Raw genomic sequence first — 53204 nt, 5'->3', positions numbered from 1 at the left:
AGCGCCCTTGACGGGCCGGCACGGCACGGAAGGACAGTGGACTGACGGGACGCCCCCGAACCCACCCCGACACCGCCCCACCCACACCCCGCCCCGGGAATCCCGACCCACCCCACCGACCCCGACCCACCCGTCCCGGCCCGCAACTTCCCGCGCCACCCCACCTACCCCGCCCCACCCACACCCCGCCCCTCGGCTCCCGCCCCGCGCTTGCAACCCCGCCCCGCCCGTCCCTGCCCCCCAACCCCCCGCCCCGCCACCCCCGGCCCGGCGGAATGCGGGACACGTCCCGCAGGGTTCGGCAGACTGCGCGCATGGGCCTTCTTTGCGCCGCCTGCGCGTCCCTCGCCGTCTGGATCTGGCTCACGTTCGCCCAGGGCATGTTCTGGCGGACCGACGTGCGGCTCCCGCCGCGCCGCGATCCCGCCCGCTGGCCCTCCGTCGCCATCGTCGTCCCGGCCCGGGACGAGGCCGGGGTACTGCCGTGCAGCCTGCCTTCGCTGATCGCCCAGGACTATCCCGGCGAAGCCGAGGTCATCCTGGTCGACGACGGCAGTACCGACGGGACCGGCGACCTCGCCCGGCGGCTGGCCCGGGAGCATCCCGGGCTGCCCCTCACCGTCGTCTCCCCCGGCGAACCGGAACCCGGCTGGACCGGGAAGCTGTGGGCGCTGCGCCACGGCATCGCGCTGGCCCGGACCGCGCACACCACCGAGCCCGAATACCTCCTCCTCACCGACGCCGACATCGCCCACGAGCCCGACAGCCTGCGCGAGCTGGTCGCCGCCGCGACGAGCGCCGAGCTCGACCTGGTCTCACAGATGGCCCGGCTCCGTGCCGTCAGCCCGTGGGAACGGCTGGTCGTTCCGGCCTTCGTGTACTTCTTCGCCCAGCTCTACCCCTTCCGCCGGATCAACCGTCCGACCGGCCGGACCGCCGCCGCGGCCGGCGGCTGTGTCCTGCTGCGGACCGGGGCGGCCGTCCGGGCGGGCATTCCGGATTCGATCCGGCACGCCGTCATCGACGACGTCTCCCTCGCACGCGCGGTCCGGCGCTCGGGGGGCCGGATCTGGCTGGGGCTCGCGGAGCGGGTGGACAGCGTGCGCCCGTACCCGACGCTCGGGGACCTGTGGCGGATGGTCTCGCGCAGCGCGTACGCGCAACTGCGCCACCAGCCGCTGCTGCTGGCCGGGACGGTGGCCGGGCTGGCGCTCGTCTACCTCGCCCCGCCGGCCGCCCTGCTGGCGGGGCTGGCCGGCGGGCACGCCGCCACCGCGTGGGCGGGCGGACTGGCCTGGCTGCTGATGGCCGGCACCTATCTGCCAATGCTGCGCTACTACCGCCAGCCCGCCGTGCTGGCTCCGCTGCTTCCGCTCACGGCCTTCCTCTACCTCCTGATGACCGTCGACTCGGCGGTTCAGCACTACCGGGGGCGCGGCGCCGCGTGGAAGGGCCGGACCTATGCCCGGCCCCGCGACGCCTGAAACGACAAACCGCCCACCGGTCTGATGTCATCCCAGGTCACCGTGTTGTGACGCTACGTCAGCGGCACATCGGTGCAACACCCAACCGGTAAGTACGAGTAGGAACAACCGGGGGCGGAAGTGGCGAAAACGTACACGTGAACGCGAAGTGAAGGGTGTGCCTCTGACCTGGGAATATGCAGGTCAGCGCGGCGTTCGTCACACCTCGCTATGGACCCGGTGAAGTCGTGGGCTTAACTTAGGTCCCATGACCTCCCCCCGCTCCACTTATGGCGGCGGTTACTACTCCGCGCCCTCCTTCCCGGACACCCCCATCTACGACTCCCTCGTCGCCGAACGCGGCACTCCGCAGATCGCCCCGATCCGCGTTCCGGCCGCGTACGACTCCCCGAGCGCCGGCTATTCGAGCGGTGGGTACCTCCCGGCACTCGCCTCCTCGCTGCCCGCGCTGCCGGCCGCGCTGCCCCCGGCCATGCCGCAGCAGCAGCAAGCCCCGGCGTACGGGTACCCGTACCAGCAGGCGGCGCCCGCGCCGATGCCCCTGCAGAACGCGCCCGCCCCGTACATCCCGCAGCAGCAGCCGGCCGTGGCCCGAGCGGGTTACATGCAACAGGCACAGGCACAGCCGCAGCAGCCCCGGCCGGCCGCCATGGGCACCGGGTACGAGGCGATGCGTCCGGCCGCTCCGCGGCCGATGCAGGTTCCGGCTCCGGTTCCGGCGGCCTCGTACGAGGATCCGTACGGCCGCCCGTACCAGGGGCGCGGCTACTGACGGGCCCCTCGACGCTCACTGGGGCGTACACGGGAGCTCCTGGCAGGATGTTCCCATGTCGAACTTGTATGTCCAGGCGCTCCACGTCCATCCCGTCAAGTCGGTAGCGGGGACAGCTCCCGACGAGGTGGTCGTGGAGCCCTGGGGTCTGTCCGGGGACCGGCGGTGGGCGCTGGTCGACGCCGAGGGCACGGTCATCACCCAACGCCAGCAGCCCCGGCTGGCGTTGGCCGCGGCGCGTCCGCTGGGGGGCGGCGCCGTCGCGCTGTCGGCACCCGGCATGTCCGAGCTGGTCGTGGAGGTGCCGGAGCCGGGTCCGCTGGAGCCGGTCGTCCTGTTCGGCAAGAAGGTCGAGACCGTGGTCGCGGCGGGCGCCGCGGCGGACTGGTTCAGTGCCTACCTGGGGGTGCCGGCGCGGCTGGTGCACCTGGACGATCCCGCCGTGCGGCGGCCCGTCGACCCGGCGTACGCGCTGCCTGGCGAGACGGTGAGCCTCGCGGACGCCTATCCGGTGCTGCTCGCCACCCTCGCGTCGCTGGACGCGCTGAATTCGCTGATCGCGCAGGGGGACCTTCCCGAGGAGGGTCCGCTGCCGATGAACCGTTTCCGCCCGAACATCGTGGTCGCCGGCGCAGGGGCGTGGGCGGAGGACGGCTGGCGGCGCATCGCGATCGGCGACGCCGTCTTCCGCGGCGTCCGGGAGTGCGGGCGCTGCATCGTCACCACCACGGACCAGGCGACGGCGGAGCGCGGCAAGGAACCGCTGAAGACCCTGGCCCGGCACCGGCGCATCGGCAAGTCGCTGGCGTTCGGGCGGCAGCTGGTCCCTGTGCAGGTGGGAACGGTGCGGGTGGGCGACGAGGTCCGCGTCCTGGAATGACACCTTCGGGGGGCTCTGGAGTAACGATGGAACCAAGCACCACGGGCGGGCCGTTGGTGCATTCGACAGGTGTGGCGTGAAGGTGCGCGGGACTCGGCATAGACCACCGGGACTCGCGCGGCGGATCGGGTGACAGGACTGCCCAACGTCCCGGAATGCGGTTTTCCGGGGCACGCGGGAGGCTTGGACCGCAGGCAGACGGAGACTGGCACAAGTTGGGGGAGCCGGACCGTGTGGACAGCAATGGGTGTGTGGCGTTGGCGGCGCAATCCGCTGCGTCGGCCGACGGACCTCTTCGAGGCATGGGTGGCGTTCGCCGCGCTGCTGTGCGTCCTGTTGGTGGCTCCGGCCGTCGGTACGGTCGCGGGCCTGGAGGTGGACGGCACGCTGCAGCGTGCCGCGCGTGAACAGCGGCAGGAGCGGCATCTCGTACCGGCGGTGGTGGTGCGGCCGGCCGCGGTGGCGCCCGAGGGTGCGCAGGCCGATCCGTCGGCGCAGCGGCAGAACCCGCAGCGTACGCAGATCGTGGCGTCCTGGACGGCGCCCGACGGCAGCAGCCACCAGGGCACGGTGCCGGCCGCGGAGGAACCGCCGCAGGCGGGCGACCGGTTCCGGATATGGACCGATGCGCAGGGCCGGCTGGTCGGGCGTCCGCTGGACGCTTCCCTGGCGAGCGTCCATGCGGCGGTGGTGGGCCTGGCCGCGACCCTCGGGGCGGCGGCGCTGGTGGAGACGGTTCGCCGGCTGGTCGTACGAAGGCTCATGCACCGTCGGTACACGCGACTGGACCGTGCGTGGGCGGCGGCGGGACCGGACTGGGGCCGGGCGGGCGCGGGCAGCTGACCTGGCATCTCATCGGCCCCGCGCGCGCTACGGTGGAGCGCCGGAGCCGGGCCGTCGCCACCTCAGGGGCGGCGGCGGTGGTTCCGGTCGCTTCGAGAGCGCGAGTACGAGGGCGGGGGCACGACAGCACCATGGCACAGGGCACGGTCCAGGTGACGCACGGCGGGTCGTCGCGGTGGCGGCGCCGCTCCGGTGAGTATCCGACGTTGGCTGCCGCGCTCGCCGTCGCGGGCGACGGGGACGTGCTGTCCATCGGTCCCGGCACCTACCGGGAGAACCTGGTGCTGGAGCACGCCGTCATCCTGCGGGGGCCGGAGGGCTCGGTCGGGTCGGTGCGGATCGCCCCGCTGGACGGGGTCGCGCTGACGGTGCGCGCCTCGGCCGTGGTCCAGGACCTGCACCTGGAGGGGCAGGACCGGGCGGCGCCCGCGCTGCTGGTCGAGGAGGGTTCCCCCGAGCTCACCGATCTGCGGGTCAGCACCCGGTCGGCGACGGGCATCGAGGTGCGCGGTGGAGCCCGGCCCCTCGTGCGGCGGTGCACGGTGGAGAACCCGACGGGCGTCGGGATCTCCGTACTGGACGGCGGCGGCGGGGTGTTCGAGGAGTGCGAGGTGGTGGCCGCGGGGCAGACCGGGGTCTTCGTCCGCGGCGGCGGGCGGCCGCGTCTGGAGCGCTGCCGGATCCACCACGCCTCGGGTGCGGGCATCGCGGTCACCGGGGAGGGTTCGGGCCTGGAGGCGCTGGGCTGCGAGGTCTACGAGATCAAGGGCGCGGGCGTGCAGATCGCCTCGCGCGCGGCGGCCCGGCTCACCGACTGCGCGGTGCACCGCACGTCGGCGGACGGGGTCACCCTCGACACGGACGCGGTGCTCACCCTCGCGGGCTGCGACATCCACGACATCCCGGAGAACGCGGTGGACCTGCGGTCGCGTTCGGTGCTCACGCTCAGCCGCACCACGGTCCGCCGGTTCGGCCGCAACGGCCTGTCGGTGTGGGATCCGGGCACCCGGGTGGATGCCGAGTCCTGCGAGATCCACGACAGCACGGGCGACTATCCGGCGGTGTGGATCAGCGACGGGGCCACCGCCTCGCTGAACTCCTGCCGCGTCCACGACGTGCCGGACGCGGTGTTCGTCCTGGACCGGGGCTCCCGTGCCGATGTCGTCGACAGTGACCTGTCGCAGGTGCGGAACACGGCCGTCTCGGTCAGCGACGGGGCGACCGCTCAGGTCGACGACTGCCGGATCCGGGAGGCGGCGACCGGGGCCTGGTTCCGCGACCACGGCAGCGGCGGCACCCTCGCCAACTGCACGATCGACGCGGTCCAGACGGGCGTGATCGTCACCAAGGGCGCCGATCCCGTTCTGGAGCGGTGCACGGTCAGCTCCCCGTCCGAAGCGGGCTTCTACGTGTCGGCGGGCGGCCGCGGGAACTTCCGGTCCTGCCGGGTGACGGGAAGTTCCGGTTTCGGCTTCCACGTCCTGGACGGCTGCCGGACCACGCTGACCCGGTGCCACACCGAGCGCTGTGCACGCGGGGGTTACGAGTTCGCCGAGGACGGCCCGGTCGCCGAGGAGTGCACCTCCGACGAGTCGGGGGCGCGGCTCGCCGACCGGTCGGCCGCGGCCGGCGCGCACGGTGAGCGTGCGGGCATCCGTACGGGCAGCGCGGCCGGAGCGGCCGGCGCGGTCCAGGCTCCCGGGGCGCAGCCGGACCGGGTGCCGGCTCCGCGCCCGGCGGAGGAGGCGGAGCGGGGGTCGTCGCGGGCGCGCGGCTCGGGCGAGGTGCTGGGCCAGCTCGACGCGCTGGTGGGTCTGGAGAGCGTCAAGCGCGAGGTGCGGGCGCTCACCGACATGATCGAGGTCGGGCGGCGGCGGCAGCAGGCGGGCCTGAAGGCCGCTTCGGTGCGCCGCCACCTGGTCTTCACCGGCTCCCCGGGCACCGGCAAGACGACGGTGGCCCGGCTCTACGGGGAGATCCTGGCCTCCCTCGGGGTCCTGGAGCGCGGTCACCTGGTGGAGGTCTCCCGCGTGGACCTGGTCGGCGAGCACATCGGCTCCACGGCGATCCGTACGCAGGAGGCGTTCGAGCGGGCGCGCGGCGGGGTCCTGTTCATCGACGAGGCGTACGCGCTGGCACCGGAGGACTCGGGCCGGGACTTCGGGCGCGAGGCGATCGACACCCTGGTGAAGCTGATGGAGGACCACCGGGACGCGGTCGTGGTGATCGTCGCCGGGTACACGGAGGAGATGGACCGCTTCCTGACCGTCAATCCGGGGGTGGCTTCGCGGTTCTCCCGGACCATCACCTTCGGCGACTACGGGCCGCAGGAACTGCTGCGGATCGTGGAGCAGCAGGCGGAGGAGCACGAGTACCGGCTCGGGGAGGGCACCGCCGAGGCACTGCTGACGTACTTCACCGAGCTGCCCAAGGGCCCGGCGTTCGGCAACGGCCGTACGGCACGGCAGACGTTCGAGTCGATGGTCGAACGGCATGCGGGCCGGGTGGCGCAGTTGTCGGACCCGGGCACGGACGAGCTCACCCTGCTGTTCCCGGCGGATCTTCCGGCCCTTCCGGCGCTGCCGGCTCCTTGCTGACCCTCGGGGCCGGTACGGCGCGTGTGCCGGACCGGCCGCGGCGGGCGGGTCCGGCCAGCCGGGCGAGCAGGGCGTCGCGTTCGGCGGCGAAGGCCGGGTCGGCCTGGTAGTCGAAGTGGCCGAGGATCGGCGCGGGCAGCGGGTGGCGCGCGCTGCGCCCGTAGGCCAGCGGGTCGGCGAGCGGTCCCCGGTCCACGGAGGCGTCCGGCGCCGTGGTGTCGCCGGCGTCGTGGAGGACGGGGCCGCCGATCGGGTCGGTGGCCCGCCAGAGGTTGCGCCAGCAGTCGACGTCCCCGTGCAGCGCGCCGAGCGGCCCCGGGCCGAAGTACGCGGGGAACCAGCGGCCGTAGAGCCGCCGGAGCGGGGAGCCGTACGTGAGCAGGGCCACCCGGCGGCGGACCTGGGGTGGCAGCTGCCAGACGGCGGCGGCGGCGAGGACGCTGCCCTGGGAGTGGCCGGAGATCACCAGGCGGCCGCCGGTGCTGCCGGTCCAGCCGGTCATCCGCCAGGTCAGGTCGGGGACGGCCCGCTCGGCGTAGCACGGCGGCGCGAACGGGTGTGCGGCACGCGGCCAGAACGTCCCGACGTCCCACAGCACGCCGATGGTGCGGCGGGCGGCGGGGTCGCGGTAGGCGCGGCGGCCCCAGGTGACGAAGGCGGCGATGCCGAGGCCGATCAGCCAGGACCCGGTGTCCTGTGCGGCGCGGGCGGCGCTCGCCAGCAGCGGGTGGGCGCCGCGGGCGGCGTCGCCCGGGACCCGGCCGCTGAGCCAGGCTCCGGCGAGGGCGCCCGCGCCGAGCAGCAGGGTGATCCCGGAGACGGCGGCCACGAACCAGGGTGCGGAGTCGGTGAGCGCGGCGGCGGCCCGGGCCCCGGCGATCCGGCGGCTGCGGTCCATGTCGGGCGGCTCCCCCGGGTACTCGGCGGCCACGGTGGCGGCGAGCCGGCGCCGGGTGCGGACTGTGCGCACCGTGAACCAGGCGGCGAGCAGGGCCAGTACGAGGAGCAGCGGGGGCAGTACGGCGGCCTGCCAGGACAGCAGCACGGGCGGGGCGGGCACCGGGGCCCCGGCGGCGGGGGCGCCGCCGTCGAGCCAGTCGGCGACGCGCTGGGCGACGCCGCCGGACATGACCCCGCCGAGGGCGCAGCCGAGCATGGCGATGGCGGGTCCACCGAGGCCGTACAGGGCGCTCGCCGGGTCGGGGGCGAGCCGGTACAGGCGGGCGGCGACGGCGGCGAGGAGCAGGACGCAGCAGCCCTGGCCGAGCATGAGCAAGCCGAAGACGAAATCGCCGGGGAGCCGCCCGGTCGAGGTCCAGCCGGGGCGCGACCAGCCGGCGTACAGCAGGACGGCGGCGAGCAGGGCGAGGGCGGCGCCGGGCAGCAGGGTGACGGCGGCCCGGTCGAGGGCGTGGTCGGGGCGGACTTCGGTGCGGCCGCGGCGGCAGACGACCCAGGCGACTGCGACGGCCCCGGCGGCGAGCAGGATCTCCACCGCCCAGCCGATCACGTCGAGCACGGGGGTGGCGGCACTGCGGTCGTAGCGGGCGGTGGGGGCGGCGACGGCGGCCGCGACGGTGAGCAGTCCGGCGGCGGTGTGCGCGGCGCGCAGCCGGGCCACGATGCGCCGCCCGTACCAGAATCCGGGCCGGCCGAGCGCGGGCGCGCCGTCCCCGGCCGGGGCGGGGACGGCCGTGCCCGCGGGCGGCGGCTGGGACTCGTACGCGCTCCAGGTGCGGTTCGACAGGAACCACAGCAGCCCGGTCAGCGCGGCCGGGACCAGCGCGCCGAGCACGAGGCGCCGCCCGGGCTGGCCCCACCAGCCGCCGGGCGCCAGGAAGCCGAGCCAGGAACGGGAGCCGGTGCAGGTCCTGGTGCCCGCGCACTGCCAGGCGAGGAGGTCGAGCGCCACCTCGCAGGCGGCCGCGATCAGCAGCAGGGTGAGGCTGAGCGCGAGGACCCGTACGAGGACCCCGTACGTGCGCACCGCGCGCGGTGCCGGTCCGGTGGCGGGGCCGGCCGGCCGGGCCCAGTGGGCGAGGTTGACCACCATGAAGGGCAGGAGCAGCAGCCACAGGGCGCGGGATCCGTTGCCGGAGGTGAGCCGGGACCAGCAGTAGGCCTCGACGACGGGCCGGCCGGCGTACCACTCGGGGTGGGCCTCGGCGTCGGCGTCCGCGGCGCGGCGGAACACGGCGGCGGTGGAATCCCCGGTGATGCGGACGGTGCGCGGATCGCCGAGCAGCTCGTCGGGGGGTGCGCCGTGGACTCCGTGCACGCGGAGTTCGAGGGCCAGGGGGCGTGGGGGTGTTAGGAGTTCGAGGGCCAGGGGATGCGGGGGCTGGGGGGTGTCCGGCACGGCGGCCTCCGCTCGCGGGGCGGGATCAGCGCGGATCCAGCATCCCGCGCGGCACGCCGCGTGCCTAGGCCCCCTCCGGGCGATCTTCGGGGCGATCTTCCGGGCGGGGGCCGCAGCGGTGCGGGCCGCGGCCGGGGGATGCGGCGCGGGGCCGTGGGAGAGCCGCGGTGAGAGCCGCCGCTACGGCCGGCGGAAGGGCCGCGGCGGACATCTGACGATCCGCCAGCTAGGGTACGCGCACCACATGCGCACATGCGTTCCGCCGTACACCCCCAGGAGGGACCGCCATGACTCGCCGACTCCGCCCGGTGGGGCTGGACTTCATCGAGGACGCCCCGATCCGCCTGACCTTCACCGCACGGACCGCGGCGGGACCGGAGGCCGTGTACCGGGCCCTGGCCGAGGACGTCGAGGGGTGGCCCCGGTGGTTCGGGGCGGTGACCCTGGCCCGGCCGACGCACGGCGGTGCGGGGCGGGAGGTCCGGCTGGTCGGGGGGACCCGATTTCAGGAGACGATCATGGCGGCGGATCCGGAGCGCCGGTACGCGTACCGGGTCGACGAGACCAACGCGCCGGGGGTGCGCGCCCTGTTGGAGGAGTGGCGCCTGCACCCCGCCGAACCGGGCCCCGGCACCGGCCCCGACTCCGGCACGGGGGCCGGCGCTGGTTACGGCTCCGGCCCCGACTCCGGCGCTGGTTCCGGCCCCGGCACGGGTTCCGGCCCTGGTTCCGGCCCCGGCACCCTCGTCCGCTGGACCTTCGCGGCGGACGGCCCGGCGCCGTTCCGGCTCGCCCTCGCCTGCGCGCGCCCGGGCCTGGGCCACTCGTTCCGCTCGGCCGTCCGAGCCCTGGACTCCCGCCTGTCGCCCCGTCACCCGGCCGGCCAGTAGCCGCCGGTCAGGCCGCGGGTTCGCGCCAGACGCCGGTCGCCAGCAGGGTGTCGAGGGTCTCCGTGTACGGGGCGATGTCCAGGCCCTGCGTGGCCAGCCACTCGTCCGAGTAGTACTTGTCCAGGTAGCGGTCGCCCGGGTCGCACAGCAGCGTCACCACGCTGCCCTTGCGCCCCTCGGCCACCATCTCCGAGATGATCTTCAGTGCGCTCCACACGCCCGTTCCGGTGGAGCCGCCGGCCTTGCGCCCTATGGCCTGTTCCAGCGCCCGGCACGCGGCGACGCTCGCCGCGTCCGGCACCTTCATCATCCGGTCGATGGCGCCCGGCACGAAGCTCGGCTCCATCCGCGGCCGGCCGATGCCCTCGATGCGGGAGCCGCAATCGCTGCTCGCGTGCGGGTCGTTGGTGGTCCAGCCGTCGAAGAAACAGGAGTTCTCCGGGTCCGGGACGCACACGCGGGTGTCGTGCTGCATGTAGTGCACATAGCGCGCGATGGTCGCGGACGTGCCGCCGGTGCCGGCGGTCGCCACGATCCACGCGGGCTCGGGGTACCGCTCCAGGCGCAGCTGCTGGTACATGGATTCCGCGATGTTGTTGTTCCCGCGCCAGTCCGTGGCCCGCTCCGCGTACGTGAACTGGTCCATGTAGTGCCCGCCGGTACGCGAGGCGAGTTCGGCCGACTCCTCGTACATCTTCATCGGGTCGTCCACGAAGTGGCATTCGCCGCCGTGGAATTCGATGAGCCGGCACTTCTCCGGGCTGGTCGTACGCGGCATGACGGCGATGAACGGGACGCCGATGAGCTTCGCGAAGTACGCCTCGGACACGGCGGTCGAGCCGGACGAGGCCTCGATGACCGGGCGGCCGGGGCGGATCCAGCCGTTGCACAGGGCGTACAGGAAGAGCGAGCGGGCGAGGCGGTGCTTGAGGGAGCCCGTCGGGTGCGTGGACTCGTCCTTGAGGTAGAGGTCGATGCCCCATTCCTCGGGGAGCGGGAAACGCAGCAGGTGGGTGTCGGCCGAACGGTTGGCGTCGGCCTGGACCTTGCGGACGGCTTCCTTCAGCCAGGCGCGGTAGTCCGCGTCGCTACGGTCGACGTCAATGGTCGTAGCCGTAGTACCGGAGGTACGGGTGGTGCTCATGCGCCTTGCTCCTTCGTGCGGTCTCTCGCCCCCTGCTTTCGCAATGTACCTCCCTCACCTGCACAAACAGTCACTTTGGGTATCCATGCGGATCGCTTTCGATCGCGTTCGGTTGCATACACGGGCACCGTGGGTGACCCTGGTGGAGCATTACCGAGGGTGCAGCACCCGTAACACTCATGTCGGGGAGTCGCAGCCGTGATCAGTCATTCACGCAGGCACTGCGTAGTCGAACTGCAGGCCTTGCCGTCCCGGATCGGACAGATCCGAAGGATCGTTTCAGCGCAATTGCGCCACTGGCAGCTGGATCCGCTCATAGACCGGGCTGCGCTCGGCGTGACGGAGCTGCTCAGCAACGTCCACCGCCACGCGCAGCCGGACAAGACGTGCACCGTCGAGATCGAGCTGCGGCTGGGCCGGCTGACGGTCTCGGTGTACGACAGCGATCCGCGGCTTCCCGTCCTGCGGGAGGCGGCCGCGGACGCGCTGGAGACCTGCGGGCGCGGGCTGGCGCTGGTCGCGGCGGTCAGCGAGGCCTGGGGTGCACGGCACCAGGACGACACCCCCGGCAAGGTGGTGTGGTTCTCGCTCCGCGCGGCCCCGGCGGCGCAGCGCCCGACCGGCAACGGATCCAGACCGGTACGGGAGCCCGCGCCCGCGGTGGTCGTCGCCGTGGACCCGAGCGCCGTCCCGACGGCGATGCCGGTGGCGGCGTCGGTCGGCGCCCGGCCCGGGTAGGGGTTCCGCCACCGGATCCGGCGACCCCTCGGCCCGCCCTGCGGGTCCGGGGCCCCGGGCCCCAGGGGCGCGCGGGCCTCAGACCGCTGCGGGCGGCAGGGCGCGCGGGCCTCAGACCGCGGCCGCCCCCAGGGCGCCCAGCGGGTCGTCCAGGACGGGCTGCCAGGCCAGTTCCGCCGCGCCCACCAGACTGTTGTGGTCCAGGGTGCACGGCAGGATCGGCACTCCCCCGCTGCGCCCCCACAGGCTGCGGTCGGCGACCACCGCGCGCAGCCGCTCCGGGTCCGCGTGCAGGAGCTCCCGGTGCAGTCCGCCGAGGATGATCCTGTCCGGGTTCAGGATGTTCACCAGCCCCGCGAGGCCGAGCCCGAGGCGGTCGATGAGCTCTTCGGTGGCCGCGCGCACGGCCGGCTCCGCGTACTCCTCGCGCAGCAGGTCACGGGCCTGCTGGAGCAGCGACACCTCCGGCCCCGGGGTGCGGCCCGCCGCGGTCAGGAAGGCCAGCGGGTCGGCCTCCACGTCCAGGCAGCCGCGGCTGCCGCAGTGGCAGGCCCGCCCCTCCGGGTTGACGGTGAGGTGACCGACCTCCAGGGCGAGGCCCGAACTGCCGCTGTGCAGCCGTCCGTCCAGGACGAGCGCGCCGCCCACCCCGCGGTGTCCGGTGGCCACGCACAGCAGGTGCTGGGCGCTGCGGCCCGCGCCGTGCCGGTGCTCGGCGAGCGCGGCGAGGTTGACGTCGTTCCCGGTGAGGGCCGGGCCGTCGATCCCGGCCGCCTTCACGCACTGCGTGAAGATGTCCCGTACGGGCGCTCCGGCAGGCCAGGCCAGGTGCAGGGGGTTGAGCGCCGTGCCGTCCGGCTCCGCGACCGCCGAGGGCACGGCGAGGCCCGCGCCGATGCACCGGCGGCCGGTGTCGGCCAGCAGCTCCGCACCCGCCGCGACGACCGCGCCGAGCACCTGCGCCGGGTCCGCGGACACGGTGACCTTGCCGGGGGCGGTGGCCACGATCCGGCCCCCGAGGCCGACGAGCGCGGCGCGGAACCCGTCGGAGTGCACCTGCGCGGCCAGCGCCACGGGGCCGTTCTCGTCGATGGACAGCCGGTGCGAGGGGCGGCCCTGGGTGCCGCCCGCGCCGCCCGGGCGGGAGTCGACGCGGATCAGCCCGAGCGCCTCCAGCTCGGCGGCGACGGCTCCGGCGGTGGCGCGGGTGACACCGAGCTCGGCCGTCAGGACGGCCCGGGTCGGGGCCCGGCCCGTGTGGACGAGCTCCAGTGCCGGGCCGAGAGCGCCGCGGCCCCGCTCCAGCTTGGTCCTCGCCGCCGCCGACACCTCCGCGGACGCCGCTGCGGACGCCGCCTCGCCCACCCTCTCCGGGGCCCCGTTGCCGTTCATGACAGCGATCCTCGCATGATCGGCGGTATGTCCGGCGCCCCGGTCAGCCGGGGGCCGCCCCCAGTCCGCCGACCCGGAGGGTGATGTTCAGCCGCCCGGTCAGCCCGAGCCAGGGCGGGGCGGTGCCGGGAAGGATCCTCGGCACCCCGTGATAGGCCAGGCGGGCGGGGCCGCCGAAGACGAACAGATCCCCGCTGAGCAGCAGGACGTCCTGGTACGGGCGCCCGCGCGAGGCGGTGTTCCCGAAGCGGAAGACGCACGTATCGCCGAGGCTGAGGGAGACGACCGGAGCCGGGGACCTCTCCTCGGCGTCACGGTGCATGCCCATGCGGGAGTCACCGTCGTAGAAGTTGATCAGCGCGATGTCGTACGCGTACCCGTCCGGGTCCGGTCCGGATTCCGGTGCGGGCCGTCCGTACGCGGCGGTCACCGCCTCGCGGCCGAGCTCCGCGAGCCGGCCGGGCATCGGCTTGACCGGTGCCCCGTCGCCGTCCACGGCGGTGCGGGCGTACCCGTACGGATACCAGTGCAGCCCGAGGCACACCTGGCGGGCGGTCATCGTGCCGCCACCGGGTGTCCGTACGGTGCGCAGGCCCGCGGGCGGGCGCGCCCAGGCTCGGCAGGCGTCGAGCAGCTCCCGCTGGCGCTCGGGCCCGAGCCAGTCGGGGACGTGCACGGCGCCGGGGGCGACCTCGGTCCGCTCGCGCGGGAAGAGTTCCCCGTCCATCACCCCATTGTCACCGGCCGGTGCGACACTGCCCGCATGAAGATCAGCGAGTATGTGGAGACCCTTGCGCGGGAAGGCGAGTCGCTCGCAGGGACGGCCGAGCGGACGGGTACGGAAGCCCCCGTGCCGACCTGTCCGGGCTGGCGCGTCGCCGACCTGCTGCGGCACACGGGCGCGGTGCACCGCTGGGCCGCCGGGTACGTCCGGGACGCGGCCGTGGAGCCGGGCCCGTTCCCGCAGGCCCCGGAACTGGCCGGCGCCGAGCTGCTGGCCTGGTACCGGGAGGGACACGAGGCCCTGGTCCGGACGCTGACCGAGGCTCCGGCGGACGTGCAGTGCTGGACCTTCCTGCCGACGGCCGCGCCGTCGCCGCTGGCGTTCTGGGCGCGCCGGCAGGCGCACGAGACGGCCGTGCACCGGATGGACGCGGAGTCGGCGCTCGGCGAGCCCTACGGGCACGTGGCACCGGAGTTCGCCGAGGACGGGGTGGACGAGCTGCTGACCGGCTTCCACGCGAGGCCGCGCAGCCGGATGCGGACCGAGGAGCCGCGGGTGCTGCGGGTCCGCTCCGCCGACACGGGCGCGGTGTGGACCGTGCACCTGTCCGCGGAGCCGCCCCGGACGGTGACGGGCGACACGGGCGAGCCGGCGGACTGCGAAGTGGTCGGCGAGGCGTCGTGGCTGTACGCGGCGCTGTGGAACCGGCTCCCGCTGAGGGGCCCCGGGGTGACGGGCGACGAGTCGCTGGCCCGGCGTTGGGTGGAGACGGCCGGCATCGGCTGACCGGGGCGGGGCGGTCTTGTGACCGTACGGCCTGCCGGATCAGCCGAGGGTCGCGGCGTACTCGGTCTGGCTGCGGTACTTCCAGCTCGGTGACGTGTCCCACGGGTTGGGCATGAGCGTTTCGGTCGCGTAGGCATAGCCCGCACCGCGGTCGAAGGCCGTGCGGAGCGTGCCGCGCATGGCGGCCGCGTCCGGCACCGCGTGCACGAGGTGCCAGAACGCGGTGCCGGTCGGGTCGAGTTCCGCACCGGCGCGGTAGCCGCCCGAGGCGCCGAAGACGTTCCCGCCGAGCCAGCCGCCGCCGGTGTACGCGGCGTACGTGTCCTCGTAGGTGACGAACACGTCCGCGGTGCGGTGACCCGGCTCCAGGTAGCAGTCGGCGATGGCGGTGCCCGGATTGTCGACCACGAGGCCGGCGGCGGTGGGATCGGCTTCGTTCATGGTGTCCTGCACGTACGCGCGCAGCTGTGCGTAGTGGTCGCGGGTGATGTCGGCGGGGCCGCAGTCACGGCTGACGACGTCGAAGAAGATGCCGTCCACGTGCAGGCGGCCGTCGCGGGTCTTGAGGTAGTTGTCGACGGAGTCCTTCACGGCGGCGATGTCGCGGCGGCCGTGGTCGGTGTGGACGTAGCCGAGGACCTTGGTCTTCTCGCCGGTGGCGGTGGTCCCGGCGCGCAGCGCGTCGGCGCGGGCCTGCCAGCGGTTGTCGAAGGGGGCGTCGCCGTTGCCGGGGTTGAGGACGACCACGGACGCGGCGGGTGTGGTGGCCACGAGGTCGCCGAGCATCGGGTCACCGGCCCGGGCGTAGGCGGGAACGCCGATCTCCAGCCCCCGCACCCCGGATATCCGGGGTCTGGGGGCCGGGACGGCCCCCTCGGCCGCGGTGCCGGCCGAGGCGGTCACGGCGGGGGCCGGGGCGGCCAGTAAGGACGTGACCAGGACGGCGTACAGGGCCTTCACGGCGCGGGCCATGGCTGTTCCTCCGGCGAGGGGCGGGGGCAGGGCACGACCCGACGAACATTAGACGGGCGCCCGTTCGGTGAAAGCCGAACCACTCGCATTCGCGCAAGGAACAGACAAGCGACCTGTCACCTCATCATGTGAGCCGCCGTCACACGACGGGAAGTCCGACCGCGTGGGCCAGTTGGCCGGCGGCGTGCGCGAAGAAGGCGTCCCGGTCCTGGACGACCCGGTTGAACTGGCCGAACAGCTCGAAGGAGATGAGTCCGACCAGGTGCGCCCAGGCGGCGACCAGCGCGGCGGTGACCTCGGGCGGCAACCCCTCGGCGAAGTCCGCGGTCATCCGGACGGCTTCGGGACGCAGGGCGGCGGGCAGCGGGGGCAGGGCGAGGCCGCGGCCGGCGTGCGCGGTGCGCAGGATGCCGATGAGGACGTTGGCGACGCGGGAGGCGGGGGCGACGGTGTCCATGGGGGCGCTGTAGCCGGGGACCGGGGAGCCGTAGATGAGGGAGTACTCGTGCGGATGCTCCAGGGCCCATGAGCGGACGGCTGCGCAGACGGCGGTCCAGCGTGCGAGGGGCGCGCCGCCGGCGGCGAGGACGTCGGCGTCGGCCCGTTCGGCGGCGGCGCCGAGGCTGTCGTAGGCGTCGACGATGAGGGCCGTGAGGAGTTCGTCGCGGCTGGGGAAGTAACGGTAGAGGGCGGAGGAGACCATGCCCAGCTCGCGGGCCACGGCGCGCAGCGAAAGCTTGGCGGCGCCCTCGGCGGCGAGCATGCGGCGCGCCTCGTCCTTGATGGCGGCGGTGACCTCGATACGGGCCCGCTCCCGGGCCCCGCGCACGGTACTCATGGAGGGCAGTGTGCCACGAATCCAGAGCAGTGCCCAAGAACGGGATCGGCGCTCCATAGCGAGAGCACCGCTCTTGTATTGGTGCATCGATCCGTGCACACTGTTCTCAAGCGAGAGCACCGCTCTCCCAAGACCTCCCGGAGGCAGTCATGAGCGCGTCCAACCCGTACTACGTCCAGGCCGGCCCGCTCGAGACCCGCTTCAACTCCCTGTTCGGGAAGCTGGCCCGGTTCGGCATCAGCCTGGCCGGCACGGCCGAGCTGTCGGTGCGCGGCCGCACCTCAGGCCAGATGCAGCGGATCCCGGTCAACCCGCACACGTACGAGGGCGAGCAGTACCTGGTGTCGGCGCGCGGCCACTCCCAGTGGGTCCGCAACATGCGCGTGGCCGGCGGCGGCGAGCTGCGCGTGGGCCGCAAGGTGCGCGCCTTTACGGTCACCGAGCTCACCGACCCGGTGGAGAAGGCCGCCGTGCTGCGCGCCTACCTGGAGAAGTGGGGCTGGGAGGTCAACCGGTTCTTCCAGGGCATCACGGCACAGTCCTCCGACGCCGAGCTCCAGGCGGCTGCCGCTGACCACCCGGTCTTCCGCATCACGGTCTCCCGCTGACGGGGTCCCGGCCGCGCCGCCACCGGCCCGCCCCGCTCGGGCCCCCCGGCCAGCCACGGCCCGCTCCGCCCCAGCCCGACACCCCCCCCGCGCGCAGCACGCACCGCCGCACCCGCACCCGCACCCGCACCCGCACCCGCACCCGATGCAGGCCCGCAGCCCGCGCCCGCACAACACAGCGGCGGCCTTGCCGGCACCCCGGGACAAGACCGCCACCGCCCACTGCCGACCGGCCCGTGAGAGGGCCCAAGGGGCCCGGGGCCCGGCCGGACCGGGCCGGATCCCTCAGGCCTGCTCCGGCTCCTGTTCCCGGCCCTGGCCCTGGCCCTGCTCCGGCTCCTGGGTCCGGTTGCGCGCCGCCCTGCCGTCGAGGATGTGCAGCGCCTTGCGCGCCAGCGGGTACGTCCGCACCAGGTCGGGCAGCGTCGTCGCGCCCCGGGTGATGCGTGCGAAGGCCCGCCATGCCGGGCGGAAACCGGTCATCGCCGCGTGCAGCAGCCCCGGCTTGGCCTCGAAGGCGGTCAGCATCCGCTTGCCGACGCTCATCTCGACGCCCAGTCCGGCCTTGATCGCGAACGCGTAGTTGAGGGCCTGGCGGCGCGCGTCCACCGCGTCCTGTGCCTCGGAGATCTTCACGGCCCACTCGCCGGCCAGCCGCCCCGAGCGCAGCGCGAAGGAGATGCCCTCCCGGGTCCACGGCTCCAGCAGTCCGGCGGCGTCGCCCGCGACCAGGACCCGGCCGCGGGACAGCGGCGAATCGGGCTTGCGGCAGCGGGTGAGGTGACCGGAGGAGACGGAGGGTTCGAAGCCGGCGAGTCCGAGGCGGGCGATGAAGTCCTCCAGGTACTGCTTGGTCGCGGCGCCGTCGCCCTTCGCCGAGATGACCCCGACGGTGAGGGTGTCGCCCTTGGGGAAGACCCACCCGTAACTGCCGGGCAGCGGGCCCCAGTCGAGGAGCACCCGTCCCTTCCAGTCCGCGGCGACCGTCTCGGGGACCGGGATCTCCGCCTCCAGGCCGAGGTCCACCTGGTCCATCTCGACCCCGACGTGCGCACCGATCCGGCTCGCGCTGCCGTCCGCGCCGACCACCGCGCGCGCCAGGACGGTCTCCCCGTCGGCGAGGACCACGGCGACGGTGCGCCGGTCGGGCACCGCCGCCCCGTGCTGCTCGACCCGCGCGACGGCGGTGCCCGTACGGACGGTGGCCCCGGCCTTCTCGGCCTCGGCGACCAGCCCGGCGTCGAACTCCGGCCGGTTGATGAGGCCGAACAGCATCTGGCGCGAACGGCGGGTCCGGGTCAGCTTTCCGTTCAGCGAGAAGGTGACCGCGTGGATGCGGTCCTTGAGCGGGAGCACGAAACCGGGCGGGAGGGCGTCGCGCGAAGGGCCGATGATCCCGCCACCGCAGGTCTTGTACCGGGGCAGCTGGGCCTTCTCCAGCAGCAGCACGCGCCGCCCCGCCGTGGCCGCCGCGAACGCGGCCGAGGAACCGGCCGGCCCGGCTCCGACCACGACCACGTCCCACACCTCGCCGGTTCCCCCGGCGTCTGCGGCCATCCCGTCCCCCGCCTTCCGAGCGGCTTGTCCTGCTGCTGAGTCGGGTCCCCCGACGGTGCTGTCGTCGCTGCTCACGATGTGCTGCTGCTCCTGATCATGCCGTTGCTCCGATGCAGGGAAATCCTACGGCGCGAGTCCGGCCCGTCCTGCTGTGCGAGGATCGGGTCTGTCTTTCGCCGTACCCGGCATACGCCCACCACGTGGATGCGGGCGGCTACGTCTGTACAACGTCGCACCCAAGAGGAGCGTGCCCATGTCCCAGAATCCGATCGCCGAGACCGTCGCCTCGCTGATGCCCCGCGCCAAGCAGGAGCTGGGCGAGCTGGTGGCCTTCCAGTCGGTGGCGGACTGGGCGCAGTTCCCGAAGAGCGAGAGCGAGGGCGCGGCCAACTGGGTCGCCGACGCTCTGCGCGCCGAGGGCTTCCAGAACGTGTCCCTCCTCGACACCCCCGACGGCACCCAGTCGGTGTACGGCTTCCTGCCCGGTCCCGAGGGTGCGCCGACCGTCCTTCTGTACGCGCACTACGACGTGCAGCCGCCGCTGGACGACGCCGCCTGGATCTCGCCGGCCTTCGAGCTGACCGAGCGAGACGGCCGCTGGTACGGCCGCGGCGCCGCGGACTGCAAGGGCGGGTTCATCATGCACCTGCTGGCTCTGCGCGCGCTGAAGGCCAACGGCGGTGTGCCGGTGAGCGTGAAGGTGATCGTGGAGGGCTCGGAGGAGCAGGGCACGGGCGGCCTCCAGCAGTACGCCGAGGCGCACCCGGAGCTGCTGACCGCCGACACCATCGTCATCGGCGACGCGGGGAACTTCCGGCTGGGCCTGCCGACGGTGACGGCGACCCTGCGCGGTATGACCCTGATCAAGGTGAAGATCGACACCCTCGGCGGCAACCTGCACTCCGGCATGTTCGGCGGGGTCGCCCCCGACGCGCTGGCCGCACTGATCCGGCTGCTGGACTCGCTGCGCTCGGCCGACGGTTCGACCACGGTGGACGGTCTGGCCGCGGACGCCGTCTGGGAGGGTCTGCAGTACCCGGAGGCGGACTTCCGTGCCGACGCGAAGGTGCTGGACGGGGTCGAGCTGATCGGCGAGGGCACGATCGCGGACCGGCTGTGGGCCCGCCCGGCCGTCACGGTGCTCGGCATCGACTGCCCGCCGGTGGTCGGCGCCACCCCCTCGGTGCACGCGAGCGCCGGCGCGCTGATCAGCCTGCGCGTGCCGCCGGGCGTGGACACGGCCGAGGCGATCAAGCTGCTGGAGGCGCACCTGGTGGCGCACACCCCGTGGCGGGCGCGCCTCGAACTGGAGGTCGTGGGCCAGGGCCAGCCGTTCCAGGCGGACACGGGCAGCCCGGCGTACGCGTCGATGGCGGCGGCCATGCAGGTGGCGTACCCGGGCCAGGAGATGCAGGTCAGCGGCATGGGCGGATCGATTCCGCTGTGCAACACGCTGACTTCGCTGTACCCGGAGGCGGAGATGCTGCTGATCGGGCTCAGCGAGCCGGAGGCGCAGATCCACGCGGTGAACGAGAGCGTCTCCCCGGAGGAGCTGGAGCGCCTGTCGGTCGCGGAGGCCCTCTTCCTCGTCAACTACGCGGAGTCCAAGCGCGGCTGACCTGCCCGGCCTACGCTCCCCGACTGCGCTACGGGCGAACTCCGCTCCCGGTGAAAGCCGCGCCGGGAGCGGAGTCTGCGGACGTACGTTCGGGGCATGGAACTCGTCGAAGTGCTCCCCCAGCGGCTCCACATGCTCCGCTTCCCGATCGGCCAGGCCTACCTGTGGCAGGACGGGGAGGCCCTGACGCTGATCGACGCCGGTCACGCCGGGTCCGCGGCGCTGGTCGAGGAGGCCGTCCGCTCGCTCGGGCTGGACGCGCGGCGGTTGGAGCGGATCGTGTTGACCCACTGCCACCGCGACCACGTCGGCGCGGCGGAGGAACTCGCCGGGCGGTGGGGCGCGCAGGTGGTGGCGCACCGGCTGGACGCTCCGGTGGTCCGGGGCGAGCTTCCCGTACCGGAGCCGGTCCTGCTCGACTGGGAAATCCCGCTGTACGAACACGGCCTGACGGTGCCTCCCGCGCCGCCGACGCGAGTCGACCGCGAGGTCGAGGACGGGGAGGTGCTGCCGTTCGGCGACGGGGCGGTGGTGGTCCACGCCCCGGGCCACACGGCAGGCAGCATCGGCATCCACCTGCCGCGCCACGGCGTGCTGTTCACGGGCGACTGCATCGCGGGGGTGGGCCGGGTGATGCAGGGCGTGTTCAACGTGGACGGGGCGCAGGCCCGGGCCTCGTTCCGGCGCCTCGCGGCGCTGGCCCCGTCGGTGGCCTGCTTCGGCCACGGCGACCCGCTGACGCAGGACGCGGCGGCCGCACTCATGGCGGCCGCGGCGTCCGAGCCGTCCCTCTCGTAACCGCTGCCGTCCGCCCGGGGCGGGGCCGGGCTACGGCGTGGGGCGGCCCGCCTCCAGGTACAGCGGGCGGCCGCGCTCGCGGGCCCGCAGCGCCCAGCGCAGCCGCTCGTACCGGACGGCGGGCAGCAGTCCCGCCGCCTCCTCCTCCGTCACGAACCGCCAGGCCCGTAGCTCCGGCCCCGGCAGCCGGAGCCGGGCCGCGGCGGCGGCCGGGAGGCGGCCCCCGTCGAACAGCAGCCGCAGCCCTCCGTACGCGGGCGGCACCGGCGGTTCCCAGTCGACGACCAGCAGTTCGGGTACGGCGTCCAGGGTCAGGCCCAGTTCCTCCGCGACCTCCCGGACGCCCGCGGACCCGGGCGCCTCGCCCGCTTCGACGACCCCGCCGGGGAACTCCCAGCCCGGTTTGTACGTCGGGTCGACCAGCAGCACCCGGTCCTCGTCGTCGAAGAGCAGCACCCCCGCCGCGACGGTCTCGCGCGTCGGCTCCGGTGTCTGCACGATGTCGCAGACACCGGCCGCGTCGGTGCGTACGGCCTCGGCGATCCGCTCCGCCGTCTCCCGTACGCTCAGGGCCCCGTTGTCGATGACGTGGGCGTCCGCAGCGAGCCAGCCGGCCAGCGCCTGCTGGTACGCGGGAATGTGGTCGTACGCCCACTGCCGCACCCGCACGTCCACGTCAGCCGGGTCCCCCGGTTCCTCCCGCGTCGCGATCCGTTCCCGCAGGATCGTTTCCTCTGGAGCGAGCAGCACGTGCCGCACCGGGATCCGGCGCGCCGCCAGCCCGCCGAAGATCTCGTCCCGGTACTCCTGCCGCAGCAGCGTCATCGGCACCACCAGCACCCCGCCCAGCTCCGCGAGCATCGCGGCGGCCGTGTCCACCACCAGGCGCCGCCAGCTCGGCAGGTCCTGGTAGTCGGAGACCTCCGCGAGGCGTTTGCGCGGCAGCAGTTGGCGGAGTGAGTCGCCCACGAGCTCCGGGTCGTACAGGGTGCTGTCCGGCAGGATCCCGGTCAGTTCGCGAGCCGTGCTGGTCTTCCCGGCGCTGAATGTGCCGTTGATCCAGACAATCACGTCTACCCCTCTCCCATGGCTCGTCCGGAGCCCCCAGTGGCTTGCCCGCATCACCCTGCCATGGAAACCCGCTCATCGGCCCAGTGCTTATCCTCGAGGTCAGAGCCGTACCCGCCCGTGCCCGCCACCTCCGGAGGTTTCCATCCCGTGCCACAGACCCGGCGCCCGTCCGACCCCCGCTACGGCAACCGGCCGACCATGAAGGACGTGGCGGCCCGTGCGGGTGTGGGCCTCAAGACGGTGTCACGGGTGGTGAACGGCGAAACGGGCGTCACCCCGGACACCGTACGGCGGGTCCAGGAGGCCATCGAGGCGCTCGGCTTCCGCCGCAACGACAGTGCGCGCGTGCTGCGCAAGGGCCGTACGGCCACCGTGGGGCTGGTCCTTGAGGACCTCGCGGACCCCTTCTACGGGCCGTTGAACCGGGCGGTCGAGGAAGTGGCCCGGGCCCACGGGGCGCTGCTCATCAACGGGTCCAGCGCCGAGGACCCGGACCGGGAGCGGGAGTTGGCGCTGGCGCTGTGCGCGCGCCGCGTGGACGGGCTCATCGTGATCCCGGCGGGGGACGACCACCGCTACCTGGAGCCGGAGATCCGGGCGGGTGTGGCGACGGTGTTCGTGGACCGCCCCGCGGGCCGGATCGACGCGGACGTGGTGCTGTCGGACAGCTTCGGCGGGGCCCGCGCCGGAGTGGCGCACCTGATCGCGGGGGGCCACCGCCGGATCGGGTTCATCGGTGACCACCCGCGCATCCACACGGCGACGGAGCGGCTGCGGGGCTACCGCGCGGCGATGGCGGACGCCGGCCTGCCGGTGGCGCAGCCGTGGCTCTCCCTCGGCTCGACCTCCCCGGAGCGCGTCCGGGAGGCGGCCCGGGCGATGCTGACGGGCCCCGACGCCGTCACGGCGGTCTTCGCGGGGAACAACCGGGTGACGGTGACGGTGGTACGGGTCCTGGCCGAGCACCCTCTGCCGGTGGCCCTGGTCGGCTTCGACGACTTCGAGCTGGCCGACCTGCTGCGGCCCGGGGTGACGGTGGTCGCCCAGGACGCGGCGGCCCTGGGCCGGGTGGCCACGGACCGCCTCTTCCAACGGCTCGCGGGCGCCTCCCTCGCCCCGGCCCGGATCGAACTGCCGACCCGCCTGATCCCCCGCGGCTCGGGCGAACTCCCCCCGGCCGGCTGAGACCCGGCGGGCCGGAGCCCGCCGTCCGGGCCCGGTCGGGTCAGCGGATCAGCGGGTCAGCCCCCGCGGGGCGGGCACGGCCCCGCCGGCGGCGGTGAGCCCGGCGAGGACGGACCGGGCGACGGGGACGCCCCGCATGGCCCCACGCCCGAACCGGCCCCGGAACGGCGCCCCGGGACCCTTCCAGAACCGACTCCCGGGCCGGCATCCGGGCCGGCATCCGGGCCGGCCCCAGAATCGGCCCCGGAACGGCGCCCCGGGGCCCTTCCCCCGAACCGACGCCCGAACCGGCTCCGGGGCTGGCTCCCGGGCCGGGTACGGGCCGCTCCGCGTACGGCAGACGACCCGGCCTCCGGGCCGGTCGCCGGGCCCGGCAACCGGCTCGTCGGGCGCCTCGTCCGACCGGACACGGGAAGTGCTGCAGGACGCCGAGAGGCCCGGCGGGGGCACCCCGGCCGGGCCTGCTGTGCGGTGGTAGGGGTCAGGCGGTCGCGGTCAGGGTCGCCGAGCGGCGCGGGATCGCGAAGGCGTCCAGTTCGGCGCGGGTCAGGCCGGTCAGCGCGGTGACCTCGTCCGTGCCGACGGCGCCGCAGTCCAGACCGCGGACCAGGTAGCCGGCCAGCGCCTTGGCCGTGGCGGGCTCGTCCATGACATCACCCTCGATCTTGGCGACGTACGCCTTGAGGCGCGCGGCGGCGGCTTCGAGGCCCTCGCGGTAGAAGGTGAACACCGCCGCGTAGCGGGTCGGGAGGTGGGCCGGGTGCATGTCCCAGCCCTGGTAGTAGGCGCGGGCCAGGGCCCGGCGGGTGAGGCCGTAGTGCAGCTTCCAGGCCTCGTGGACCTGCTCGGTGGTGCCGACCGGCTTGACGTTGGTCGAGCCGTCGGAGACGCGTACGCCGGTGCCGGCGGCCGCGACCTGCATGATCGCCTTGGCGTGGTCGGCGGCCGGGTGGTCGCTGGACTGGTAGGCGGCGGAGACGCCGACGCAGGCGCTGTAGTCGAAGGTGCCGTAGTGCAGGCCGGTGGCGCGGCCCTTGGCGGCCTCGATCATCCGGGCGACGGTGGCGGTGCCGTCGGAGGCGAGGATCGACTGGCTGGTCTCGATCTGGATCTCGAAGCCGATCCGGCCCGGCCGCAGGCCGCGGGTGCTCTCGAAGGCCTCCAGCAGCTTCACGAAGGCGCTGACCTGCTCCGCGTACGTGACCTTGGGGAGGGTGAGGACCAGCCCGTCGGGCAGACCGCCGTGCTCGAGCAGCCCGGACAGGAAGACGTCGGTGGTGCGGATGCCGCGGTCGCGGACGTTGGACTCCATGCACTTCATGCGGATGCCCATGTACGGGGCGTTCGTGCCGTTGGCGAAGGCCTCGGATACGAGGCGGGCGGCGCGGGCGGCCGCCTGGTCCTCCTCCTCGTCGGAGCGGACGCCGAAGCCGTCCTCGAAGTCGACGCGGAGGTCCTCGACGGGCTCGCGCCGGAGCTTGGCGCGGACGCGGTCGTAGACGGGTCCGGCGAGCTCGTCGGAGATGCCGAGGACCTTGGCGAAGGTGGCGGCGTCCGGGGCGTGCTCGTCGAGGGCCGCGAGGGCCTGGTCGCCCCAGGAGCGGATGGTGTCGGCGGCGAAGACGTCGCCGGGGACGTAGACCGTGTGGATCGGCTGACGGGTGCCGGGGTCGCCCGGGTAGTGGCGCGCGAGCTCCGCGTCCACCGGGGCGAGGGAGGCGCTGATGCCCTCGCTGACCGCGCCTGCGAGGCTCGTCGCCACCTTCTCCTGCTGACCCATCGTGCACTCTCCTCTTTTTCCGCTTCACGGAAGCTTAGATCCGCATAGCAGAATTTAGTGAGGGGGCTTTGTCTAGTCAATGGTTGCAGGAAACAGCTCGGGGCCGCGTGGTGGGTGTCACCACGCGGCCCCGAGTCACAGCATCGACGCAGGTCAGCCCTTGCGGGCCTGGATCTCCTCGGTCAGCTGCGGGACGACCGCGAAGAGGTCGCCGACCACGCCGTAGTCGACGAGGTCGAAGATCGGGGCCTCGGCGTCCTTGTTGATGGCCACGATGGTCTTCGAGGTCTGCATGCCGGCGCGGTGCTGGATCGCGCCCGAGATGCCGGAGGCGATGTACAGCTGCGGGGAGACCGACTTGCCGGTCTGGCCGACCTGGTTGGTGTGCGGGTACCAGCCGGCGTCGACGGCGGCGCGCGAGGCACCGACGGCCGCACCGAGGGAGTCCGCGAGGGCCTCGATGATGCCGAAGTTCTCGGCGCCGTTGACGCCGCGGCCGCCGGAGACCACGATCGCGGCCTCGGTCAGCTCGGGGCGGCCGGTCGACTCGCGCGGGGTGCGGGAGACGACCTTGGTGCCGGTGGCCAGGGCGCCGAAGGTGACGGCGAGCGCCTCGACGGTACCGGCGGCCGGGGCGGCCTCGACCGGAGCCGAGTTCGGCTTGACGGTGATGACCGGGGTGCCCTTGGAGACACGGGACTTGGTGGTGAAGGACGCGGCGAACGCGGACTGCGTCGCGACCGGACCCTCGTCACCCGCCTCCAGGTCGACGGCGTCGGTGATGATGCCGGAGCCGATGCGGACGGCCAGGCGGGCGGCGATCTCCTTGCCCTCGGCGGAGGACGGGACGAGCACGGCGGCCGGGGAAACGGCCTCGTACGCGGCCTGGAGCGCGTCCACCTTCGGTACGACGAGGTACTCGGCGAACTCGGGGGCGTCGGCGGTGAGGACCTTGACGGCGCCGTGCTCGGCGAGCACGGCGGCGGTGGCCTCGGCACCGGCGCCGAGGGCGACGGCGACGGGCTCGCCGACGCGGCGGGCCAGCGTCAGCAGCTCGAGGGTGGGCTTGCGGACGGCGCCGTCCACGTGGTCGACGTAGACGAGAACTTCAGCCATGGGACTGCTCTCCTGCGATTGCGAAGTATCTGGGGGCTAACAGGGGTGACCGAAGTCCTTAGATGAACTTCTGGCCGGCCAGGAACTCGGCCAGCTGCTTGCCGCCCTCGCCCTCGTCCTTGACGATCGTGCCGGCGGTGCGGGCCGGGCGCTGCGCCGCGGAGTCGACCGCGGTCCAGGAGCCCTCGAGGCCGACCTCGTCCGCCTCGATCTCCAGCTCCTCCAGGTCCCAGGACTCCACCGGCTTCTTCTTGGCGGCCATGATGCCCTTGAAGGAGGGGTAGCGGGCCTCGCCCGACTGGTCCGTCACGGAGACGAGCGCCGGGAGGGAGGCCTCCAGCTGCTCGCTCGCGGAGTCGCCGTCGCGGCGGCCCGTGACGGTGCCGTCCTCGACCTTGACCTCGGAGAGCAGGGTGACCTGCGGGACGCCCAGGCGCTCGGCCAGGATCGCCGGGAGCACGCCCATGGTGCCGTCGGTCGAGGCCATGCCGGTGATGACCAGGTCGTAGCCGGCCTTCTCGATCGCCTTGGCGAGCACCAGCGAGGTGCCCATGACGTCGGTGCCGTGCAGATCGTCGTCCTCGACGTGGATGGCCTTGTCGGCACCCATGGACAGCGCCTTGCGCAGCGCGTCCTTGGCGTCCTCGGGACCCACCGTCAGGACGGTGATCTCGGCGTCGTCGGCGTCTTCGGCGATCTGCAGCGCCTGCTCGACGGCGTACTCGTCGAGCTCCGACAGCAGACCGTCGACGTCGTCGCGGTCGACCGTCAGGTCATCGGCGAAGTGCCGGTCGCCGGTGGCGTCGGGCACGTACTTCACACAGACAACGATCCTCAGGCTCACGCCGGCTCTCCTACCGCATCGTCTTTTTTCTGATACCGCCTTGTGCAGGCAGCATAGGCGCCTTGTCGGGCGGATCCCGGTCGGGGCGGCCCGCGCTCCGAAGGGAATGTTACTCGTCAGTACACCGTGGGTCCTCCACGGTTGCAAGGCCGCTGAACTGTGATCTGTCCAACGCCGCCCGAACCCGCCCCAGCAGGGACGATTCAGTCGCGCAACGCGTTGAAGCGACCCTGGTGGTAAAGCAGCGGCCGGCCCTCGCCGGCCGGGTCCCCGACCACGGCCTCCGCGATGATCACCCGGTGCTCCCCGGCGGGCACCCGCGCCACCACGCGGCACACCAGCCACGCCAGTACGCCGTCGAGCACCGGGACGTCGTACGGGCCCGGCGCCCACGGGGTGCCGGGCCCGAACCGGTCGGCTCCACTGCGGGCGAACAGGCCCGCGAGGTCCTTCTGGTGCTCGCCGAGTATGTGGACGCCGAGGTGCTCGGAGTCGCGTATCGCGGCCCAGCTGGAGGCACCGGTGGCGATGGTGAAGGACAGCAGCGGGGGGTCGGCGGACACCGAGTTCAGGGAGGTCGCGGTGAACCCGACGGGCCGCCCGCCGTCCTCGGCGGTGATCACGGCCACTCCGGCGGCATGCCGCCGGAAGGCCGAACGGAGCAGGTCGGGCGAGCCGGGCTGGCCGGAGGCGGATCGTACGGACGGGGCCGAGGGGGCCGTGGTCACCGGCGGGGCTGTCATCGGGGGGCTTCCTTCTGCCGCGGGGGCGGCGGGCACGGGCGCGGTCGGATCGGGTCGGGGGCCGGGGTCGCTCAGTGGCTCCGACAACGCGCGCTCGCGTAGCGGACGAGGTCCACGTGGACCCGCCCGTAAAGCAGGAGTTCATACCGCATGCCGCCAGCCTGGCGATCTCCCGTGTACACAGTCAAGCCGCATCGGGCAGATGCGAGGCGCGTCACCCTGCGTGCGGGCGCGTGTACCGGCGTGCCCGTCATATCGCGGCACCCAGCGCGGCGATCACATCGGCCTTACGCGGCATTCCCGCGGCCCGCCGGACGATCCGCCCGCCGGCGTCCAGGACGAGCACGGTCGGGGTCTTCTCGATGCCCAGGGCCCGCACCAGCTCGAGACGGGCTTCAGCGTCGATCTCGATGTGCTCGACGCCCTCGACCAGAGCCGCGACCTCGGCGAGGATCCGCCGGGTGGCCCGGCACGGCTGGCAGAACGCGCTGGAGAACTGCACCAGGCTGGCCCGCTCGCCGGGCTCAGCGCCCAGTTCCGCCGCGCCGAGCCGTACGCCGGGCCGGGGCCCGTCCGGCCCCGCCGCGCCCGCTCCGCGCCCGTCCTCGTCCCCGCGCACCCCTGCTCCCGTCACCGCTGCCCGTCCGCCGGATCGAGGCGGCCGTCCGCCGCCGCCCCCGTGGACCTCGTCCCTCATCATTGAGTACGTTCGTACGGTGATCCGAGCGCCCCGGACGCGCGCCGCATTCCCGGCGTGACGAGAATCTCGCCGGGCATGGTCGTCTGGGCTGGCCACCAGCCCTCGTTTGGGGCACGATCCCCAAGGGCCGCGTACCTACGCTGCCGTAACTTCCGGCCGGGAGTACCTCCCCAGGCAGAAAGCGGGGTCTCCCCCTCATGGCTGAGCTCGTCTACCCTCCGGTGATCGGCGCCGCCCACACCCTTTTCCGGGCGCTGGACATCCGCATCGACATGAAGGGCACGGAGAACATCCCGCGCAAGGGCGGGGCGGTCCTCGTGTCGAACCACATCGGCTACCTCGACTTCATCTTCGCCGGCCTGACCGCGCGGCCGCAGAAGCGCCTGGTCCGCTTCATGGCGAAGGAGTCCGTGTTCCGGCACAAGGTGTCCGGCCCGCTGATGCGCGCGATGAAGCACATCCCGGTGGACCGCCAGCAGGGTGAGACGGCCTACCAGCACGCCCTCGACTCGCTGCGCGCCGGCGAGATCATCGGCGTGTTCCCGGAGGCGACGATCTCGCAGTCGTTCACCCTCAAGAGCTTCAAGTCGGGTGCCGCGCGCATGGCCCAGGAGGCCGGCGTCCCGCTGATCCCGGTGGCCCTGTGGGGCACGCAGCGCCTGTGGACCAAGGGCCGCCCGAAGAACCTCAAGCGCAGCCACATCCCCGTGACCATGCGGGTCGGCGAGCCCATCGAGGCGCCGACCGACCAGTACGCCGGGGCGATCACCCGCCGCCTGCGCGCGCGGGTGCAGGAGCTGCTGGAGGCGGCGCAGCGCGCCTACCCGGCCGCCCCCAAGGGCCCCGAGGACTCCTGGTGGCTGCCGGCACACCTGGGCGGCACCGCGCCGACGGCGGCCGAGGTCAAGGAAGCGGGCTGATCCGGTACCACCGGGTCGGGTGATCGTGCGGGCCCGCAGGTTCACGACAGGGCCTAGCGCCGTTCGGCGCCCGCAGCCCCCTCGGCCCGCTTGCGCCGGCGGTGCGCGGCGACCCGCGCGCGCGTGGCGCAGGCCCGGGAGCAGTGGCGGCGGGCGCTGCCGGGCCCGGTGCCGAGGAAGAAGCGCCCGCACCCCTCGGCGGCGCAGGCGCCCCAGGCGATCCGCCCGTACTCGGTGAGCAGCCGGGAGAGTTCCAGCGCCCCGGACGCCAGGAACCACCCACCCCAGCCGGAGCTCTCGCCCCGGTCCACGTGCAGGTGCCAGGGGTGGCCGTCGTGCCGGGTCAGCCGGGGCGGGGCCGCGTACTGCGCGAACAGTGCGTTGAGGGCCTCGGCCGCACGGTCCTCGTCGGCCTCGGTGAGGACCGTGCCCATCCGCCGGGCGGCGGCGCGCAGTTCGGCCGCGGCCTCCTCGGTGAAGGTCTCCTCCGTCAGGTCTGCGGGCCGCTCCCCGTGCCGCGCGAGGAGCAGGGCGAGCTCGGTGCGCGGGAGTTCGGGGTCCGCGCGGACCGCCTCGGCGAGCTCGATCAGCCGGCGGCCCGTCGAGAACCCCTGCACGGAATCGGCCATCCCGGAATCCTTTCGCCCTACACCCATGCAACGGTAACGTCTTGCGTCGTCATCACGTTACGCGTCGCGAGGGGGGTTCCGGGGTGCACGGGTTCGGGCGGTACCTGGCAGCGGCACTGGCCGCACGGTTCGCGTCGGAGGGCATGAGCCTCGCGGTGGTCCTGCTGGCCCTGGAGCGCACGGGGAGCGCCGCGTACGGGGCGTTCGTCCTGACCGCCTGGCTCGCGCCGCACGTACTGGCGGCTCCCCTCGCCGGCGCGGCCGCGGCCAGGACCCGCCGGCCAAGGCTGTTCCACGTGGCGGCGCTGGCCGGGTTCACCTGTGCGGTGGCGGCGCTGTCCCTGCTGCTCGGCCGGGCCCCGGCGCCGCTGGTCCTCGCGGTGGCCCTGCTCGGCGGCAGCTGCGGGCCGATGGTGACGGGCGGGATGTCCAGCCTGGTCGCAGGCCTGGTCCCGGCGGGCGCCGGGCGCGACCGGGCGTACGCGTGGGACGCCTCCACCTACAACGCCGCGGCGGTCACCGCCCCGGCGGTGGTGGGCCTGGCCGTCGCGCTGGGTTCGGCCGCACCCGCGATGGCGGTGCTCGCGCTGGCCGGCGCGCTCGCGACGCTCCTGGCCGCGACCCTCCCGTACGGAACCCGGCGGCCGGACCCGGTGGGGCCCGCCGGGAGCGGTCCGGGTGCTCCTGCGGGTCTGGGCGCCGGGCTGGCGGCCCTGTGGCGGGTCCGGGAACTGCGGGCGATCACCTCGGCCACGACGCTGGCGTTCGTCGGCATCGGCACGCTCACCACCACCTCGGTGCTGCTGGCGTCCCGGCTCGGCAGCCCGGGCGGCGGGGGCTGGCTGATGACGGCGTTCGCGGTGGGCGCGCTGGCTGGCTCCCTGACGCTGGGCCGGATCACGTCCGTGGAGCCGGGGCGGCTGGCGCGCCGGGCCATGGCGGGGACCGGGCTGGCCCTGGCGGCGGCCGCGTTCGCCCCGTCCGTCGCCTCCGCGGCGGTGCTCTTCGCGGCTGCCGGGGTCTGCGACGGGCCGCTGCTGACGGCCACGCTCCGGATCCGCTCGGAGTACGCCCCCGACGCCGTACGGACCCAGGTGTTCACCCTCGGGGCGGGGCTCAAGCTGACCGCCGCGTCGGTCGGCGCCGCCCTCGTGGGCCTTGCGGCCGACGCGCCGCCGCAGGCACTGCTGGCCGCGATCTCCGCACTGATCCTCGCGGCGGCCGCGCTGCACGCGGTGGTGGCTCGCCCGGGTGCTGCGCCGGCCGGCACGGCGGCTACAGGGCCGTCGGCAGGTTCCGCCACAGCTCCTGCCGGTCGGCGGACTCCCTGAGGGCCGCCAGCGCGGCCGGGTGCGGGGCGGCGTACAGCCCGGGGTAGTCGGCCTCGCCCAGCTCGGGGCGTACGGGGAAGGCGAGTTGCTCGGCGCCCAGGCTGAACTGGGCGTCCACGCCGGGCTTGTTGCCGCGGGGGTCCTGGCGGGCCCAGTGCGCGGTGCCGGGCAGCAGCAGGGCGATCAGGCCGTGAACGGCGGGGTGGGAGCCGTCGTCGTCGGCGAGCCGCTGGTAGCAGAGCCCCGCCGGGATGCCGCGGGCCCGCAGCAGGGCGACCAGCGCGTGGGACTTGGCGTAGCAGATGCCGTTGCGGGTGCCCAGCACGTCGGAGGCGCGCCAGGAGACGCGCGGGTCTCCGGAGTCGGCGGAGTGCGCAATGGTGTCGCGGACGAACTCGAAGGCGACCTTGGCGTATGCATATGCATCGCCGGTGGCGGTCCAGAGGATGTCGGCGGTTTCCCGTACGAGCGGGTGGCCGTGGTCGATGACCTCATCTGCCGCCATGTAGGCATGAATATCCGGGCTTTGCGGGATCAGCTGCATGGCGCGGAGCATAGGCATACCCCCGACCACAGATCAATGGATTTGCGGTCGGGGGTATATCTATTCAGTTGGAGGCGGTGTCGAAGCGGAGGTGGCGCCTCAGCGGGCCATCTCCTCCTTCAACGCCTGGAGGAAGCCGTCCACATCCTCCTCCTGGGTGTCGAAGCCGCACATCCAGCGCACGTGGCCGGCGACCTCGTCCCAGAAGTAGAAGCGGTAACGCTTCTGCAGCCGCCGCGACACCTCGTGCGGCAGCTTCGCGAAGACCGCGTTGGCCTGCACCGGGTAGAGGATCTCCACCCCGTCGGTCTCGCGCACGCCCGCCGCGAGCCGCTGCGCCATCGCGTTGGCGTGCTGTGCGTTGCGCAGCCACAGGTCCTTGGCGAGCAGCGCCTCCAGCTGCACGGACACGAACCGCATCTTGGACGCGAGCTGCATCGACATCTTGCGGATGTGCTTCATCTGCCGGACCGCGTCCGGGTTGACGACCACCACGGCCTCGCCGAACATCATGCCGTTCTTGGTGCCGCCGTACGACAGCACGTCCACGCCCACGGTGTTGGTGAACGTGCGCATCGGCACGTCGAGCGAGGCCGCGGCGTTGGCTATCCGGGCCCCGTCGAGGTGGACCTTCATGCCGTGGCCGTGCGCGTGCTCGCAGATCGCCCGGATCTCGTCCGGCGTGTAGACCGTGCCGAGCTCCGTGTTCTGGGTGATCGAGACGACCTGCGGCATCGCGCGGTGCTCGTCCTCCCAGCCCCAGGCCTGCCGGTCGATGAGCTCGGGGGTGAGCTTGCCGTCCGGGGTGGGGACGGTGAGCAGCTTGAGCCCGGCCATCCGCTCGGGTGCGCCGCCCTCGTCGACGTTGATGTGCGCCGTCTCGGCACAGATCACCGCGCCCCAGCGGTCCGTCAGGGCCTGGAGGGCCGTGACGTTCGCGCCGGTGCCGTTGAAGACCGGGAAGGCCTCCGCGTACGGACCGAAGTGGCTGCGGATGATCTTCTGCAGGTTCTCGGTGTACTCGTCCTCGCCGTAGGCGACCTGGTGGCCGCCGTTGGCCAGGGCGATGGCCTCCAGGATCTCTGGATGGACCCCCGCGTAGTTGTCGCTCGCGAATCCGCGCACCGCCGGATCGTGGTGGCGGCGGGCATCGGTTTTCACGGTTGCGGAGTGAGCCACAGACGCTGTCCGTTCACATCGATGGCGGGCCGCTCCCACACGCCGGCGATGGCCTCGGCCAGCTCCTTGACGTCGGTGAAGCCCGCGAACTTCGCATTGGGGCGCTCGGCGCGCATGGCGTCGTGCACCAGTGCCTTGATCACCAGGATCGCAGCCGCGGCGCCGGGGCCCTCCTCGCCCCCCGCCTTGCGGAAGGAGTCGGCGAGGGAGAGCGTCCAGGCCTCGGCCGCCGCCTTGCCCGCGTTGTACGCGGCGTTGTTGGCGACCGGCTTGTGCGCGCCGGACTGGCTGACGAGCACGTAGCGTCCGCGGTCACTGCGCAGCAGGCCGTCGTGGAAGGCGAGCGACGTGTGCTGGACGGTGCGGATCAGCAGCTTCTCCAGGAAGTCCCAGTCCGCGAGGTCCACGTCGGTGAACGTCTTGCTGCCGCGCCAGCCGCCCACCAGGTGGACGAGCCCGTCGACGCGTCCGAACTCCTTCTCGGTCCGCTCGGCCCAGGCCTTGGTGGCCTCCAGGTCGAGCAGGTCCACGGTGTCACCGGTGACGGTGGCGCCGCCGTGGGCGTAGCGGGCCGCGTCCACGGACTCCGCGAGGCGCGCCGGGTCGGCGTCGGCGGCCACGACCACGGCACCGGCCTCGGCGAGGCGGAGCAGGGCGGCGCGGCCGGCGGGGCCACCTGCCCCGGCCACCGCGACGACGGCCCCGTGCAGCTTGCCGTTCCCGGACTTCGCATCGCTGTTCATCTGTGCAGCCTCCTGTGGGCGAGCGCTCACGCGGCGACCCGCTCGACCGAATCGGCGTTCACTGCAGTGATGCCCTTCGTGGAGGCGATCACTCCCTTGAGCTTCTTGGCGAGCGCCTCATAGAACATGCTCAGCGGAAACTCGTCGGGAAGCACGTCGTCGACGAGCTTGCGCGGCGGCTGCGTCAGGTCGAGGGCGTCGGGGCCCTTGGCCCACTTGGAGCCCGGGTGGGGGGCGAGGTAGGTGGAGACGAGCTCGTACGCCTTGAACCAGTGGACGAGCTTCGGGCGGTCGATGCCGGCCCGGTAGAGGTCCTCGATCTCGGCGCACAGCTGGTTGGTGACCTGCGGGGCGCGCATCCAGTCGATCTTCAGCTTGTTGTCCGTCCAGCGCACGACGTCGTGCTTGTGGAGGTACGCGAAGAGCAGCTGGCCGCCGAGCCCGTCATAGTTGCGGTTGCGGTCACCGGAGACCGGGAAGCGGAACATGCGGTCGAACAGGACGGCGTACTGGACGTCGCGGCCGTGCTCGTTGCCCTCGGACTCCAGCTTCACGGCCTCCTTGAAGGCGGTGAGGTCGCAGCGCAGCTCCTCCAGGCCGTACATCCAGAACGGCTGGCGCTGCTTGATCATGAAGGGGTCGAACGGCAGGTCGCCGTGGCTGTGGGTGCGGTCGTGCACCATGTCCCACAGGACGAACGCCTTCTCGCACCGCTCCTGGTCCTCGACCATGCGGGCGATGTCCTCGGGCAGTTCGATGCCGAGGATGTCGACGGCGGCCTCGGTCACCTTGCGGTAGCGGGCGGCCTCGCGGTCGCAGAAGATGCCGCCCCAGGTGAAGCGCTCGGGGGCCTCGCGGACGGCGATGGTCTCCGGGAAGAGCACGGCGGAGTGCGTGTCGTAGCCCGGGGTGAAGTCCTCGAAGGTGATGCCGAGGAAGAGCGGGTTGTCGTACCGGGTGCGCTCCAGCTCGGAGAGCCACTCGGGCCACACCATCTTGAGGACGACGGCCTCGAAGTTGCGGTCGAGGTTGCCGTTCTGCGTGTACATGGGGAAGACGACCAGGTGCTGGAGCCCGTCGGCGCGCTCGGCGGCCGGGTGGAAGGCCAGCAGGGAGTCCAGGAAGTCCGGCACCTTGAAGCCGTCCGAGACCCACTTGCGCAGGTCGGCGACGAGCGCGCGGTGGTAGGCGGCGGCGTGCGGCAGCAGCGGCGAGAGCGCCTCGACCGCGCCGATCACCCGCTCCACGGCGGCCTCGACGACGGCCGGAGCGGGGGCGTCCGCGGCCTCGAAGTCGATGGAGCCGTCCTTGGCCTGCCAGGGGCGGATCTCCTCCACGGCGGCCTTGAGCTCGGGCCACGCAGGGTGGTCGACCACCCGCGCACCGGCGGTTATCACCGCACCGCCAGAACCCGGCACAAGAATTTCCGTCATGTCACTTCCTCCACAGGAGAACCTCGCGTCATGACAGCGTATGCATGCAAGCCTGTCCGGCTCAAGAGGATGCTCGGGAAATTATCCTGCGCGACCCCCATCAGCACCGTAATTCTTCCCGCCGCCCCCTGTTTGTTCGACGGATTCGTCCCTTTCGTCAAGTTCTCCGCGGGCAGTGGGGAGCCGCACCGCGGCCCCCAAGACCGGCCCGGCATGGCCGGATTGCGTACGTACCCCCCGCCGCGGAACGCACTGTGGCCCCCGCCCGCGCGAGCCCCGGCGCCGCCGGCCGGACGGGCGGGTGACCTCGGTCACCTCGGCGCCCGCCCCCGCCCCGCCCGCCCCCGCCCCGCCCGCCCGGCGGGGCCGGTCACGCCGCGCGGAAGTGCGGGATGACCTTCTCGCCCCACTGCCGCAGGGTCTGCAGGCACGCCTCCTGAGGGACCGTCCCCATCTGGATCAGGCACATGATCTCGTCCGCCCCCGCATCCTTGAGCCGCTGTACGTAGGCGATGGCGTCGTCGGCGCTCCCGTACGCGTGGTCGGCCCGGAAGGTGGCCGTCGACGTGGGACGTACGGGGATGTCCTGCTCGTGCAGCCGGGCGACCATCTGCTCGGCCGCCCGGTGCATCTGCGCCGCCTCGTCGGCGCCGGCGACCACGGCCTCGTCCGGGACGCCGGCCCCGCCGTACCAGTGACCGATGGCCTGGGCGAAGAACCGCTGGCCCCGGACCCCGATCCGGCGCGCCTCGTCCGGGTCGTCGAGCACGATGGTCGGGCAGAGCACCGAGAAGTGGTCGTTGACCGCGGTGGAGACGAACCGGGCGCCGTCGCGGGCGGCGAGCGCCCCGTCGTAGACGGCCCGCATCCCGGCGATGGAAGCGGGCCCGGCGAAGCCCATCACCAGGGCCCCGACGCCCAGCTCCGCGGCCTGGACCAGGGTCTCGGCGCGGCTGCACGCCAGGAACAGCGGCGGGTGCGGGGTCTGCTGCGGCCGCGGCAGGATCGGGTGCGGAGCGATGTCGATCAACTCGCCGTGGTACTCCAGCTCCTCCTCCTGCCAGGCCTTGCCGATGATCCGCAGGGCCTCCTCCACCTCCCGGGTGGTGCGCTCCCGGTCGACCCCGCACAGCGAGGTCTCCTGTTCGGTGCCGCCACGTCCGGCCCCGAGGTCGAGGCGGCCGCCGGAGAGCAGGTCGAGCATGGCGGCCCGCTCGGCCACGCGGACCGGGTGGTTGAAGTTGAAGGGCATGCAGACCACGCCGTGGCCGATGCGTATGGTGTGCGTCCGGGCTGCGACCCAGGTCAGGAACACCTCCGGGGCGCTCATGTGCGCGTACCACTTCAGGGAGTGGTGTTCCACGGCCCAGATCCGGTCGAATCCCATGCGCTCGGCGAGCACGGCCTGCTCCACGCAGTCGCGGATGACCTGGTGCTCGCGCTCCACGGTCGGGTCGGCGAGCTGAGCTTCGAAGATGACGGAGAACTTCACGATGCCTCCAGGGTTGCGTCCCGTGCCCGGCCATACTTCAATTCGGAATATGACTAGTAGTCATATGTCGAAGAAGCAAGACCTTCCGCCGACCGCGTGGGCGGTGCTCGGGCTGCTGTCCTTCCCCGGCGAGCGCACCGGCTACGAGCTGAAGAAGTGGGCGGACTCCTCCCTGCGCTTCTTCTACTGGTCCCCGGCCATCAGCCAGATCTACGCCGAGCTACGCCGGCTGGAGGAGCTCGGCTACGCGGCCTCCACCCCTTCGGGACCCCAGGAGGCGCGGGCCAAGCGCCGCTACGCCATCACCGACGCCGGGCGCGAGGCCCTCGCGGGATGGGCCTCGGACACCGCGGAGGCCGGGCCCCCGGTGCTCAAGCACGGGCTGATGCTGCGGATCTGGCTCGGTCACCTCGCCGAGCCGGAGCTGCTGCGCGCGATGGTCGGCGGCCATCTGGAGCGCACCCGGGGCGAACTGGCCGCCGTACGGGAGGCCATGGCGCAGGCGGCCGAGGTGCCGCAGTGGGCGTTCCCCGCCCTCGCGCTGCGCTGGAGCGAGCGGCAGCACCTGGCCGAACTGGAGCTGGGCGAGGCGCTGCTGGCCGATCTCGCGGACCCGGCCGGGGCCGTGGCGGCGGTGGCGGACGCCGGCCGTCAAGGCGGTGCCGACGCCGGGCGCCAAGGCGGTGCGGGCGCGGGGGGTCGAGGCGGGGCCGACGCCGGGCGTCAAGGCGGCGGGGACGCGGGGGGTCGAGGCGGGGCCGACGCCGGGCGTCAAGGCGGCGGGGACGCGCCCACGCGCGGGTGACGCGTCAGGGCGACCGCGCGGCGTGCGACGGCGTACGGCCCTGGCGGGAACCGGCCGACGGCCCCGTTCCGGGCTCTGCACGGGCGGTCTCATCGCACCGGCGGCGCACTAGCATGCGACCTCACCGCGCGCGGCCGGTAGGGACACCGCGACCGCGCGGGAGCCGCCGTCGACGGAAGCGAGAGAACCTTGACTTTCCTCACCATCGGTCACCGCGGGGTCATGGGTGTCGAACCTGAGAACACCCTGCGGTCGTTCGTCCGCGCGGAACGTTCCGGGATGGACGTCATCGCGCTGGATCTGCAGCTGAGCAAGGACGGCGTGCTCGTCGTCCTGCACGACGCCGAGGTGGACCGGACCACCGACGGCTCCGGAGCCGTCGCCGACCTGACCGTGGCCGAACTGCGCGAGCTGGACGCCGGCCAGGGCGAGCACGTGCCGGTCTTCGAGGAGGTCCTGGAAGCGGTCCGCACCCCGTTCCAGGTGTCGGTGCAGAGCGGGGCCGTCGCCGAGGCACTGGCCGAACTCGTCCGGCGCCACGACCTGAGCACGCGGGTGGAGGTGGCCTCCTTCGACGACGAGGTGCTCGCGGAGACCGCCCGGCTGGTGCCGGGGGTGCGCAGCTGCCTGTACGTGGACGAACGCGTCCCCCACCGGCGCCCGCCCGTGGACCGGGCGCTCGCCGCCGGTGCGCAGACGGTCGCCCTCGACATCCGCCGGCTGACCCTGGACACGGTGGAGTCCGTGCACACGGCCGGGCTGCGGGTGACCGGCTGGACCGTCAACACCCTGCAACAGCTGCGGCTGGCGCGGGCGCTCGAACTGGACGGCGCGACCACCGACTTCCCGGAGATCCGCAGCACGGGCCGGTTCATCGCCTGACCGCGGCTCCCACTCCGCTACAGCGGCTTGACCAGCAGCTCGAAGGCCAGGTCGTCGCGGAGCGGGACGCCGAAGCGCTCGTCGCCGTAGGGGAAGGGGCTCAGCTCGCCGGTGCGCCGGTAGCCGCGGCGCACGTAGTAGGCGATGAGCTCCTCCCGTACGTTCACCACCGTCATGCGCATCTCCTTGGCGTCCCACGTCTCACGGGCGCGGCGTTCCGCCTCGGCGAGGATCTCCTTGCCGAGGCCGGCGCCCTGCAGTCCCGGGCGGACCGCGAACATCCCGAAGTAGGCGTGGTCGCCGCGGTGTTCGAGCTGGCAGCAGGCGACGAGTTCACCCGCGCGCTCGACGACGAGCAGGACGCCGTCGGCGGAGTCGATGATCGCGCGGACACCGTCGGGGTCGGTGCGCTGCCCGTCCAGGTAGTCCGCCTCGGTGGTCCAGCCGGCCCGGCTGGCGTCGCCGCGGTAGGCCGATTCGACGAGCTCCACGAGGCCCGGTACGTCCGCCTCCACGGCACTGCGGAAGTTCAGAGCGGCGGGGTGAGCGGTCGACATCGGGGCTCCGTTCGGCTCGGCGGCATATCGGCGGCATATGACATGCCCGGTGCGGCATGGAGAGCCTAACCCGGGGCGGCGTGCAGGCCTGCGGGCCGGGGCATCTCTTCCGGTGACGCCGACGAACCGGGAGGTTCCGCCGTGCACGGTCCCACCACGTCCCTTCCCGCCTCCGTCTCCGCCTGGCTGCTCGTGCTCCTGTGCCTCGTGAGCGGGGCGTACTGCGTACGGCGGGTGCGCAGATCGGCGCGGGAGGCGCGCGGTGCGGCGGCGGGCGAGGCGGTGATGGGTTTCGGGATGGCGGTGATGGCCGTGCCGTCGGGCATCGGGCCGTGGGGTCCGGGGATCCTGCTGGCCGTCTTCTGCGGGGCCGTGCTGCACGCCGTGTGGCTGCTGCGGGGCGGGATGCACCACGCGCACCACCTGGTCGGTTCGCTGGCGATGGCGTACATGGCGCTGACGACGGCCCCCGGTCACGGGCACGGCGGGGGCCCGCCGCTCGTCACCGGGGCGCTGCTCCTCTATTTCGCCGGATACGTGCTGCTCGGCGGAGCCCGGCTGGTGACGGCGGGCGGCGGTGCACCGCAGCTCGCGGGCGGGCCGCAGGTGTCGCCCGCGGAGCTGACGCGGGCCTGCCGACTGGCCATGGGGATCGGGATGTTGGCGATGCTGCCCGGACTGTGACCCGGGGGAGCCGCTCCGCGGGCCCGGGGCGGACGTGTCCTGCGTCACCAATCCCGAAAGCCCGTACCCGCAGGTAGCCCCGCGCTCATAGGCTGCGGACATGATGGTCCCCGCCGCACTCCTGCTGCTCGGCGCCCTGACCGCGGTGTTCGCCCCCCGTCTGCTGGCCCGGGCCGAGTGGCCCGAGCGTGAGCCCGTCGTCGCCCTGTGGGTGTGGCAGTGCGTGGTGGGCGCGGTGCTGCTGTGCTTCGCGCTGTCGATGCTGCTGAGCGCGGCCGCGGCCTGGCTGGCGGTCCGGGGCAGGCTCTTCGCGGCGGCCCCCCACGGGGTGGTCGACGCGTACGCGCTGGGCCCGACGGGCGGGCCGTGGGCCACGGGGACGGCGCTGGCGCTGGCGGGCGGCGGGCTGTGGACCGGGGCCCGGCTGACCCGCGAGGTGCTGCGGGCGCGGGCCCGGCGTCGGGCGCGGGGCGCTGAGCTGCTCGTACGGGCGCCGCTGCTGCCCGGGGAGGATCCGGCCGGGGCGCGGCTCGTCGTACTGGAGGGGACGCGGCCCGACGCGTGGTGGCTGCCGGGCGCGGCGCCGCAGCTGGTCGTGACGACCGCCGCGCTGGGGCGGCTCAAGGGAAGCCAGCTGGACGCCGTGCTGGCGCACGAGCAGGGGCACGTACAGGCGCGGCACGACTGGCTGCTGCACTGCTCGCGGGCGCTGGCGGGCGGGTTCCCCCAGGTGCCGGTGTTCGCGGCGTTCGAGGCGGAGATGCACCGGCTCGTCGAACTGGCCGCCGACGACGTGGCCTCGCGGCGGTTCGGGAGGCTGACGATCGCGCTCGCGCTGGTCGGTCTCAACGAGGACCGGGGGGTGTTCGGGCCCTACCCGAGCCCCCAACCGCACGTGTCGGAGCGGGTGCGGCGGCTGCTGTCGGCGGCGCCGCGGCTGTCGGCGGGCCGGCGGCTGCGGCTCACGGCGCTGGCCACGCTGCTCCCGGCGGTCCCGCTGGCGGTGGCTCTGATGCCGGGTCTGAGCGCCCTGACCTGATGTCGCCCGAACGGGCCGGGACCGGCTGTTCCCGTGTGGTGTGGAAGTCCTGCTCTGGGCGATCCCCCGCGTCGCCCAGAGCAGGCGACCCCGTGCGCTGAGTATATTGGCTGGGAGCCAGTCAACGCAGGAGTAAGCATGTCCCCGCGCAGCGCATCGGTCAATGAAGAATTGCGCAGGCGTTCCCGGGAGCGGCTGCTCCAGGCCACGGTGGAACTCGTCGCCGAGCGCGGCTACGAGGCCACCACGCTCGGCGACATCGCCGACCGGGCGGGCACGGCCCGCGGCCTGGTCTCGTACTACTTCCCGGGGAAGCGGCAGCTGCTGCAGTCGGCGGTGCACCGGCTGATGCACCTGACCCTGGACGCCGCCCTGGAGCGGGAGCCGCGCAGCGACGACGGCCGCGAGCGGCTCGCCCGCGCCGTCGACGCGATCCTCGGGCTCGCCCGGGACGAGCCGCTGCTGATGCGGACGCACATGGCGGGCATCCTCCAGGCCGAGGGGTTCGTGCAGTGCCCGGAGCAGCAGCGGCTGGCGGAGCTGCTGCGGGACACGGTCGCTCGGTACGGGTCGGCGGACGTGGACACCGACTACCCGCTGCTGCGGGCGCTGCTGATGGGTGCGGTGGTCGCGGTCCTGCTGCCGGGGGCTCCGATGCCGCTCGCGCGTCTGCGGGCGGAGCTGTTCCAGCGCTACGGGCTGGACTGGGGGCTGGGTGTCCCGCCGGACGGCGGACCGCCCGACGGAACGATTCCCCCGAAGGACTGACGCCCGGCCCGGCGTCAGTGGTACGCGGGCTGGCTCTGCACGTTGAGCCGGTCCATCCAGACCCGTTTCGCGCCGTCGGTGCGCCAGTCGTCGATCCGGAGCACGTCGAGGCCCTTGACGATGTCGTTCGAATAGATGTGGCCGTTGTAGTAGTACGCCGACCAGGACCCGCCGAGTCCGAGCCGGTCCGTGGTGAGCGGGCCGCGCTCGAAGTAGCCGATCTCCTGGGGCCGGGTGGAGTCGGTGAAGTCCCACACGGAGACGCCGCCCTGGTACCAGGCCTGGACCATGATGTCGCGGCCGCCGCCGGCCGGGATCAGGGAGCCGTTGTGGGCCACGCAGTTCTCGGTGTCGGCCTGCAGGCGCGGGATCTTGAAGTAGCTGCGGAAGACGAGCTTGCGTTGGTCGCCGCTGCCGGTGATGTCGTATATGCCGTCGGCCCCGTGGTTCGGGCCGGTGGCCTCGTTGCAGGTGGCGCCGCCACCGCCGCCCAGTTCGTCGGTGAACACCACCTTGTCGGCCCTCTCGTTGAAGGTCGCCGAGTGCCAGAACGCGAAGTTCACGTTGTCCTGCACCCGGTCGATGACCCGCGGCTGCTCGGGCCTGCTGATGTCGAAGAGGATGCCGTCACCCATGCAGGCGCCCGCGGCCAGCTTCTTCGCGGGCAGCACGGTGATGTCGTGGCAGCCGGTGGTCTTCGAGACGCCGGGGTTGGTGGGCGCGCCCGGGTTGCCGCCGTCGGGGAAGAGCACGGGGAAGGCGACGACCGCCGCCTGCGTCGGGTTCTTCTTCGGGACCTTGATCACGGAGATGCCGTCGTGCGGCGGCTGGCAGTCAGGGAAGGCCTCGCTCGGGGAGTACGAGGACACGTAGAGGTAGATGTCGCGCTCGCCCGGCACCAGCGTGTGGGTGTGCGAGCCGCAGTTGGTCTCGACGGACTTGATGTACTTGGGGTTCTTCTTGTCCTTGATGTCGAAGATCTTGATGCCCTCCCACGAGGACTTCTCCGTCGCGGGCTGCGAGACGCTGTTGCAGGAGTCGTCGCTGCGCGAGGAGTCGGTGGAGAGGAAGAGCAGGTCCCCCTGGACGGACACGTCGTTCTGGCCGCCGGGGCAGAGCACGCGGCTGACGACCTTGGGGACCTTGGGGTTGCCGATGTCGTAGACCGTGAAGCCGTTGTAGTTGCCGGCGTAGGCGTACTTGCCCTGGAAGGCCAGGTCGGAGTTGATGACGCCGGGGTCGGCGCTCGGGATGTTGGCCAGGGGTTTGACGTTGGCGCTGTGCACGATCTCGTCCTGGCCGGGGATCTCGCCGGGGGCGAGTTCGCGGCCCGCGGCCGGCTGCGCGGCCCGGGACGAGGCGCTGCCGGGTAACAGGTCCCCCGGATCGGGGGTGGCTGCGGCGGGTCCGGCCGCGAACAGCGTGGTGAGCAGCCCGGCCGCGGCCACCGCCGCCCCCAGACTCCGGCGCCGCACTCTGGTGGGGTGCTTCGAGGTCACTGTGCCCTCCCATGGGAGTCCGATCGATTCCGCTCGTGCTGGGAACGGAACCAGGACCCCGGCAGTATGTTCCTTACCATGGACATGGCAAAGGCATTACTCGGTCGAATCACCGGGGCGGTCGTGGCCTCGGGAGTCCTGCTCGCCCTGGCCGGATGCGGGGGCGGGGAGGAGGGCGGGGCGGCGAAGGACGGCGCGGCGGTCATCGCCCCCGGCAGACCGGGCGAGAAGGCCCGCACCCTCTCCCCCTCGGAAGCCGCCGGGAGGAAGCCCGACGACAGCCCCAACGCGGCGGACCGGGCGTACGTGCAGCACATGGTCGAACACCACCGGCAGGCCCTGACGATGAGCGCGCTCGCCCCGGAGCGGGCGTCGGCGGAGGGGGTCAGGCGGCTCGCCGAGCGGATCTCGGCCGCCCAGCAGCCCGAGATCGGCGCGATGGAGAAGTGGCTGGCCCTCCACCCCGCCCCGGCCGGTTCCGCCTCCGGGGCCCCGGCCGGACACGACCACGGGGCGATGCCGGGCATGGCGACCCCGCAGCAGCTGGCGCAGCTCGCCCAGGCGAAGGGCGCCGAGTTCGACCGGCTCTTCCTGACCCTGATGACCGCTCACCACGAGGGCGCCGTGAAGATGGCGGGCGAGGTGCTGGCCGCCGGCAACAACGGGGCGGTGGAGGAGATGGCCAACGAGGTGGTGGCCACCCAGACCGCCGAGGTCCACCGGATGCGCGCGATGGGCTGACGGCCGCCGGACCCGGTGGCATGCTGGGAGCACCTGCGGGAGGAGCTCCGCCGTGCTTCGTGTCGCCGTCGTCGGTTCGGGCCCCAGCGGGGTCTACGCCGCTCAGACACTGGTCCAGCAGCGTGAGGTGCCGGGCGTCCGCGTCGACGTGCTGGACCGGCTGCCCGCGCCGTACGGGCTGGTGCGCTACGGGGTGGCCCCCGACCACGAGAAGATCAAATCGCTCCAGGGAAGCCTGCGCACGGTGCTGGAGGACGAGCGGATCCGCTTCCTCGGCAACGTCGAGGTCGGCGGTCCGCGACTGACCGCCGAGCGGCTGCTGGAGCTGTACCACGCGGTGGTGTACTGCGTGGGCGCCGCCCGCGACCGGCTGCTCGGCATCCCCGGCGAGGAACTGGCCGGCGTGCACTCCGCGACGGCCTTCGTCGCCTGGTACAGCGGGCATCCGGACGCCGTCGGCGAGGCCTTCGACCTGCCCGGGGTGGGCTCGGCGGTGGTCGTCGGGGCGGGCAACGTCGCCGTGGACGTGACGCGGATGCTGGCCCGCGGCGAACCCGAGCTGTCCCCGACCGACATGCCGCAGCCGGCCCTGGGCGCACTCGCGCACAGTGGCGTGAAATCGGTGTCGATGGTGGCCCGGCGCGGGCCCTCCCAGGGCAAGTTCACCACCAAGGAGCTGCGGGAGCTGGGCACCCTGCCGGGCGTGGCCGCCGTCGTGGACCCGGCCGAGCTGGCCCTCGACCCCGCGTACGCCGACCCGGCCGAGGCCGAGGCGCTGCCCGCGGTGGCCCGGCGCAACCTGGAGGTCCTGCGCGGCTGGGCCGGGCAGGACCCGGGCGAGGCCCTGCGCCGCATCGCCCTGCGCTTCTACCTGCGACCGGTGGAGGTGCTGGCCGGCCGCGGCGGCCGGGTCGCCGCGGTGCGCTTCGAGCGGACCGCCCCGGACGGCCGCGGCGGGGTCGTCGGGACCGGCGCGTACGAGGACGTCGAGGCGCAGTTGGTGCTGCGCTCGGTGGGATACCAGGGCGTTCCGCTGCCCGGCCTGCCGTTCGACCCGGTGAGGGCCACGGTCCCGCACGCCGCGGGCCGGGTACTGCGCGAGGGCCGGGCCTCGGTCGGCGAATACGTGGCGGGCTGGATCAAGCGCGGCCCGACCGGAGTGATCGGCACCAACCGGCCCTGCGCGAAGGAGACGGCGTCCTCGCTGCTCCAGGACGCGGCGGTACTGGCCCGGCGGGAACTTCCGGGCGACCCGCTGGACGCGCTGCGGGCGGCTGGTCTGCACCCGGTGGAGTGGCCCGGCTGGCTGGCGATCGAGGCGGCGGAGGCCGACCTCGGGCGTTCGCTGGGGCGCCGCTCGGTGAAGATCCCGGACTGGCCGGGCCTGCTGGGAGCGGCGAACGCGGGCGCCTGAGCGCTGACAGGGTCGCGCGTACCGGTGCGGGTGCCGGTGCCGGTGCCGGTGCGGGAGTGTTGTCCGTGCCGGTCCGGCGGTCGGCGGCCGGGACGGAACTAGCCGGGCCGGCGTGCGGTCTCCGCGGCGGCGGCGGTGAGTACGCTGTCGAGCAGCCCCGGGAACAGGTCCTCCAGCTCCGCACGGCGCAGCTCGTTCATCTTCGCCGTCCCGCGGTACGTCTGGCGGATCACGCCGGCCTCCCGCAGCACACGGAAGTGGTGCGTGGTCGTCGACTTGGTGACGGGCAGGACGAAGTACGAGCACGCCAGTTCCCGCGGCGTGGCCGCGAGATCCCGCACGATCGACAGCCGCACCGGGTCCGACAGGGCGTGCAGCACCGCCTCGAGGTGGATCTCGGCGGGCCCCGGGTGCGCGAGCGCACGGGTGGTGGCCGTATCCGTCACGTCTGTCCTCGTCTCACCCGGCTCCCCCACTCGTACGAGAACCACCGTAATACACGGCTACCAGGCGCGGTGGTACGGGGTGGGGACCCGTATCCCGGTGTCCTGTCCGGCGGCCGCGCGGCGGGCCCAATAGGGGTCGCGGAGCAGTTCGCGGCCCAGCAGGACGGCGTCCGCCTGCCCGTCGGACAGGATCGCGGCCGCCTGCGCCGGCTCGGTGATCAGCCCGACGGCGGCCACCGGGAGGCCGGTCCGGGCCCTGACCTCGGCCGCGAACGGCACCTGGTACCCGGGGCCCACCGGGATGTCCGCCTTGGGGGCCATGCCGCCGGTGGACACGTCCAGCAGGTCCACTCCGCGCTCGCGCAGCAGTCCGGCGAGCCGGACCGTGTCTTCGGGGGTCCAGCCCGACTCCTCCAGCCAGTCGGTGGCGGAGACCCGGAAGAACAGCGGCAGTTCCTCGGGCCACACCGCCCGGACGGCATCGACGACTTCGAGGGCGAAACGGGCCCGGTTCCCGAAGGAGCCGCCGTACGCGTCGGTGCGCCGGTTGCTCTCGCGGGAGAGGAACTGGCCTATGAGATAGCCGTGGGCGCCGTGGATCTCGACGACCTCGTAGCCCGCGGCCAGCGCACGCCGCGCGGCGGCCGCGAACCGGCCCGTGATCTCGTGGATCTCGGCGGTCGTCAGCTCGTGCGGCACCGGGTCGCCCTCGGCGTACGGCAGCGGGCTCGGGGCGCTCGGCAGCCAGCCGTCCGCCCCGGGCCCGACGTAGCGGCCGCCCTCCCAGGGGCGGCCCGTGGAGGCCTTGCGGCCGGCGTGCGCGAGCTGGATGCCGGGAACCGTGCCCTGCGCCTTGAGGAAGGCGGTGATCGGGCGCAGCGCCTCGGCCTGGGCGTCGTTCCAGATGCCCAGGTCGTACGGCGAGATCCGGCCCTCCGGGGAGACGGCGGTGGCCTCCTGGAGGATCAGGCCGGCGCCGCCCACCGCGCGGGCGGCGTAGTGCGCGAAGTGCCAGGCGTGGGCCACGCCCGCGTTCGGCCCCGAGGCCTCGGCGACGTGCTGGCACATCGGCGCCATCCAGATCCGGTTGGCCGCGGTGACCGAGCGCAGGGTGAACGGCGTGAAGAGGCCCGCGGCGGCTGCCGGACCGGCAGCGGCGGGGGTGACGGGGGCGACGGGGACAGCGCTCATGGAGGTCTCTCCGGATCTGGCCGGGCATGCCGCGGAACCGCGGCTCGTACGAGAACCACCGTACTACGAAATCTCTCGTACTACGACACCTCTCGTACGAATTCGGCGAGCTCGGCCCGCAGCGCCTCCGCGAGGTCCGCCAGGTCCGGCACGGCGGCCGCGTCGGCGACCAGGCCGTAGTGGACCGTGCCCTGGTACGTGGAGACCGCGACCGCGAGGGCATGACCGCGGGCGAGCGGGGCCAGCGGATAGACCTCCCGCATCCGGCTGCCGCCGAGGGAGAAGGTGAAGCTCGGCAGCGGGACGCTGGTCACCAGGACGTCGAACAGCAGCCGGGCCGCCTGGGCGACCAGGGGGCCGCCGAGCCGGTGACCGAGCGGGTGGACGTGATCGGCGAGCAGGGCGACGGCCCCGGCGCCGCGCGCGGGCCCCGCCTCCTTGTTGCGGTCCATGCCGCTCCGCACCCGGTCCAGGCGCAGCAGCGGATCGGGCTCGTCGAGCGGGAGCCGGAGCAGGTAGCCGGAGAGCCTGTTGCCGTACTTCGCGGCGCCGCCGGGCCGGCGGCGGGATACCGGTATCAGGGCGCGCGGCCCGGGCCCCTCGGGCTCGGGGTCGCCGCGGCCCACCAGCCAGCGCCGCAGGGCGCCGGCGACCAGCGCGATCAGCACGTCGTTGACGGTGCCTCCGGCGACCTTCCGGATGCGGTTGACGTCGTCGAGCTGGAGCGCGAGGCCGGCGACGGCCCGGGTGCCGGTCCGTGCCGGGCCGGCCGCCGTCAGGGCCGCGGGGACGCCGAGGGGCAGTCCGGCGCGGGCGACGGACGCGCCGATCTCCAGGGCCTGGCCGACGTCCTGGACCCGGGCGGCGAGGATCCCGGGGAGGTTGCGCAGAGCGGCGCCGGCGGGCTGCGGTGCGGGGACCGGCCGCGCGGGCCCCCGTACGGGCGGCCCCTCGTCGAAGAGCATGGCCGCCAGCGCGAGGGCCCCGAGCCCGTCGGCGAGGGCGTGGTGGAACTTGAAGAGCACGGCGAAGGAGCGCGGATCGGGCCCGGCGAGCACGTGCGCCTCCCACGGCGGCCGCGCGCGGTCCAGCGGCCGCGCCATCAGGGGTCCGGCGGCGGCCTCCGGGTCGTCGGTGTGCACGAGGAACACGTGCCGGGCGGGATCGAAGCCCTCGTCGGACGACCAGGCGGCCGCCCCGATCGGCAGCAGCACGTCGTGGATGCGGCGCCGCAGGCCGGGGACGGCGGTGCAGCGGGCGGTGAGCAGCTCGGCGGCGCGGACCGCCGCGTCGGCGCCGGGGCCGCGGGCGGGATCGGCGTCGGGGCCCGGCGGGGCGGCCTCGAAGACAGCGAGGGCGCCGAGGTGCATGGGGTGGGTGGCGGATTCGATCCGCCAGAAGGCGAGGTCGAGCGGTGAAAGGTGCTCGGTGGCCACGTATTGCCTCTCGCGTGCAGTGGCAGAGGTGGAAGTCAACCCCTTCCGGCCTCCTACGATCAAGTAGCCACCCTTTGGACACGCCTGTTGATCGGTCGCGACCGGCTGGTCGGCGCAGCGCGGGGACCTCCCCACCGTTGTCGGTGACCGGGTGCAGACTGGCCGGAAAGCGTTTGCCACGACGACCGGGACGACGAAGTCCGGAGGTGTCGACCATGCCGACCGTGCCAGAGGTGCTGCTGCTCGCGGGGACCCGGAAAGGGCTGTTCATCGGCCGCAGACGGGGCGACGGCTCCTGGGACTTCGACGGACCCCACTTCAACGCGCAGGCGGTCTACGCCGTCGCGATCGACCGGCGCGGACCGGCACCCCGGCTGCTCGTCGCCGGGGACAGCGCGCACTGGGGGCCGTCGGTGTTCAGCTCCGACGACCTCGGGGCGAGCTGGCGGGAACCCGCCGCGCCCGCCGTGCGGTTCCCGAAGGACACCGGGGCCTCGCTGGAGCGGGTCTGGCAGCTGCATCCGGCCGGCCCCGAGGCGCCCGACGTGGTCTACGCGGGGACGGAACCGGCCGCCCTGTTCCGCTCGACGGACCGGGGCGAGTCCTTCGAGCTGGTCCGCCCGCTGTGGGAGCACCCGAGCCGCGGGAGCTGGGTGCCGGGCGGCGGCGGTGAGGGTCTGCACACGGTGCTGACGGACCCTGCCGACCCCGACGCGGTGACGGTCGCGGTCTCCACCGCCGGGGTGTTCCGGACCGTGGACGGCGGCGAGCACTGGCACCCGTCCAACACGGGGGTCTCGGCGGTGTTCCTGCCCGATCCGCATCCGGAGTTCGGCCAGTGCGTGCACAAGATCGCCCAGGACGCCGGGAACCGGAAGCGGCTGTACCTGCAGAACCACTGGGGCGTGTACCGCAGCGACGACGCCGGGGCCCGGTGGACGGACATCGGCGCCGGCCTGCCCTCCGACTTCGGCTTCGCCGTGGCCGCGCACCCGCACCGGCCGGACACCGCGTACGTCTTCCCGCTGAACGCCGACTCCGACCGGGTCCCGGCGGAGCGCCGGTGCCGGGTCTTCCGCACCCGGGACGCGGGCGCGACCTGGGAGCCGCTCACGCGCGGGCTGCCGGAGGGGGACCACTACGGGACGGTGCTGCGGGACGCCCTGTGCACGGACGACGCGGACCCGGCGGGGATCTACTTCGGCAACCGCAACGGCGAGCTGTACGCCGGCCACGACGACGGCGACAGCTGGCGGTTGTTGGCCGGGCACCTGCCCGATGTCCTGTGCGTACGGGCGGCGGTGCTCCCTCACTGAATCGGCCAGTAGAGTGACCGCCTGTGGCAGCACGACCGTTGAACGAGATCGTCGAGCCGGGCTGGGCCCGGGCTCTGGAGCCGGTGGCGGCGCAGATCGCCGCGATGGGCGACTTCCTGCGCGCCGAGATCGCGGCGGGGAGGACGTACCTGCCCGCCGGGGCCCATGTGCTGCGCGCCTTCCAGCAACCCTTCGACGAGGTGAAGGTGCTGATCGTCGGCCAGGACCCGTACCCCACCCCGGGGCACGCGATGGGCCTGTCCTTCTCCGTGGCACCGGAGGTCAGCCCGTGGCCGCCCAGCCTCGACAACATCTTCCGCGAGCTGTACGCGGACCTCGGCGTGCCGCGGCCCGCCAACGGGGACCTCACCCCGTGGGCCCGGCAGGGCGTGCTGCTGCTGAACCGTGCACTGACCACGGCTCCGCGCAAGACCGGGGGCCATCGCGGCAAGGGCTGGGAGGCCGTCACCGAACAGGCCATCCGGGCGCTGGCCGCGCGCGGGAAGCCGCTCGTGTCCGTGCTGTGGGGCCGCGACGCCCGCAATCTGCGGCCGTTGCTCGGGGAGCTGCCGGCCGTGGAGTCGGTGCACCCCTCCCCCATGTCCGCGTCCAACGGGTTCTTCGGGTCCCGGCCGTTCAGCAGGACCAACGACCTGCTGGTCCGCCAGGGGGCACAGCCGGTGGACTGGCGGCTTCCGGCCGCCCAGTGATCATATCCGTTGAACGGTATACGACATTCAACGGATAAATACGGACAGAAGCCGCCCGTTGAGGCCCTGCCCGAACACTGCGTTCCGATAAGCCAGTAGCATGCGGCGCCATGAGCTCCCCCACTGGGCCCGCAAATGGCCTGCCCGTACGAATGCCGCGACCCCGCCCTGCCGGACGGCACCGCCGACCCGAGCCCGCGGTGGCGCCCGAGGGCGCGCCCGCGCTGGTGCTCGCCGTGCCCGGTGCCCCTTCGGCCGCCTCGCGGGGGCTCGCGGAAGAGATCATCAGCATCGGCCGCTCCGAGCTTCCGGGCCTGGACGCCCGCATCGGCTTCCTCGAGGGCGACGACGCCGAGGGCTCCGAGTTCCCGTCCCTGTCAGGTGTCCTGACCACGGTCGCCGCCGAGCGCGTCGCCCGCGCCGAGTTCGCCCGAGCCGCGGGCCACGAGGTACCGGCGCCCACCGGCCCGGACGCCGTGGTCGTCCCGCTGCTGGCCGGCCCCGACGCCGACCTGCTGCGCCGGATGCGCCAGGCCGTCATGGACTCCTCGGCCGCCGCCGAGCTGGCCGAGGTCCTCGGACCGCACCCGCTGCTCGCCGAGGGCCTGCACGTGCGGCTCTCCGAGGCAGGTCTGGCCCGCGCCGACCGCGCCCGCCTGTTCACGGTCACCACCGCCGCCGACGGCATCATCGTGGCGACCACCGGCGGCGAGGAGGCCGTCCAGGTGGCCGGGGTCACCGGCATGCTGCTGGCCGCCCGCCTCGCGGTGCCCGTCAAGGCCGCCGCGCTCGACCAGGAGGGCTCGGTGGCCGCGGTCGCCGAGCAGCTGCGCAGCGAGGGCTCCACGCAGCTCGCGCTGGCCCCCTACCTGATCGGCCCGGAGGCAGCCGAGGGGCTGCTGGACACGGCGGCCAAGGAGGCCGACTGCGCGGCCGCCGAGGTGCTCGGCGCCTACTCGGCGCTCGGCAAGCTCGTCGTCACCCAGTACTCCGCGGCGCTCGGCATCACCCAGGGCGCCGCTGCCCACTGATCCGCACCAGGTCCGCTCGTACGAGGGCCCGTGCCCGGGATGCACTCCGGGGCGCGGGCCCTCGTCCGTGCGCGGGCGGGCCCGAGGCCCCGGGTCAGGCGAAGAGCACGCAGGTGGCGGCCGGCACCGCCACCGAGCCGGCCCGGCGCGGCCGCCCGGTCAGCGGGTCGACGTCGAACCAGGTGACGTCCCCGGAGCGCTCGTTGGCCGCGTACAGCCGGCGCCCCGAGGGGTCGGCGGCGAGGTCCCGCGGCCAACTGCCACCGCATGCCACGCTGTCCGTGAGCCGCGGCTTCTCGGCCCCCTCGGCGAGCGAGAGGGTGACGACGGTGTCGGCGCCGCGCACGGCCGCCCACACGAAACGGCCGTCGGGGGAAGCCACCACGGCCGAGGGATGGGCCCGTACGGCGCCTGGGGCGGCCGCTGGGGCGACCGGAACCTCACCGATCGGTTCCAGTTGCCCGGACCCCGCGTTCCAGCGGCAGACGGTCAACTGCGGCTCCAGCTCGTGCAGGACGTAGACGACCTCGCCGTCCGGATGGAACACGAGGTGGCGCGAGCCCGTCCCGGCGCGCAGCGCGGTCTCGCCGTGCAGGCGCAGCGCCCCGGTGGCCGGGTCCGGCGCGCAGACCCGGACCGAGTCGGTGCCGAGGTCCACGCTGAGCACCCAGCGGCCGCTCGGATCGGGCAGCACCTGGTGGGCGTGCGGCCGTTCCTGGCGGCTCGCGTCGGGGCCGGAGCCCCTGTGGACGAGGACCGATGCGGGCCCGGACACGGTGCCGTCCGCGGCGAGCGGGAGGCTGCTGACGCTGCCGGAGGTGTAGTTGGCGGTCAGCAGCCGGCGCCCGGCCACGCTCAGGTGCGTCGGCCCGGCCCCGCCGACCTGCACGGCGGGGCCGAGCACGGCGAGGCCGTCGGGGGTGGACCGGAAGGCGGCGACCGCACCCTGCTCCGTCTCGCTGACCGCGTAGAGGACTCCGGCGCCCCGGTCGAGGGCGAGGTACGAGGGGTCGGCGACGGCGTCGGTGGTCGAGAGGAGGGTCAGCGCACCGGTCGCCGGGTCCACGTCCGCCGTGGTGATGCCCCGGCCGCCCGCCGAGGTGAACGAGCCGATGTGGACCCGGTGTCCGCCGCTGCGGTCCCTGCCGTCCGTGCCCCTGATGCCGTCCGCGCCGCCCATCGGATGCCCCTCTCCGCCGTTTCGGATCGATCCGTGCGGAGCCGACGGTAACAGAAGGTCTAGACCAGATACCGGCCTTGGGCGCGTTCCTGCGCTCCGCGGTGGTGCACGAAGGCCGTCGAGCTCGGCCGGTCCTCGTAGGTGCGGTGGAAGACGGGGGTCGCCGAGCCGGAGATCGGCGGCACGATCCAGGACCAGTCGGCGCCCACCTCGCGGCCCTTGCGCTCTTCGCGCTCCAGGTGGCTGAGGAAGCGCCGCGACTCGGTGTGGTGGTCCGCGATGGTCACCCCGGCCCGGTCGAACGAGTACAGGACGGCCCGGTTGAGCTCGACGAGCGCGCGGTCCTTCCAGAGCGAGCGGTCGCTGGAGGTGTCGAGGCCCAGGCGCCGGGCGACGGCGGGGAGGAGGTTGTAGCGGTCGGTGTCCGCGAGGTTGCGGGCGCCGATCTCGGTGCCCATGTACCAGCCGTTGAAGGGCGCGGCCGGATAGTGGATGCCGCCGATCTCCAGGCACATGTTGGAGATGGCGGGCACGGCGTGCCAGCGCAGCCCCCAGTCCGCCCATCCGGCGTCGTCGGGGTGCCGGATCGGAACCTCCAGCACGGCGTCCACGGGGGTCTCGAACCAGCGCGGTTTGTCGTCGACGCCCTGCACCACCAGCGGGAGGAGGTCGAAGGGGGTGCCCGCGCCCCCGGTCCAGCCGAGGCTCAGCAGCGCGCTCGTGAGCGGGGCGTTGCGGGCGTCGCCCACGGTGACGGAGTGGTGGTCGCCGTAGCCGGCGTACCGGATGAGCTGT

The 53204-nt window shown here is 73.6% G+C and carries 51 protein-coding genes (1 of these 51 cut by a window edge); 24 read left to right on the top strand and 27 right to left on the bottom strand.

What is annotated here, in order from left to right:
* Window positions 1–314: 314 nt before the first annotated feature.
* The 5 genes from ACIPK4_RS28290 to ACIPK4_RS28270 all read left to right on the top strand — a co-directional run bounded on the left by ACIPK4_RS28290 (window position 315) and on the right by ACIPK4_RS28270 (window position 6576).
* The gene (locus ACIPK4_RS28290) at window positions 315–1484 is read left to right on the top strand and encodes a glycosyltransferase (protein ID WP_402317437.1); all 1170 of its coding nucleotides are present in this window, start codon (window positions 315–317) and stop codon (window positions 1482–1484) included.
* Window positions 1485–1731: 247 nt separating this feature from the next.
* Window positions 1732–2256 (top strand): DUF6643 family protein, encoded by a 525-nt coding sequence (locus tag ACIPK4_RS28285; protein ID WP_054221997.1) that lies wholly within the window; start codon window positions 1732–1734, stop codon window positions 2254–2256.
* Window positions 2257–2311: 55 nt separating this feature from the next.
* Window positions 2312–3136, top strand: a complete 825-nt coding sequence (locus ACIPK4_RS28280; RefSeq protein ID WP_054221996.1) for an MOSC domain-containing protein — start codon at window positions 2312–2314, stop codon at window positions 3134–3136.
* Window positions 3137–3367: 231 nt separating this feature from the next.
* Window positions 3368–3979 carry a hypothetical protein gene (locus ACIPK4_RS28275; RefSeq protein WP_402317432.1) on the top strand — a complete coding sequence of 204 codons (612 nt, stop codon included), beginning with the start codon at window positions 3368–3370 and terminating at the stop codon, window positions 3977–3979.
* 131 nt (window positions 3980–4110) lie between these two features.
* A complete protein-coding gene (locus ACIPK4_RS28270) occupies window positions 4111–6576 on the top strand; it encodes a right-handed parallel beta-helix repeat-containing protein (protein WP_402317428.1) in 2466 nt (821 codons plus the stop codon).
* Here the strand turns inward: ACIPK4_RS28270 and ACIPK4_RS28265 are convergent.
* Window positions 6518–8905 (bottom strand): hypothetical protein, encoded by a 2388-nt coding sequence (locus ACIPK4_RS28265; RefSeq protein ID WP_402317476.1) that lies wholly within the window; start codon window positions 8903–8905, stop codon window positions 6518–6520. The genes ACIPK4_RS28270 and ACIPK4_RS28265 overlap by 59 nt on opposite strands.
* 317 nt (window positions 8906–9222) lie before the next feature.
* Here ACIPK4_RS28265 and ACIPK4_RS28260 point away from each other — a divergent pair, with 317 nt between their 5' ends.
* The gene (locus ACIPK4_RS28260; protein WP_402317425.1) at window positions 9223–9825 is read left to right on the top strand and encodes an SRPBCC family protein; all 603 of its coding nucleotides are present in this window, start codon (window positions 9223–9225) and stop codon (window positions 9823–9825) included.
* Between the two features lie 7 nt (window positions 9826–9832).
* On the opposite strand, the gene ACIPK4_RS28255 is transcribed toward ACIPK4_RS28260, so the two are convergent.
* Complete coding sequence (locus ACIPK4_RS28255; RefSeq protein ID WP_402317422.1) at window positions 9833–10969, bottom strand: PLP-dependent cysteine synthase family protein; 1137 nt, start codon at window positions 10967–10969, stop codon at window positions 9833–9835.
* 198 nt (window positions 10970–11167) lie between these two features.
* On the opposite strand from ACIPK4_RS28255, the gene ACIPK4_RS28250 reads away from it, so the two are divergent.
* Complete coding sequence (locus tag ACIPK4_RS28250) at window positions 11168–11707, top strand: ATP-binding protein (RefSeq protein WP_402317420.1); 540 nt, start codon at window positions 11168–11170, stop codon at window positions 11705–11707.
* Window positions 11708–11818: 111 nt separating this feature from the next.
* Here the strand turns inward: ACIPK4_RS28250 and ACIPK4_RS28245 are convergent, their stop codons facing one another.
* Window positions 11819–13099, bottom strand: coding sequence for an ROK family protein (locus tag ACIPK4_RS28245; RefSeq protein WP_402317417.1), 1281 nt, complete (start codon window positions 13097–13099; stop codon window positions 11819–11821).
* A 43-nt stretch (window positions 13100–13142) separates the two neighbouring features.
* Window positions 13143–13826, bottom strand: a complete 684-nt coding sequence (locus ACIPK4_RS28240; protein WP_402317415.1) for an alpha-ketoglutarate-dependent dioxygenase AlkB family protein — start codon at window positions 13824–13826, stop codon at window positions 13143–13145.
* 36 nt (window positions 13827–13862) lie between these two features.
* On the opposite strand from ACIPK4_RS28240, the gene ACIPK4_RS28235 reads away from it, so the two are divergent.
* A complete protein-coding gene (locus ACIPK4_RS28235; protein ID WP_402317412.1) occupies window positions 13863–14609 on the top strand; it encodes a maleylpyruvate isomerase family mycothiol-dependent enzyme in 747 nt (248 codons plus the stop codon).
* 39 nt (window positions 14610–14648) lie between these two features.
* On the opposite strand, the gene ACIPK4_RS28230 is transcribed toward ACIPK4_RS28235, so the two are convergent.
* Window positions 14649–15581: a spherulation-specific family 4 protein gene (locus ACIPK4_RS28230; RefSeq protein WP_402317409.1), complete on the bottom strand. Its 933-nt coding sequence runs from the start codon at window positions 15579–15581 to the stop codon at window positions 14649–14651.
* Window positions 15582–15720: 139 nt separating this feature from the next.
* Window positions 15721–16419 (bottom strand): TetR/AcrR family transcriptional regulator, encoded by a 699-nt coding sequence (locus ACIPK4_RS28225; protein ID WP_402317406.1) that lies wholly within the window; start codon window positions 16417–16419, stop codon window positions 15721–15723.
* Window positions 16420–16568: 149 nt separating this feature from the next.
* Here ACIPK4_RS28225 and ACIPK4_RS28220 point away from each other — a divergent pair, with 149 nt between their 5' ends.
* A complete protein-coding gene (locus tag ACIPK4_RS28220; RefSeq protein WP_376200419.1) occupies window positions 16569–17027 on the top strand; it encodes a nitroreductase/quinone reductase family protein in 459 nt (152 codons plus the stop codon).
* A gap of 285 nt (window positions 17028–17312) precedes the next feature.
* Here ACIPK4_RS28220 and ACIPK4_RS28215 read toward each other — a convergent pair whose 3' ends face one another.
* Window positions 17313–18584: a geranylgeranyl reductase family protein gene (locus ACIPK4_RS28215; protein ID WP_402317402.1), complete on the bottom strand. Its 1272-nt coding sequence runs from the start codon at window positions 18582–18584 to the stop codon at window positions 17313–17315.
* A 253-nt stretch (window positions 18585–18837) separates the two neighbouring features.
* Between ACIPK4_RS28215 and ACIPK4_RS28210 the strand changes: the two genes are divergently transcribed.
* Both ACIPK4_RS28210 and ACIPK4_RS28205 read left to right on the top strand, forming a co-directional pair.
* The gene (locus tag ACIPK4_RS28210; RefSeq protein WP_402317399.1) at window positions 18838–20202 is read left to right on the top strand and encodes a dipeptidase; all 1365 of its coding nucleotides are present in this window, start codon (window positions 18838–18840) and stop codon (window positions 20200–20202) included.
* Between the two features lie 96 nt (window positions 20203–20298).
* The gene (locus tag ACIPK4_RS28205; protein WP_402317396.1) at window positions 20299–21000 is read left to right on the top strand and encodes an MBL fold metallo-hydrolase; all 702 of its coding nucleotides are present in this window, start codon (window positions 20299–20301) and stop codon (window positions 20998–21000) included.
* A gap of 30 nt (window positions 21001–21030) precedes the next feature.
* On the opposite strand, the gene ACIPK4_RS28200 is transcribed toward ACIPK4_RS28205, so the two are convergent.
* Window positions 21031–22122 carry an NUDIX domain-containing protein gene (locus ACIPK4_RS28200; RefSeq protein ID WP_402317473.1) on the bottom strand — a complete coding sequence of 364 codons (1092 nt, stop codon included), beginning with the start codon at window positions 22120–22122 and terminating at the stop codon, window positions 21031–21033.
* Between the two features lie 96 nt (window positions 22123–22218).
* Between ACIPK4_RS28200 and ACIPK4_RS28195 the strand changes: the two genes are divergently transcribed.
* Window positions 22219–23256 (top strand): LacI family DNA-binding transcriptional regulator, encoded by a 1038-nt coding sequence (locus tag ACIPK4_RS28195; protein ID WP_402317393.1) that lies wholly within the window; start codon window positions 22219–22221, stop codon window positions 23254–23256.
* Between the two features lie 481 nt (window positions 23257–23737).
* Here the strand turns inward: ACIPK4_RS28195 and ACIPK4_RS28190 are convergent, their stop codons facing one another.
* The 6 genes from ACIPK4_RS28190 to ACIPK4_RS28165 form a co-directional block, all read right to left on the bottom strand.
* Window positions 23738–25036 (bottom strand): DUF6986 family protein, encoded by a 1299-nt coding sequence (locus ACIPK4_RS28190; protein WP_402317390.1) that lies wholly within the window; start codon window positions 25034–25036, stop codon window positions 23738–23740.
* A gap of 153 nt (window positions 25037–25189) precedes the next feature.
* On the bottom strand, window positions 25190–26152 hold the full coding sequence (locus ACIPK4_RS28185) for an electron transfer flavoprotein subunit alpha/FixB family protein (RefSeq protein ID WP_402317387.1): 963 nt from the start codon (window positions 26150–26152) through the stop codon (window positions 25190–25192).
* Between the two features lie 58 nt (window positions 26153–26210).
* The gene (locus ACIPK4_RS28180; protein WP_054226312.1) at window positions 26211–26996 is read right to left on the bottom strand and encodes an electron transfer flavoprotein subunit beta/FixA family protein; all 786 of its coding nucleotides are present in this window, start codon (window positions 26994–26996) and stop codon (window positions 26211–26213) included.
* A gap of 203 nt (window positions 26997–27199) precedes the next feature.
* Complete coding sequence (locus ACIPK4_RS28175; RefSeq protein ID WP_402317384.1) at window positions 27200–27739, bottom strand: flavin reductase family protein; 540 nt, start codon at window positions 27737–27739, stop codon at window positions 27200–27202.
* 71 nt (window positions 27740–27810) lie between these two features.
* Complete coding sequence (locus ACIPK4_RS28170; protein ID WP_353962368.1) at window positions 27811–27891, bottom strand: putative leader peptide; 81 nt, start codon at window positions 27889–27891, stop codon at window positions 27811–27813.
* A gap of 98 nt (window positions 27892–27989) precedes the next feature.
* Entirely contained in the window at window positions 27990–28358 is a 369-nt protein-coding gene (locus ACIPK4_RS28165) for a thioredoxin family protein (protein WP_054226313.1), read from the bottom strand.
* Between the two features lie 278 nt (window positions 28359–28636).
* Here ACIPK4_RS28165 and ACIPK4_RS28160 point away from each other — a divergent pair, with 278 nt between their 5' ends.
* Window positions 28637–29359 (top strand): lysophospholipid acyltransferase family protein, encoded by a 723-nt coding sequence (locus tag ACIPK4_RS28160; protein ID WP_402317381.1) that lies wholly within the window; start codon window positions 28637–28639, stop codon window positions 29357–29359.
* Window positions 29360–29412: 53 nt separating this feature from the next.
* Here the strand turns inward: ACIPK4_RS28160 and ACIPK4_RS28155 are convergent, their stop codons facing one another.
* Window positions 29413–29988, bottom strand: coding sequence for a CGNR zinc finger domain-containing protein (locus ACIPK4_RS28155; protein ID WP_402317378.1), 576 nt, complete (start codon window positions 29986–29988; stop codon window positions 29413–29415).
* Between the two features lie 83 nt (window positions 29989–30071).
* On the opposite strand from ACIPK4_RS28155, the gene ACIPK4_RS28150 reads away from it, so the two are divergent.
* Entirely contained in the window at window positions 30072–31319 is a 1248-nt protein-coding gene (locus tag ACIPK4_RS28150) for an MFS transporter (protein WP_402317376.1), read from the top strand.
* Here the strand turns inward: ACIPK4_RS28150 and ACIPK4_RS28145 are convergent.
* The 5 genes from ACIPK4_RS28145 to ACIPK4_RS28125 form a co-directional block, all read right to left on the bottom strand.
* The gene (locus tag ACIPK4_RS28145; protein ID WP_402317374.1) at window positions 31264–31863 is read right to left on the bottom strand and encodes a transglutaminase family protein; all 600 of its coding nucleotides are present in this window, start codon (window positions 31861–31863) and stop codon (window positions 31264–31266) included. The genes ACIPK4_RS28150 and ACIPK4_RS28145 overlap by 56 nt on opposite strands.
* Before the next feature lie 99 nt (window positions 31864–31962).
* Complete coding sequence (locus ACIPK4_RS28140; RefSeq protein WP_385183413.1) at window positions 31963–33024, bottom strand: low specificity L-threonine aldolase; 1062 nt, start codon at window positions 33022–33024, stop codon at window positions 31963–31965.
* Complete coding sequence (locus ACIPK4_RS28135; protein WP_402317371.1) at window positions 33021–33785, bottom strand: SDR family NAD(P)-dependent oxidoreductase; 765 nt, start codon at window positions 33783–33785, stop codon at window positions 33021–33023. The genes ACIPK4_RS28140 and ACIPK4_RS28135 overlap by 4 nt, the downstream gene beginning before the upstream one ends.
* 26 nt (window positions 33786–33811) lie before the next feature.
* Window positions 33812–35218 (bottom strand): DUF6421 family protein, encoded by a 1407-nt coding sequence (locus ACIPK4_RS28130; RefSeq protein ID WP_402317368.1) that lies wholly within the window; start codon window positions 35216–35218, stop codon window positions 33812–33814.
* Between the two features lie 370 nt (window positions 35219–35588).
* Window positions 35589–36710: an LLM class flavin-dependent oxidoreductase gene (locus ACIPK4_RS28125; protein ID WP_402317365.1), complete on the bottom strand. Its 1122-nt coding sequence runs from the start codon at window positions 36708–36710 to the stop codon at window positions 35589–35591.
* A gap of 64 nt (window positions 36711–36774) precedes the next feature.
* Between ACIPK4_RS28125 and ACIPK4_RS28120 the strand changes: the two genes are divergently transcribed.
* Together ACIPK4_RS28120 and ACIPK4_RS28115 are read left to right on the top strand one after the other, a co-directional pair.
* Window positions 36775–37515 carry a PadR family transcriptional regulator gene (locus ACIPK4_RS28120; RefSeq protein ID WP_402317363.1) on the top strand — a complete coding sequence of 247 codons (741 nt, stop codon included), beginning with the start codon at window positions 36775–36777 and terminating at the stop codon, window positions 37513–37515.
* A 189-nt stretch (window positions 37516–37704) separates the two neighbouring features.
* Window positions 37705–38397: a glycerophosphodiester phosphodiesterase gene (locus ACIPK4_RS28115; RefSeq protein WP_402317360.1), complete on the top strand. Its 693-nt coding sequence runs from the start codon at window positions 37705–37707 to the stop codon at window positions 38395–38397.
* 17 nt (window positions 38398–38414) lie between these two features.
* Here ACIPK4_RS28115 and ACIPK4_RS28110 read toward each other — a convergent pair whose 3' ends face one another.
* Complete coding sequence (locus ACIPK4_RS28110) at window positions 38415–38954, bottom strand: GNAT family N-acetyltransferase (protein WP_402317357.1); 540 nt, start codon at window positions 38952–38954, stop codon at window positions 38415–38417.
* A gap of 141 nt (window positions 38955–39095) precedes the next feature.
* Between ACIPK4_RS28110 and ACIPK4_RS28105 the strand changes: the two genes are divergently transcribed.
* From ACIPK4_RS28105 to ACIPK4_RS28095, 3 genes are all read left to right on the top strand, one after another.
* Window positions 39096–39638: a DUF5134 domain-containing protein gene (locus ACIPK4_RS28105; protein WP_402317354.1), complete on the top strand. Its 543-nt coding sequence runs from the start codon at window positions 39096–39098 to the stop codon at window positions 39636–39638.
* Window positions 39639–39738: 100 nt separating this feature from the next.
* Window positions 39739–40677, top strand: coding sequence for a M56 family metallopeptidase (locus ACIPK4_RS28100; protein WP_402317351.1), 939 nt, complete (start codon window positions 39739–39741; stop codon window positions 40675–40677).
* A 138-nt stretch (window positions 40678–40815) separates the two neighbouring features.
* The gene (locus ACIPK4_RS28095) at window positions 40816–41445 is read left to right on the top strand and encodes a TetR/AcrR family transcriptional regulator (protein ID WP_402317350.1); all 630 of its coding nucleotides are present in this window, start codon (window positions 40816–40818) and stop codon (window positions 41443–41445) included.
* Window positions 41446–41459: 14 nt separating this feature from the next.
* Here ACIPK4_RS28095 and ACIPK4_RS28090 read toward each other — a convergent pair whose 3' ends face one another.
* Window positions 41460–42944 (bottom strand): LVIVD repeat-containing protein, encoded by a 1485-nt coding sequence (locus ACIPK4_RS28090; RefSeq protein WP_402317347.1) that lies wholly within the window; start codon window positions 42942–42944, stop codon window positions 41460–41462.
* A gap of 78 nt (window positions 42945–43022) precedes the next feature.
* Here ACIPK4_RS28090 and ACIPK4_RS28085 point away from each other — a divergent pair, with 78 nt between their 5' ends.
* On the top strand, window positions 43023–43685 hold the full coding sequence (locus ACIPK4_RS28085) for a DUF305 domain-containing protein (protein WP_402317344.1): 663 nt from the start codon (window positions 43023–43025) through the stop codon (window positions 43683–43685).
* Between the two features lie 52 nt (window positions 43686–43737).
* A complete protein-coding gene (locus tag ACIPK4_RS28080) occupies window positions 43738–45099 on the top strand; it encodes an FAD-dependent oxidoreductase (RefSeq protein ID WP_402317341.1) in 1362 nt (453 codons plus the stop codon).
* A 98-nt stretch (window positions 45100–45197) separates the two neighbouring features.
* Here the strand turns inward: ACIPK4_RS28080 and ACIPK4_RS28075 are convergent, their stop codons facing one another.
* The 3 genes from ACIPK4_RS28075 to ACIPK4_RS28065 form a co-directional block, all read right to left on the bottom strand.
* Window positions 45198–45545, bottom strand: a complete 348-nt coding sequence (locus ACIPK4_RS28075) for an ArsR/SmtB family transcription factor (RefSeq protein WP_402317340.1) — start codon at window positions 45543–45545, stop codon at window positions 45198–45200.
* Window positions 45546–45602: 57 nt separating this feature from the next.
* Window positions 45603–46736 carry an NADH:flavin oxidoreductase/NADH oxidase gene (locus ACIPK4_RS28070; RefSeq protein WP_402317337.1) on the bottom strand — a complete coding sequence of 378 codons (1134 nt, stop codon included), beginning with the start codon at window positions 46734–46736 and terminating at the stop codon, window positions 45603–45605.
* An 80-nt stretch (window positions 46737–46816) separates the two neighbouring features.
* Window positions 46817–48172: a wax ester/triacylglycerol synthase family O-acyltransferase gene (locus ACIPK4_RS28065; protein WP_402317470.1), complete on the bottom strand. Its 1356-nt coding sequence runs from the start codon at window positions 48170–48172 to the stop codon at window positions 46817–46819.
* Window positions 48173–48396: 224 nt separating this feature from the next.
* On the opposite strand from ACIPK4_RS28065, the gene ACIPK4_RS28060 reads away from it, so the two are divergent.
* The 3 genes from ACIPK4_RS28060 to ACIPK4_RS28050 all read left to right on the top strand — a co-directional run bounded on the left by ACIPK4_RS28060 (window position 48397) and on the right by ACIPK4_RS28050 (window position 51229).
* Entirely contained in the window at window positions 48397–49488 is a 1092-nt protein-coding gene (locus tag ACIPK4_RS28060) for a WD40/YVTN/BNR-like repeat-containing protein (protein WP_402317468.1), read from the top strand.
* A gap of 23 nt (window positions 49489–49511) precedes the next feature.
* Window positions 49512–50198 carry a uracil-DNA glycosylase gene (locus ACIPK4_RS28055; protein ID WP_054226332.1) on the top strand — a complete coding sequence of 229 codons (687 nt, stop codon included), beginning with the start codon at window positions 49512–49514 and terminating at the stop codon, window positions 50196–50198.
* Between the two features lie 110 nt (window positions 50199–50308).
* Entirely contained in the window at window positions 50309–51229 is a 921-nt protein-coding gene (locus ACIPK4_RS28050) for a hypothetical protein (RefSeq protein WP_402317334.1), read from the top strand.
* Window positions 51230–51323: 94 nt separating this feature from the next.
* On the opposite strand, the gene ACIPK4_RS28045 is transcribed toward ACIPK4_RS28050, so the two are convergent.
* Together ACIPK4_RS28045 and ACIPK4_RS28040 are read right to left on the bottom strand one after the other, a co-directional pair.
* Window positions 51324–52409: a lactonase family protein gene (locus ACIPK4_RS28045; RefSeq protein WP_402317331.1), complete on the bottom strand. Its 1086-nt coding sequence runs from the start codon at window positions 52407–52409 to the stop codon at window positions 51324–51326.
* A gap of 59 nt (window positions 52410–52468) precedes the next feature.
* Window positions 52469–53204 carry the 3' portion of a nitric oxide synthase oxygenase gene (locus tag ACIPK4_RS28040; protein WP_402317329.1) on the bottom strand. The gene runs 401 nt beyond the window's last position, so only the last 736 of its 1137 coding nucleotides appear in the window; its start codon lies beyond the right edge, outside the window; the stop codon is at window positions 52469–52471.

The sequence above is a fragment of the Streptomyces sp. NPDC086989 genome (genome assembly GCF_044745505.1).
Taxonomy (GTDB): domain Bacteria; phylum Actinomycetota; class Actinomycetes; order Streptomycetales; family Streptomycetaceae; genus Streptomyces.
The sequence above is the reverse complement of the archived record's forward strand: the minus strand, read 5'-3'. Positions and strand labels throughout refer to the sequence as shown.

Bases quoted from the DNA above. Each gene is read 5' to 3' on its own strand.
- ACIPK4_RS28290 (WP_402317437.1), top strand. From the start codon at position 315: ATGGGCCTTCTTTGCGCCGCCTGCGCGTCCCTCGCCGTCTGGATCTGG.
- ACIPK4_RS28285 (WP_054221997.1), top strand. From the start codon at position 1,732: ATGACCTCCCCCCGCTCCACTTATGGCGGCGGTTACTACTCCGCGCCC.
- ACIPK4_RS28280 (WP_054221996.1), top strand. From the start codon at position 2,312: ATGTCGAACTTGTATGTCCAGGCGCTCCACGTCCATCCCGTCAAGTCG.
- ACIPK4_RS28270 (WP_402317428.1), top strand. From the start codon at position 4,111: ATGGCACAGGGCACGGTCCAGGTGACGCACGGCGGGTCGTCGCGGTGG.
- ACIPK4_RS28260 (WP_402317425.1), top strand. From the start codon at position 9,223: ATGACTCGCCGACTCCGCCCGGTGGGGCTGGACTTCATCGAGGACGCC.
- ACIPK4_RS28255 (WP_402317422.1), bottom strand. From the start codon at position 10,969: ATGAGCACCACCCGTACCTCCGGTACTACGGCTACGACCATTGACGTC.
- ACIPK4_RS28245 (WP_402317417.1), bottom strand. From the start codon at position 13,099: ATGAACGGCAACGGGGCCCCGGAGAGGGTGGGCGAGGCGGCGTCCGCA.
- ACIPK4_RS28240 (WP_402317415.1), bottom strand. From the start codon at position 13,826: ATGGACGGGGAACTCTTCCCGCGCGAGCGGACCGAGGTCGCCCCCGGC.
- ACIPK4_RS28235 (WP_402317412.1), top strand. From the start codon at position 13,863: ATGAAGATCAGCGAGTATGTGGAGACCCTTGCGCGGGAAGGCGAGTCG.
- ACIPK4_RS28230 (WP_402317409.1), bottom strand. From the start codon at position 15,581: ATGGCCCGCGCCGTGAAGGCCCTGTACGCCGTCCTGGTCACGTCCTTA.
- ACIPK4_RS28225 (WP_402317406.1), bottom strand. From the start codon at position 16,419: ATGAGTACCGTGCGCGGGGCCCGGGAGCGGGCCCGTATCGAGGTCACC.
- ACIPK4_RS28220 (WP_376200419.1), top strand. From the start codon at position 16,569: ATGAGCGCGTCCAACCCGTACTACGTCCAGGCCGGCCCGCTCGAGACC.
- ACIPK4_RS28215 (WP_402317402.1), bottom strand. From the start codon at position 18,584: ATGGCCGCAGACGCCGGGGGAACCGGCGAGGTGTGGGACGTGGTCGTG.
- ACIPK4_RS28210 (WP_402317399.1), top strand. From the start codon at position 18,838: ATGTCCCAGAATCCGATCGCCGAGACCGTCGCCTCGCTGATGCCCCGC.
- ACIPK4_RS28205 (WP_402317396.1), top strand. From the start codon at position 20,299: ATGGAACTCGTCGAAGTGCTCCCCCAGCGGCTCCACATGCTCCGCTTC.
- ACIPK4_RS28200 (WP_402317473.1), bottom strand. From the start codon at position 22,122: ATGCGGGCAAGCCACTGGGGGCTCCGGACGAGCCATGGGAGAGGGGTA.
- ACIPK4_RS28190 (WP_402317390.1), bottom strand. From the start codon at position 25,036: ATGGGTCAGCAGGAGAAGGTGGCGACGAGCCTCGCAGGCGCGGTCAGC.
- ACIPK4_RS28185 (WP_402317387.1), bottom strand. From the start codon at position 26,152: ATGGCTGAAGTTCTCGTCTACGTCGACCACGTGGACGGCGCCGTCCGC.
- ACIPK4_RS28175 (WP_402317384.1), bottom strand. From the start codon at position 27,739: ATGACAGCCCCGCCGGTGACCACGGCCCCCTCGGCCCCGTCCGTACGA.
- ACIPK4_RS28170 (WP_353962368.1), bottom strand. From the start codon at position 27,891: ATGCGGTATGAACTCCTGCTTTACGGGCGGGTCCACGTGGACCTCGTC.
- ACIPK4_RS28160 (WP_402317381.1), top strand. From the start codon at position 28,637: ATGGCTGAGCTCGTCTACCCTCCGGTGATCGGCGCCGCCCACACCCTT.
- ACIPK4_RS28155 (WP_402317378.1), bottom strand. From the start codon at position 29,988: ATGGCCGATTCCGTGCAGGGGTTCTCGACGGGCCGCCGGCTGATCGAG.
- ACIPK4_RS28145 (WP_402317374.1), bottom strand. From the start codon at position 31,863: ATGCAGCTGATCCCGCAAAGCCCGGATATTCATGCCTACATGGCGGCA.
- ACIPK4_RS28135 (WP_402317371.1), bottom strand. From the start codon at position 33,785: ATGAACAGCGATGCGAAGTCCGGGAACGGCAAGCTGCACGGGGCCGTC.
- ACIPK4_RS28130 (WP_402317368.1), bottom strand. From the start codon at position 35,218: ATGACGGAAATTCTTGTGCCGGGTTCTGGCGGTGCGGTGATAACCGCC.
- ACIPK4_RS28120 (WP_402317363.1), top strand. From the start codon at position 36,775: ATGTCGAAGAAGCAAGACCTTCCGCCGACCGCGTGGGCGGTGCTCGGG.
- ACIPK4_RS28110 (WP_402317357.1), bottom strand. From the start codon at position 38,954: ATGTCGACCGCTCACCCCGCCGCTCTGAACTTCCGCAGTGCCGTGGAG.
- ACIPK4_RS28100 (WP_402317351.1), top strand. From the start codon at position 39,739: ATGATGGTCCCCGCCGCACTCCTGCTGCTCGGCGCCCTGACCGCGGTG.
- ACIPK4_RS28095 (WP_402317350.1), top strand. From the start codon at position 40,816: ATGTCCCCGCGCAGCGCATCGGTCAATGAAGAATTGCGCAGGCGTTCC.
- ACIPK4_RS28085 (WP_402317344.1), top strand. From the start codon at position 43,023: ATGGACATGGCAAAGGCATTACTCGGTCGAATCACCGGGGCGGTCGTG.
- ACIPK4_RS28070 (WP_402317337.1), bottom strand. From the start codon at position 46,736: ATGAGCGCTGTCCCCGTCGCCCCCGTCACCCCCGCCGCTGCCGGTCCG.
- ACIPK4_RS28050 (WP_402317334.1), top strand. From the start codon at position 50,309: ATGAGCTCCCCCACTGGGCCCGCAAATGGCCTGCCCGTACGAATGCCG.
- ACIPK4_RS28045 (WP_402317331.1), bottom strand. From the start codon at position 52,409: ATGGGCGGCGCGGACGGCATCAGGGGCACGGACGGCAGGGACCGCAGC.